53 protein-coding genes, 1 tRNA gene and 3 pseudogenes (2 of these 57 cut by a window edge) are annotated in these 56096 nt (G+C 69.8%); 33 read left to right on the plus strand and 24 right to left on the minus strand.

Going from position 1 to position 56096, the window contains the following annotated elements:
* From BUE16_RS04650 to BUE16_RS04675, 6 genes are all read left to right on the plus strand, one after another.
* On the plus strand, positions 1-300 hold the 3' portion of the coding sequence (locus BUE16_RS04650) for a translation initiation factor IF-5A (RefSeq protein ID WP_073307257.1). It extends 78 nt beyond the left edge of the window; the window shows 300 of its 378 coding nt (coding positions 79-378); its start codon lies beyond the left edge, outside the window; the stop codon is at positions 298-300.
* 4 nt (positions 301-304) lie between these two features.
* Positions 305-1177: an arginase family protein gene (locus tag BUE16_RS04655; protein ID WP_073307258.1), complete on the plus strand. Its 873-nt coding sequence runs from the start codon at positions 305-307 to the stop codon at positions 1175-1177.
* A 76-nt stretch (positions 1178-1253) separates the two neighbouring features.
* Entirely contained in the window at positions 1254-2021 is a 768-nt protein-coding gene (locus tag BUE16_RS04660; RefSeq protein ID WP_073307259.1) for a Nif3-like dinuclear metal center hexameric protein, read from the plus strand.
* An 85-nt stretch (positions 2022-2106) separates the two neighbouring features.
* Complete coding sequence (locus BUE16_RS04665) at positions 2107-4368, plus strand: methyl-accepting chemotaxis protein (RefSeq protein ID WP_079991498.1); 2262 nt, start codon at positions 2107-2109, stop codon at positions 4366-4368.
* Positions 4368-5099, plus strand: coding sequence for a bacteriorhodopsin (locus BUE16_RS04670; RefSeq protein ID WP_073307260.1), 732 nt, complete (start codon positions 4368-4370; stop codon positions 5097-5099). Before BUE16_RS04665 ends, BUE16_RS04670 begins: the two co-directional genes overlap by 1 nt.
* Positions 5100-5181: 82 nt before the next feature.
* Positions 5182-6249 carry a deoxyhypusine synthase gene (locus tag BUE16_RS04675; RefSeq protein ID WP_073307261.1) on the plus strand — a complete coding sequence of 356 codons (1068 nt, stop codon included), beginning with the start codon at positions 5182-5184 and terminating at the stop codon, positions 6247-6249.
* 169 nt (positions 6250-6418) lie between these two features.
* On the opposite strand, the gene BUE16_RS04680 is transcribed toward BUE16_RS04675, so the two are convergent.
* Together BUE16_RS04680 and BUE16_RS15995 are read right to left on the minus strand one after the other, a co-directional pair.
* On the minus strand, positions 6419-7675 hold the full coding sequence (locus BUE16_RS04680) for a carboxylate--amine ligase (protein WP_073307262.1): 1257 nt from the start codon (positions 7673-7675) through the stop codon (positions 6419-6421).
* Positions 7676-7790: 115 nt separating this feature from the next.
* Positions 7791-9493 (minus strand): annotated as a pseudogene (locus tag BUE16_RS15995) (spermidine synthase).
* A 718-nt stretch (positions 9494-10211) separates the two neighbouring features.
* Between BUE16_RS15995 and BUE16_RS04695 the strand changes: the two are divergent.
* Both BUE16_RS04695 and BUE16_RS04700 read left to right on the plus strand, forming a co-directional pair.
* The gene (locus BUE16_RS04695; protein WP_234972327.1) at positions 10212-11168 is read left to right on the plus strand and encodes a hypothetical protein; all 957 of its coding nucleotides are present in this window, start codon (positions 10212-10214) and stop codon (positions 11166-11168) included.
* Between the two features lie 1025 nt (positions 11169-12193).
* A complete protein-coding gene (locus tag BUE16_RS04700) occupies positions 12194-12388 on the plus strand; it encodes a cold-shock protein (protein WP_073307266.1) in 195 nt (64 codons plus the stop codon).
* Between the two features lie 306 nt (positions 12389-12694).
* Here BUE16_RS04700 and BUE16_RS04705 read toward each other — a convergent pair.
* From BUE16_RS04705 to BUE16_RS04715, 3 genes and pseudogenes are all read right to left on the minus strand, one after another.
* Positions 12695-13309 (minus strand): annotated as a pseudogene (locus BUE16_RS04705) (DUF4397 domain-containing protein); the annotation flags it as partial.
* A gap of 82 nt (positions 13310-13391) precedes the next feature.
* Positions 13392-13946 (minus strand): annotated as a pseudogene (locus BUE16_RS17475) (DUF4397 domain-containing protein); the annotation flags it as partial.
* Positions 13947-14142: 196 nt separating this feature from the next.
* A complete protein-coding gene (locus BUE16_RS04715; protein WP_073307268.1) occupies positions 14143-15342 on the minus strand; it encodes a redox-regulated ATPase YchF in 1200 nt (399 codons plus the stop codon).
* Between the two features lie 248 nt (positions 15343-15590).
* Here BUE16_RS04715 and BUE16_RS04720 point away from each other — a divergent pair, with 248 nt between their 5' ends.
* The 3 genes from BUE16_RS04720 to BUE16_RS04730 all read left to right on the plus strand — a co-directional run bounded on the left by BUE16_RS04720 (position 15591) and on the right by BUE16_RS04730 (position 16914).
* The gene (locus BUE16_RS04720) at positions 15591-16205 is read left to right on the plus strand and encodes a translation initiation factor IF-2 subunit beta (protein ID WP_073307269.1); all 615 of its coding nucleotides are present in this window, start codon (positions 15591-15593) and stop codon (positions 16203-16205) included.
* 65 nt (positions 16206-16270) lie between these two features.
* The gene (locus BUE16_RS04725; RefSeq protein WP_073307270.1) at positions 16271-16597 is read left to right on the plus strand and encodes a hypothetical protein; all 327 of its coding nucleotides are present in this window, start codon (positions 16271-16273) and stop codon (positions 16595-16597) included.
* Between the two features lie 71 nt (positions 16598-16668).
* Complete coding sequence (locus BUE16_RS04730) at positions 16669-16914, plus strand: DUF7385 family protein (protein ID WP_073307271.1); 246 nt, start codon at positions 16669-16671, stop codon at positions 16912-16914.
* Positions 16915-17045: 131 nt separating this feature from the next.
* On the opposite strand, the gene msrB is transcribed toward BUE16_RS04730, so the two are convergent.
* The 3 genes from msrB to BUE16_RS04745 all read right to left on the minus strand — a co-directional run bounded on the left by msrB (position 17046) and on the right by BUE16_RS04745 (position 19077).
* Positions 17046-17462, minus strand: coding sequence for a peptide-methionine (R)-S-oxide reductase MsrB (gene msrB, locus BUE16_RS04735; RefSeq protein ID WP_073307272.1), 417 nt, complete (start codon positions 17460-17462; stop codon positions 17046-17048).
* Positions 17463-17568: 106 nt separating this feature from the next.
* Positions 17569-18366 (minus strand): aldo/keto reductase, encoded by a 798-nt coding sequence (locus BUE16_RS04740; RefSeq protein WP_073307273.1) that lies wholly within the window; start codon positions 18364-18366, stop codon positions 17569-17571.
* A gap of 57 nt (positions 18367-18423) precedes the next feature.
* Positions 18424-19077 (minus strand): HAD family hydrolase, encoded by a 654-nt coding sequence (locus BUE16_RS04745; protein WP_073307274.1) that lies wholly within the window; start codon positions 19075-19077, stop codon positions 18424-18426.
* A 196-nt stretch (positions 19078-19273) separates the two neighbouring features.
* Between BUE16_RS04745 and BUE16_RS04750 the strand changes: the two genes are divergently transcribed.
* The 6 genes from BUE16_RS04750 (at position 19274) to BUE16_RS04775 (ending at position 24473) form a co-directional block, all read left to right on the plus strand.
* Positions 19274-20398, plus strand: a complete 1125-nt coding sequence (locus tag BUE16_RS04750) for an NAD(P)/FAD-dependent oxidoreductase (RefSeq protein WP_073307275.1) — start codon at positions 19274-19276, stop codon at positions 20396-20398.
* Positions 20399-20530: 132 nt separating this feature from the next.
* Positions 20531-21550, plus strand: a complete 1020-nt coding sequence (locus tag BUE16_RS04755; protein ID WP_073307276.1) for a beta-ribofuranosylaminobenzene 5'-phosphate synthase family protein — start codon at positions 20531-20533, stop codon at positions 21548-21550.
* A gap of 24 nt (positions 21551-21574) precedes the next feature.
* Positions 21575-22411, plus strand: coding sequence for an RAD55 family ATPase (locus tag BUE16_RS04760; protein ID WP_073307277.1), 837 nt, complete (start codon positions 21575-21577; stop codon positions 22409-22411).
* A 146-nt stretch (positions 22412-22557) separates the two neighbouring features.
* Positions 22558-23373 (plus strand): hypothetical protein, encoded by an 816-nt coding sequence (locus BUE16_RS04765; RefSeq protein ID WP_073307278.1) that lies wholly within the window; start codon positions 22558-22560, stop codon positions 23371-23373.
* Positions 23374-24117 (plus strand): hypothetical protein, encoded by a 744-nt coding sequence (locus BUE16_RS04770; protein WP_073307279.1) that lies wholly within the window; start codon positions 23374-23376, stop codon positions 24115-24117.
* Positions 24118-24149: 32 nt separating this feature from the next.
* Entirely contained in the window at positions 24150-24473 is a 324-nt protein-coding gene (locus tag BUE16_RS04775) for a transcription factor S (protein WP_073307280.1), read from the plus strand.
* A gap of 18 nt (positions 24474-24491) precedes the next feature.
* Here the strand turns inward: BUE16_RS04775 and BUE16_RS04780 are convergent, their stop codons facing one another.
* The gene (locus BUE16_RS04780) at positions 24492-25127 is read right to left on the minus strand and encodes a dienelactone hydrolase family protein (protein ID WP_073307281.1); all 636 of its coding nucleotides are present in this window, start codon (positions 25125-25127) and stop codon (positions 24492-24494) included.
* A 93-nt stretch (positions 25128-25220) separates the two neighbouring features.
* Here BUE16_RS04780 and BUE16_RS04785 point away from each other — a divergent pair, with 93 nt between their 5' ends.
* The 5 genes from BUE16_RS04785 to BUE16_RS04805 all read left to right on the plus strand — a co-directional run bounded on the left by BUE16_RS04785 (position 25221) and on the right by BUE16_RS04805 (position 28386).
* Entirely contained in the window at positions 25221-26057 is an 837-nt protein-coding gene (locus BUE16_RS04785; protein WP_073307282.1) for a PspA/IM30 family protein, read from the plus strand.
* A gap of 82 nt (positions 26058-26139) precedes the next feature.
* Positions 26140-27177 (plus strand): hypothetical protein, encoded by a 1038-nt coding sequence (locus BUE16_RS04790; RefSeq protein WP_073307283.1) that lies wholly within the window; start codon positions 26140-26142, stop codon positions 27175-27177.
* Between the two features lie 70 nt (positions 27178-27247).
* On the plus strand, positions 27248-27589 hold the full coding sequence (locus tag BUE16_RS04795; protein ID WP_073307284.1) for a ferredoxin: 342 nt from the start codon (positions 27248-27250) through the stop codon (positions 27587-27589).
* Positions 27590-27632: 43 nt separating this feature from the next.
* Positions 27633-27717, plus strand: a tRNA-Leu gene (locus tag BUE16_RS04800).
* Between the two features lie 480 nt (positions 27718-28197).
* Positions 28198-28386: a hypothetical protein gene (locus BUE16_RS04805; RefSeq protein ID WP_073307285.1), complete on the plus strand. Its 189-nt coding sequence runs from the start codon at positions 28198-28200 to the stop codon at positions 28384-28386.
* A gap of 348 nt (positions 28387-28734) precedes the next feature.
* Here BUE16_RS04805 and BUE16_RS04810 read toward each other — a convergent pair whose 3' ends face one another.
* On the minus strand, positions 28735-30096 hold the full coding sequence (locus BUE16_RS04810) for an LLM class flavin-dependent oxidoreductase (protein WP_073307286.1): 1362 nt from the start codon (positions 30094-30096) through the stop codon (positions 28735-28737).
* A gap of 707 nt (positions 30097-30803) precedes the next feature.
* Between BUE16_RS04810 and BUE16_RS04815 the strand changes: the two genes are divergently transcribed.
* Both BUE16_RS04815 and BUE16_RS04820 read left to right on the plus strand, forming a co-directional pair.
* Positions 30804-31826, plus strand: a complete 1023-nt coding sequence (locus BUE16_RS04815) for a DUF1611 domain-containing protein (protein ID WP_073307287.1) — start codon at positions 30804-30806, stop codon at positions 31824-31826.
* On the plus strand, positions 31826-32896 hold the full coding sequence (locus BUE16_RS04820; protein WP_073307288.1) for a dipeptide epimerase: 1071 nt from the start codon (positions 31826-31828) through the stop codon (positions 32894-32896). Before BUE16_RS04815 ends, BUE16_RS04820 begins: the two co-directional genes overlap by 1 nt.
* Before the next feature lie 106 nt (positions 32897-33002).
* On the opposite strand, the gene ahbB is transcribed toward BUE16_RS04820, so the two are convergent.
* Positions 33003-34073: a siroheme decarboxylase subunit beta gene (ahbB, locus tag BUE16_RS04825; RefSeq protein WP_073307289.1), complete on the minus strand. Its 1071-nt coding sequence runs from the start codon at positions 34071-34073 to the stop codon at positions 33003-33005.
* Between the two features lie 117 nt (positions 34074-34190).
* Here ahbB and BUE16_RS04830 point away from each other — a divergent pair, with 117 nt between their 5' ends.
* Together BUE16_RS04830 and BUE16_RS04835 are read left to right on the plus strand one after the other, a co-directional pair.
* Entirely contained in the window at positions 34191-35300 is a 1110-nt protein-coding gene (locus BUE16_RS04830; RefSeq protein ID WP_073307290.1) for an anthranilate phosphoribosyltransferase, read from the plus strand.
* A 206-nt stretch (positions 35301-35506) separates the two neighbouring features.
* Complete coding sequence (locus BUE16_RS04835; protein WP_073307291.1) at positions 35507-36031, plus strand: hypothetical protein; 525 nt, start codon at positions 35507-35509, stop codon at positions 36029-36031.
* A 42-nt stretch (positions 36032-36073) separates the two neighbouring features.
* Here BUE16_RS04835 and BUE16_RS04840 read toward each other — a convergent pair whose 3' ends face one another.
* Positions 36074-37138: a succinylglutamate desuccinylase/aspartoacylase family protein gene (locus BUE16_RS04840; protein ID WP_073307292.1), complete on the minus strand. Its 1065-nt coding sequence runs from the start codon at positions 37136-37138 to the stop codon at positions 36074-36076.
* Positions 37139-37243: 105 nt separating this feature from the next.
* Between BUE16_RS04840 and BUE16_RS04845 the strand changes: the two genes are divergently transcribed.
* Positions 37244-37795: a peptidylprolyl isomerase gene (locus tag BUE16_RS04845; RefSeq protein ID WP_073307293.1), complete on the plus strand. Its 552-nt coding sequence runs from the start codon at positions 37244-37246 to the stop codon at positions 37793-37795.
* 272 nt (positions 37796-38067) lie between these two features.
* On the opposite strand, the gene BUE16_RS04850 is transcribed toward BUE16_RS04845, so the two are convergent.
* From BUE16_RS04850 to BUE16_RS04880, 7 genes are all read right to left on the minus strand, one after another.
* The gene (locus BUE16_RS04850) at positions 38068-39273 is read right to left on the minus strand and encodes an MFS transporter (RefSeq protein ID WP_073307294.1); all 1206 of its coding nucleotides are present in this window, start codon (positions 39271-39273) and stop codon (positions 38068-38070) included.
* A gap of 368 nt (positions 39274-39641) precedes the next feature.
* Positions 39642-40280 carry an anthranilate synthase component II gene (gene trpG, locus BUE16_RS04855; protein WP_073307295.1) on the minus strand — a complete coding sequence of 213 codons (639 nt, stop codon included), beginning with the start codon at positions 40278-40280 and terminating at the stop codon, positions 39642-39644.
* On the minus strand, positions 40277-41989 hold the full coding sequence (gene trpE, locus BUE16_RS04860; protein WP_073307296.1) for an anthranilate synthase component I: 1713 nt from the start codon (positions 41987-41989) through the stop codon (positions 40277-40279). Before trpE ends, trpG begins: the two co-directional genes overlap by 4 nt.
* On the minus strand, positions 41986-42645 hold the full coding sequence (locus BUE16_RS04865; protein WP_073307297.1) for a phosphoribosylanthranilate isomerase: 660 nt from the start codon (positions 42643-42645) through the stop codon (positions 41986-41988). Before BUE16_RS04865 ends, trpE begins: the two co-directional genes overlap by 4 nt.
* Positions 42645-43637: an anthranilate phosphoribosyltransferase gene (gene trpD / locus BUE16_RS04870; protein WP_073307649.1), complete on the minus strand. Its 993-nt coding sequence runs from the start codon at positions 43635-43637 to the stop codon at positions 42645-42647. The genes BUE16_RS04865 and trpD overlap by 1 nt, the downstream gene beginning before the upstream one ends.
* 161 nt (positions 43638-43798) lie before the next feature.
* A complete protein-coding gene (locus BUE16_RS04875) occupies positions 43799-44143 on the minus strand; it encodes a hypothetical protein (protein WP_073307298.1) in 345 nt (114 codons plus the stop codon).
* Between the two features lie 72 nt (positions 44144-44215).
* Positions 44216-45106, minus strand: a complete 891-nt coding sequence (locus tag BUE16_RS04880; RefSeq protein ID WP_073307299.1) for a cytochrome B — start codon at positions 45104-45106, stop codon at positions 44216-44218.
* Positions 45107-45547: 441 nt separating this feature from the next.
* Here BUE16_RS04880 and ppc point away from each other — a divergent pair, with 441 nt between their 5' ends.
* A complete protein-coding gene (gene ppc, locus BUE16_RS04885) occupies positions 45548-48250 on the plus strand; it encodes a phosphoenolpyruvate carboxylase (protein WP_073307300.1) in 2703 nt (900 codons plus the stop codon).
* A gap of 426 nt (positions 48251-48676) precedes the next feature.
* On the opposite strand, the gene BUE16_RS04890 is transcribed toward ppc, so the two are convergent.
* On the minus strand, positions 48677-49483 hold the full coding sequence (locus BUE16_RS04890; RefSeq protein WP_073307301.1) for an aldo/keto reductase: 807 nt from the start codon (positions 49481-49483) through the stop codon (positions 48677-48679).
* A gap of 194 nt (positions 49484-49677) precedes the next feature.
* On the opposite strand from BUE16_RS04890, the gene BUE16_RS04895 reads away from it, so the two are divergent.
* Positions 49678-50052, plus strand: a complete 375-nt coding sequence (locus BUE16_RS04895) for a DUF5802 family protein (RefSeq protein WP_073307652.1) — start codon at positions 49678-49680, stop codon at positions 50050-50052.
* Between the two features lie 75 nt (positions 50053-50127).
* Entirely contained in the window at positions 50128-51039 is a 912-nt protein-coding gene (locus tag BUE16_RS04900) for a Vms1/Ankzf1 family peptidyl-tRNA hydrolase (RefSeq protein WP_073307302.1), read from the plus strand.
* A 331-nt stretch (positions 51040-51370) separates the two neighbouring features.
* On the opposite strand, the gene BUE16_RS04905 is transcribed toward BUE16_RS04900, so the two are convergent.
* On the minus strand, positions 51371-52627 hold the full coding sequence (locus BUE16_RS04905) for a carboxylate--amine ligase (protein ID WP_073307303.1): 1257 nt from the start codon (positions 52625-52627) through the stop codon (positions 51371-51373).
* A 203-nt stretch (positions 52628-52830) separates the two neighbouring features.
* Here BUE16_RS04905 and BUE16_RS04910 point away from each other — a divergent pair, with 203 nt between their 5' ends.
* Positions 52831-53400, plus strand: a complete 570-nt coding sequence (locus BUE16_RS04910) for a DUF5813 family protein (RefSeq protein ID WP_073307304.1) — start codon at positions 52831-52833, stop codon at positions 53398-53400.
* 48 nt (positions 53401-53448) lie between these two features.
* On the opposite strand, the gene BUE16_RS04915 is transcribed toward BUE16_RS04910, so the two are convergent.
* Both BUE16_RS04915 and BUE16_RS04920 read right to left on the minus strand, forming a co-directional pair.
* Positions 53449-53679: an Lrp/AsnC family transcriptional regulator gene (locus tag BUE16_RS04915; protein ID WP_073307305.1), complete on the minus strand. Its 231-nt coding sequence runs from the start codon at positions 53677-53679 to the stop codon at positions 53449-53451.
* Positions 53680-54384: a potassium channel family protein gene (locus BUE16_RS04920; protein ID WP_073307306.1), complete on the minus strand. Its 705-nt coding sequence runs from the start codon at positions 54382-54384 to the stop codon at positions 53680-53682.
* Positions 54385-54467: 83 nt separating this feature from the next.
* On the opposite strand from BUE16_RS04920, the gene BUE16_RS04925 reads away from it, so the two are divergent.
* Positions 54468-54704: an Lrp/AsnC family transcriptional regulator gene (locus tag BUE16_RS04925; RefSeq protein WP_073307307.1), complete on the plus strand. Its 237-nt coding sequence runs from the start codon at positions 54468-54470 to the stop codon at positions 54702-54704.
* Positions 54705-54838: 134 nt separating this feature from the next.
* Here BUE16_RS04925 and BUE16_RS04930 read toward each other — a convergent pair whose 3' ends face one another.
* Entirely contained in the window at positions 54839-55888 is a 1050-nt protein-coding gene (locus BUE16_RS04930) for a thiamine pyrophosphate-dependent enzyme (protein ID WP_073307654.1), read from the minus strand.
* A gap of 156 nt (positions 55889-56044) precedes the next feature.
* On the opposite strand from BUE16_RS04930, the gene BUE16_RS04935 reads away from it, so the two are divergent.
* Positions 56045-56096: the beginning of a hypothetical protein gene (locus BUE16_RS04935; protein ID WP_073307308.1), read on the plus strand. Its footprint extends 266 nt past the window's final position; only the first 52 of its 318 coding nucleotides appear in the window; its start codon is at positions 56045-56047; its stop codon lies off the right edge, out of view.

Here is a 56096-nt window from a genome sequence, read left to right on the forward strand (position 1 = left end):
AACGCCTACAGCACCGCCAAACCCGGCAAGCACGGCAGTGCGAAGGCTCGCATCGAGGGCAAGGGCGTGTTCGACGACAAGAAGCGCTCGCTCTCCCAGCCCGTCGACGCGAAGGTCTGGGTCCCGATCATCCAGCGAAAGCAGGGGCAGGTCGTCTCCATCTCCGGCGAGGACGCGCAGGTCATGGACCTCGACACCTACGAGACGTTCACGATGCGCGTCCCCGAGGGCGAGGACTTCACGCCCGACCAGAACATCGAGTACCTCGAGTACGAGGGACAGCGGAAAGTCGTCGGATAGTTCCATGCGGTTCCCCGGCGCGTCCGTCGATCGCGACGAGGCGGCGTACGTCCTCACGGGCGCCCCGCTCGACGCGACGACGACGTTCCAGCCGGGGACCCGCTTCGGACCCGACAGGGTCCGAAAGTTCGCTTCCACCTACGACGACTACGACCGACGAACCGACTCGTTCTTCTCCGATCTCCGCGTCCACGACGCGGGCGACGTGCCCGCGTGGGACGCACTCGACGAATACCTGGATCACCTGACTGCCGAACTGCGCTCGGCCGTCATCAACGATGCCGTCCCGCTCCTCCTGGGAGGCGAGCACACCGTCACCTGGGCGGGCGTGCGCGCGACCGACCCTGACGTGCTCGTCACGGTCGACGCGCACCTCGATCTCCGCGACGCCTACGACGGCAACCCGCTGAACCACGCCTGTGTCGTCCGGCGCTGTCTCGACGGATACGACGCCGACGATGGCTCGGGAGGCGACTACCCCACCGTCGACGAGGTCGTGGTCCTCGGCGCGCGAACCGGCTCCCCGGAGGAGTGGGAGCGCGCGGACGCGCCCGACGTGACCGTCGTCGCGCCCGAGGACGTGACCGACTGGACGGGCGAGTTCGACGGGTTCGACGGCCGCGACGCGTACCTCTCGATCGACATCGACGGCGCCGACCCCGGCTTTGCGCCCGGAACCGGGACGATGGAGCCGTTCGGGCTCTCCCCGCGGGAAATGCGCGACGCCGTGCGCGCGGTCGCGCCCCACTGCGTCGGCGTCGATGCGGTGGAGGTGAACGACCGCGACGACGGACAGGCGGCGGCGCTGGCCGGGAAGCTGCTGCGCGAGGCGGTGTACAGCCACGCCGACGCTGCGGCGCCCGCGGACGCGAACTGACTGCTCCTCGCGGTTCCGGACCGACCCATATTGCCGACGCGGTGGCTACAAACGGTCGCCGCCCGTCCGGCCGGACATGCAGCGCTCGGAGTTCGTCGATCGACTCGACGCAGAACTGGACACCGACGCGTACGCCGACCTCGACGCCTCACCCAACGGCCTCCAGGTCGGGTCGCGCGCCGGAGAGATCGGGACCGTTGCGTTCGCCGTCGACGCCGTCGCGGCGACCGCGGAGGCCGCCGTCGATCTGGGCGCCGACGCGCTCGTCACCCACCACGGGCTGATCTGGGGCGGCCTCGACCGGGTGACCGGCCGCGAGTACGACCGCATCGAGCCGCTCGTCGCGAACGACATCGCGCTGTACGTCTCGCACCTCCCGCTCGACGGCCACCAGGCGGTGGGGAACGCCGCCGGCGTCGCCGACGTGCTCGGGCTCGTCGACCGCGAGCCGTTCGGCGAGATAGGGCCGGAGTGCGTCGGCCAGCGCGGGGTCGCCCCCGACGGCTACGCCGCCGACGAGCTCGTCGGGACGCTGGAGGCGGCCCTGGATCACGGCGGCGAGGGGGTGCAGGTGCTCGACTGCGGGCCCGAGGAGATCGAGACTGTCGGGATCGTCACGGGCAGCGGGAGCGACTGGCTCCGCGAGGCCGAGGAGCTGGGCCTCGACGCGCTCGTCACTGGCGAGGGGAAGGGGAAGGCGTACCACGAGGCGCGCGAGGCCGGCGTCTCGGTGTTCCTCGCGGGCCACTACGCCACCGAGACGTTCGGCGTTCGTGCGCTCCAGCGCCTCGTCGACGACTGGGGGCTGGAGACGCACTACGTCGACCACCCCACCGGGCTGTAGCGACCTGCGCGTCGCGCTCGCGTAATATTCGAGGTTGATACTCAGAGACGCGCTTTCTTGAGTGTCTCACGTGAGTCTGTGTCCGATGCAATTCACAACCGTCTGGGGCTGGCTGGTCCCGGACTGGCTTCGCCGGCGCTACGCGGCGAAGCTGACGGTGGCGTTGCTGGTGGTCGTGGTGCTCACGGTCGCGTTCGGCGCGGTCGTGCAGGCGCAGATGAACGCCCTACTGCGACAGGACGTGGACGAAGAGCTCTCGACGACTGCGTCCGTGCGCGCGGACACGCTCGACACGTGGCTCAGCGGCGTCAAGAAACAGACCGTGTTGACTTCGCGCCACCCCGACATGGCGTCTGGCGACCTCGGCCGGGTGAACGACCACCTGGCGACGATACAAGCCAGCGGGGCGCTCCCGGCGGGCGTCGCGGCGGTCCACTACTACGACACGGCCGACAAGCGGATCGTCGCGTCGACGAGCGACAAGCTCGTCGGCGTGAGTCCCGCCGAGCAGGGCGCGCCGTTCGCGACGAACCCGCCGACGTTCGACGGCGTCGACGACACGTACGTGACGAAGCCGTTCGAGGTTGCGGTCGTCGACCACCCGGTCGTCGCCGTCGTCTCGCCGGTTGCGGGCGCCGAGAACCGGGCGGTCGTGTACATGCTCAACATCAAGACGTACTCCGCCGCGCTCGCGGGCACCTCCGGAACTGAGACGCTCGTCGTCGACGGCGACGGCGAGTACGTCGTCCACCCCGACCCGAGCCGGATCGGCGAGGCGTTCCCCGCCGCCGACGCGCTGCTCGGCGACACCGACCTCCTCCAGCGCGACGACGCCGTGATGGCGTCGGCGTCGCTCTCGGAGACCGACTGGACGGTCGTGACGCGGACGCCGACGGCGCAGGCGTACGCGCTCGGCCACAGCGTCGCCTCGAACGTCATCGGCCTCATCTTGGTGACCGTCATCGGACTGGCGGTCGTGGGCGTCACCATCGGGTCGAACACGGTCATCTCGCTGCGGCGCGTCGCCGACAAGGCCGACGCGATGGCCGGCGGCGACCTCGACGTGGAGATGACGACCGCCCGCGAGGACGAACTCGGGCGCGTCGTCGCGTCGTTCGACACGATGCGCAACTCGCTGCGCTCGACCATCGCCGACGCCGAGGCCGCCCGTGCGGAGGCGGAGGCGGCGCAGGCGCGCGCCCAGGAGACCGCAGCGGATCTGGAGGAGACGGCCGACGAGTACGGCGCGGTGATGCGGTCGGTCGCGGACGGCGACCTCACCCGCCGGGTCGACCCCGACGCCGACAGCGAGGCGATGCGCGCGGTCGGCGACGCGTTCAACGAGATGGTGTCGGCGATCGAAGACACCCTCGCCGACGTGAAGCGCTTCTCCGGCCACGTCGTCGACGAGGCGGAGACGGCCGACGAGAACGCCGCCGAGGTGCGCGAGGCGAGCGAGTCCGTCGCCGTCTCGGTCGACGAGATAGCGGCCGGCGCGGACGAGCAGTCTCGCCATCTCCACACCGTCGAATCGGAGATGGCTGACCTCTCTGCGTCCGCCGAGGAGGTCGCCGCGACCGTGGTGTCCGTGTCGGAGACGGCCAGTCGCGCCGCCGCCGCGGGCGACGCGGGTCAAGAGACCGCCGAGGAGGCGCTCGACGAGATGGATGCTGTCCGCGAGCGGACGGCCAAGACGATGAGCGAGCTGGATGCGCTCGACGAGGAGGTCGAAGAGATCGGAGAGATCGCCGAGGTGATCGGCGACATCGCCGAGCAGACGAACCTGCTGGCGCTCAACGCCTCCATCGAGGCCGCCCGAACCGGCGCAGAGGGCGACGGCTTCGCCGTCGTCGCCGACGAGGTGAAGTCGCTCGCAGAGGAGACGAAGGAGTCGGCCGAGGCCGTCGAGGCGCGCATCGACCGCGTCCAGACGCGCACCGGCGAGACGGTCGAGGGGATGCGCGCGACCGACGACCGCGTCCGCGCGGGCGTCGAGACGGTCGAGGGCGCTATCGAGTCGCTGTCGACGGTCGCGGGCCACGTCGACGGCATCGACGACGACCTGAGCGAGATCGAACGCGTGACCGGCCAACAAGCCGAGGCCGTCGAGTCCGTCGTCGAGACGGCAGAGGAGGTCGCCGCCATCGGCGACCAGACGACCGCCGAGGCGGAGCGGGCCGCCGCCGCGACCGACCAGCAGACCGCCGCCATCTCCGACGTCGACGCCGCCGCGACCGACCTGGCCGCGCGCGCGAGACGGCTCCGAGGATTGCTCACGGAGTTCGACGTCGCCAGGGATGCGACACTCGATGCGAGTACTCGCGGCGTCGTGGAGGCCGACGACTGATGATCGAGTTCACCAAGACGCTGTGGCTGACGCTCGGGTTCGCGGGGATGGCGCTCGGGACGGTGCCGCCGCTGTGGCAACTGCTCGTCGACGCCGAGCGACGCACACACTACCTCGTGCTCGCGGGCATCACGGGCGTCGCCGCCGTCGCGTACGCCGGGATGGCGCTCGAAATCGGGACGCTGTCCGTGGACGGGCGGCCGCTGTACACGCTGCGGTACGCCGACTGGTTCTTGACGACGCTGCTGCTGGTCGGCTACCTCTGGCTGTTGACGGGGGCCGGCCGACGCGCTCTCGTGCGCGTGCTCGCACTGGACGCGGCGGTCATCCTGCTCGGCGTCGGAGCCGTCGTGTTGCCCGACCCGTTGCGGTTCGTCGTGTTCACGGCCGGCGGAGTGGCGTTCCTCGCCCTCGCTCGCGACCTCGTGGTGACGCTTCCGGCGCGGGCGACGGCGACCGACGCTCGCCGGGTCGCCACGTTCGAGAAACTCCGCAACCTCACGGTCGTGTTGTGGACGCTGTACCCCGTCGTCTGGCTGCTCGGCCCCGCCGGCCTCGGACTGCTCGTGCCGGCGACGGAGGTGCTGGTGTTCGTCTACCTCGACGTCGTCGCGAAAGCCGGCTTCGTCGTCATCGCGGTCAACTGGCTCGCCGGCACGACCGGTTCTGCTGAGGGCGTCGACGCCGGTTCGGAGGAGGAACAGGAGTCGGTCGTCGTCTCGGCCGACTGAACCGGCTCGTTCTCGAACTCCTCCGGGCGCGGCGTGGCCCAGAACCACGCGGTTCAAGCGCCCCGCCGCCGCAGCCACGCCCATGAGCGACGAGGGTCACGACGACCACGCGGACGACACAGACCACGACGCGGACGGGTACGAGACGCCCCACCGCGAGGCGTTCGACCACGACCCGCTCGGACACGCGCGGGTCCGGGGCGGCATGACCGTCGGCGAACTGGTCGAGCAGTACGGCCACGCCGGCATCGGGGCGGAGTCGGTCCACGGCGCCGCGGACGTGCTCGCGGAGATGTGGGCTGACGACGACTGCACCGTGTTCGTCTCGCTGGCGGGCGCGATGGTGCCGACCGGGATGCGGCGGATCGTCGCGGACCTCATCCGCGACGGCTACGTCGACGCGCTCGTAACGACGGGGGCGAACCTCACCCACGACGCGATCGAAGCGATCGGCGGGAAGCACCATCACGGAGCAGAACGGCAGGAGGGGAAGACGTTGCGGGAGCACGACGAGCAGTTGCGCGACGAGGAGGTCGACCGCATCTACAACGTCTACCTCCCGCAAGAGCACTTCGCGGCGTTTGAGGCGCACCTCCGCGAGGAGGTGTTCCCGCCGCTGGCCGAGCGCGACGGCGCGGTCTCTATCGCCGAGCTGTGTGCGGAACTGGGCCGCGCGAACGCCGACGTGAACGACCGTGATGGGATCGCCGAGGATCCCGGGGTCGCGGCCGCGGCCTACGAACACGACGTGCCGGTGTACTGCCCCGCAGTGCAAGACTCCGTGTTCGGGTTACAGGCGTGGATGTACAGCCAAACCTCCGACCTGACGCTCGACGCGCTCGCGGACATGACGCCGCTGACGGACCAGGCGTTCGAGGCGGACACCGCGGGCTGTCTGCTGATCGGCGGCGGCGTCCCGAAGAATTTCACCCTCCAGACGATGCTCGTAACGCCGCGCGCGTACGACTACGCTGTCCAGATCACGATGGACCCCGAAGCGACCGGCGGCCTGTCGGGGGCGACGCTGGAGGAGGCCCGCTCGTGGGGGAAGCTAGAGCGGGACGCGGAGAACGCCTCCGTCTACGGGGACGCGACGGTGTTCCTGCCGCTGTTGGTCGCGGCGGCGCGCGAACGGGTCGAAGCCGAGTAGGACTGGTAGCCGCTACCCGTCGATCTGCTTCTCGCGTACGTGTCGTTCGAGTTCCGCTGCGGAGTCGAACCCCCTGCCACAGTCGTGACAGAAGACGCGGTCGGATCCGGTGAGGCTCATGCGTAACGGTAGCATACCATCGAGGTGCTCTTGAAGCCGGCGGCTCCCGTCAACGGTTGCCACGTCGTGTTCGATCGCCGACTGGACCGGGGAGCGTCATCGCCGGGATCGCGCCGGTCGGGAGGGCGTTGCGCATGCCGGCGAGGAACGGGCCGGGATCGTCGAGCCGGAGGTAATCGAATCGGGGCTCGCGGGCGATCGAGGAGCCGATCTCCCAGAGCGTCCGGGGGATCGACGGGCGCGCCACGTGGGGCGACTCCTCGGTGAAGACGCTGGTCAGGTAGCCGACTTCGCCGTGGAGCATGTGCGTCCCGACACCGATTTGGTAGTCGTCGTCGATCTCGTCGGCGCGCCCGGTCGCCGCGAGCCAGTAGTACCACGGGTAGTCGGCGCCGGCGTGGACCGTCGACGGGAGCGACTGCCACATCCGAGGATTGATCTCCGTGAGGACGTACTCGCCCGTCTCGGCGTCGCGCATGTACTCGATGCACGCGAGGCCGTACCAGTCGAGTTCCGACAGCAACGCCCGCCCGACCCGCTCCAGTTCCGGGTCGCGGATCGACCGCCGGTAGACGCCCCCGCCGTCGGTGTAAGAGTTGCCGCGGATCTGGCGGTGCTGGAACGTCGCGAGCGGCTCGCCGCGGTCGTACAGCCCGGTGAACATGAACTCGCCGTCGGTGCGGACGAACTCCTGGATGATGGGATCGTGGCGCATCGCCGTCCGGATCTCCTCGGCGTCGGGCGTCTCGCCGCGGCCGACGTGGTGGATGTGTTTCACCACGTCAATGTCGTCCGGTCCCCACTGCGAGAGGTACGAGTCCGCGAGGACGTTGTACCGCGACTTCACGAGCAGCTCCGGCGTCCAGTCATCCACCTCCGAGAGGAGCCGCGTTTCCGGAACCGGGACGCCAGCGGCCTCCGCCGCCGCCGCGAGCTGCAGTCGGTCGTACACGCGCTCCAGTTGCGACATCGACGGCACGACGAGCGAGACGTGTTCTGCGAACGCGTCCTCGTAGCGCGACAGCAGATAGCTGTCTTCCGGACGGACCGGGATGACCGTCCGAACGTCCTCACGCTCGGCCAGCGCGAGCAGCGCGTCGCGGTAGGCCAGCAGTCCCTCCCGCGGCGGCGGCAGCGAGACGGCCTCGTCGCAGTAGCGGGACGCCGCCGCCGGCGCGGTCGCCTTCTCGGAGGCGACGACGGTGCCGACCCCCTGCCGGGCGAGCGACCGGACACAGGTGTAACTCGACGCGTCGTGACCCGTCGGAATCAGCGCGCGATCTCTCTCGGGGGTCGTGTCCGCCATGTTGTCGGTCCGATCGACGGGGCGGGCGATTAGTATGGAGTCGCCAGTCACCGGTACGATGTGGATAACGGGACAAGCGCGGGCCGTCTGTCCTCGGTCGACACCGACGGGAGGACTACGTCGCCGCCTCAACCGCCGAGCGGGCGGAACCGACCGCGGCGGGGTCGATCGCCTGCGACTCCGTTCGGCGGTCGTCCCCGTCGCCCGAGTCGCCTCTGTCACGCGAGTCGTCGCCATCGACGGACTCCTCCCCGGTTGTCGACTCCGTACCGTTCGACTCTTGGATCACGTACCGCTGGCCGACCATCGGGTCAAGAAGGCTGTCGACGGGCGCGCGGTCGTCGCGGAGCACGGGCACGTCGTCGGTCGGCGGCGGCGGGGCATACGTCCAGACCTCCGCGCGTAGGTCGATACCGATGTCCCGGCGTTCGTTTCGGGCGAGCAACTCCGCCTCGGAGATCCGGGTGTCGTTGTTCGTCGCGACGATCTCGATGTTCTGGACGACGCCGCCCCCGACGGTCGGGAAGCCGTACACCTGCGGACACACCCGCGACATGGTGCGATACTCAGCCCGGTAGAACTGCGAGGCGGGCCCGCTCGCGGCCGAGATGACGTTCGCGAAGAGGATGCCGTCCTCGTCGAGGCGGCTGCTCGCGAGCGACATGAACTCCCGCGTGGTCAACTCGAACGGCACTTTGTCCCGCTGGTAGGCGTCGAGGACGACCAGGTCGTACGTCCGGTTCGTCTCTCGGAGGAACTGTCGACCGCCCCGGTTGTAGATGTTCAGCCGCGGCGACTCCTCGACGCCGAAGTACTCCGTCGCGGCAGCGATCACCTCGGGATCGATCTCGGCCACGTCGACGGTAACGTTCTTATACTCGTGGACGAACCGCCTCGGGCCGGTGAAGCCGCCGCCGCCGACGAACAGCACCCGGTCGATCTCGTCGGGGTCGCCGGCGAAGAGGTACGGGAGGTGGAAGTAGCGGGTGTACTCGAAGACGTGACGGTACGGCTCCTCCAGATCTATCGCGCTGTGTCGCTGTCCGCCGAGGTACCGCCTCCGGGTGTCGCCGAGGTCCACGACCCGAAGCTGCTGGTACGGCGTCTGCGTCTCGTAGACGACCTCGCCCTGCCCTGCACGGTGTAGCCGGCGGCGCCCGTCGCCGCCGGCACGAGCAGCAGCGCCAGGAAGCCGGTGACTGCCACCCGCTCGCGACCGATCGGCCGCCCGACAGCCAGCGCCGCCGCGATCGAGAGCGCGCCGAACACCAGCGCGATCCGGTCGATGCCGAGCGACGGGATCAGGAGGTACGTGGTCGCGAACGCGCCGACGATGCTCCCGACGGTGCCGAGCATGTATACGTGGCCCGACGCCTCGCCGAACCCCTCTTTCGCGGACAGTTCGGCGGCGTACGGGCTGACGTAGCCGAGGAGGTACGTCGGCGGGCCGAAGAGGAGGACGACCGCCGGCAGCGACGCGACCCGGCTCGGCAGCGAGAAGCCCGAGGTAGCCCGGAGGAGCACGTCGCCAACGAGGATCAGCCCCGCGACGTACACCGCGGTCAGGAGGAACACGCGGGCCATCCGCCCGTTCGTCGCGCGCTCGGCGGCCAGCTTGCCGCCGCGGTGGTAGCCGTAGCTGAGCGCCGCGAGGAAGACCCCGATGATTGTGCCCCACGTGTAGATGCTGCTGCCGAACTGCGGGGCGATCATCCGCCCGGCGAGGATATCGAGACCCATGCTCGCGACCCCCGAGACGAACACGGCGATCTCCGGCCTGTTCAGACGGAGGGCGTCGACGGCGCGGGTCGATCTCATCACCGATGCCACGCGTCCGAGCGGCATAACTGTTCGACGGGCGCGGTGCGGGTATGGGTCCGACAAGAGAAACGCACTTGAGTCGCAACGGGGTAGGTGCGGGTGGCCGATGACGAGGTGACCGCTCCGAGCCCGGGTGGCTCCGGCGCGACGACGAGCCCTATGAGTGCCGAGGCCACCGCTTTCGACGGTCGACGGCGTCTCTGGGGGTATCTGTTCGTGGAAACGGGAGACCTCGTCCCCGTCGATGAAGAGTCAGCCAGTCGAACTCGACTCGCTCGGCGAACTATCTCGGGCCGGTGGCCCGGCTCCTCGTCGTATTCGCTGTCTGGCAGATGCGAATCTTCGAGGAATCGGAATAGCCGCATCGTCCGAAACAGACGCCGAATTCGCGGGTATATTAATTCCCGATACTATTATATAATAACATATGTTATTGCCTGAGTGATGCTGCCACCTGACCAGTCTGAAAAATCACTGGTGGAGGGTTCGGACTCCTCGACGGCGAGCGACAGACCGGCCCGAGGGTCGGTATTCGACCGCCGTGGCTTGCTGCGTCTCGTCTCGGTGACGACGGTAACCAGTCTCGCCGGCTGCAGTCGGCTCGGTGACTTCCTTGACGGCGACGACGCCGGGGGTCCCACGTCCACCTACGGCTACGGAGGAAGTCCGACGGCAGCGACCACCGCCACGCCGATCGCTACCGCGACTCGAACGGGTGGAGCCACTTCCACGACCACGCGGACCAACACGCAGGCCGGTACGGACACAGCGGCCCGAACGGCGACGTCTGTGCCGGAAGACGACTACGGCGAGCAGGGCTACGGACAGTACGGCTACGGGGGAACACGATGACAGTGCTATGACCGACAATCACAGCTACAACACACCCGCGAAGGGGGCGACAGACTGGCACGCACCGCTGAATGATAACTTCGAGCGGCTCGACGGCGACGTCGAGGTCCGCGACCGCGAGGCTAACCGGGGGGATTACCTGGCCAAGGCCGGTGCGAAGTTTTTCGCGACCGACACGGGGGCGACCTACATCGGCGACGGAAGCAACTGGAACCGGCTGGCGACTTCGGGGGAGGACCCGACGTTCAATTCGCTGCGCGTCGAAAGCGCGCCGAGTTCGAACACCGACGTCGTTCGGCAGTCTGAACTCTCTGATAAGGCCGATTTGGTCCACTCTCACTCCGGCGACGACATCTCTCCGGACACGGTCAGCGCCACCCGCGTGAAGGCCGATACGGTCGTCGCGACAGACGTCGGCACGACCGTCTGGGACGCCTACGGCCAGTCGGTTCCGTCTGGGAGCCCGACGACGATCGAGTTCCAGAACGTCGAGGTCGACCAGCGAAGCCAATGGAGCAGTTCGAACTACACTATCGAGGTCACCGAGCCAGGGAACTATCTGGTCTCCGGCGGTATCTTCTGGCGCGACCAGCCCTCGTCCGGAACGAACCACTGGTTCACCGTCAGGAGGAACGGCAATGTCGGGGTGGCACAGGCGTTCGCAGAGGGTCCAAACGACTGGCAGCTCCAGGCGAGCCGTCCCGTCCTCGACGTCGATAGCGGCGACTCGTTCCACCTGGAGGTCGAACAGTACGAGGGCAGTCCGCTCCGTATCGGGGGGAGTCGGGTCTCTACGTACTTGTCCGTCGTGCAGCTGTAGGCGGGGCCTGCCGACAGAGCGGACAACCGCGGACACGCGCGTGCTCGGCTTGCGGCGGAGACTTAGACTGAGTCGCCTTGACAGCGGCGCCACCCACGTTCGCTATGGACAGATCCCGAGTCGTGAGTGCCGAGGCCGATCCGCTGCCGTCGACGGCGGGGCCCCCGCGGACGCCGACGAGTTGGATGCTTTAGAAGGTGTCATAGAAGTCTTAACAAGGTGTTCGTTACTCTTCTGAGATTCATAAAATAGCCGGTGAGATCACGAACCTACCAATCCGATCTCGTTTCAGTTACAATTGGGGCAAACTGAAATCGTAGCGCCAGCATAGTATGTCTTCTCCGCCAATTCCGTTCCACAGGTGCCACAGCTTTCTTCTTGTCTGTCAACAGAAGTGCCGTCGGTCGTCTCAGACCCACAACCACAATTTGCCCCGACAACGTTCTGCATACCAAGATCGTTCGAACGGATCACAATAAGAGTCAGTCGGACGCCAGAATCCTTGTCCATGCTCTGTACGTACCGTTCAAACCAGGGGCGAGAGCGGTTCTATGACACTCCGTGGGTTAGCCTTCCGCGTCGCAGTCAGTGAGATGAACGGCCATCCCTCTGGGAGTGCGCCGCGAGCGTCCCGCAAGCGGGTGCGATTCTACAGGCAGAGCAGGCCGAGCGCCTCGGGACTTGACCACGAAGCAGTTCACCAGGTGTACGAGTCGACGTGATGACTGGCGCCCGGGGTACAGCCCCGCCGGCGCCGCGCGCTCGACCCGAATCTCCCACGACCGAACGGGTGAGGTATGAACACATGGATCGGGCGGTATCGGCCCGCACGGAGCTGATTCCTCCGGATCACGGGGATCGAGGGATCGTTGTGACTGATCAGGCACCCTACTCCCGCGTAACCGACTGACTATGGTTGAATGACCACGAGAAGATGTTCTCTCAGAATGTTCGTCCGGAAAGAATTTCGTTAAAAAAACGAATGCGGAACCCTTATCGGGTAGACAGTCATTTGTTTAGTTGCAATGGCAAACGGTAAGGTTGATTTCTTCAACGACACTGGCGGCTACGGTTTCATTACGACTGAGGACTCCGACGACGACGTGTTCTTCCACATGGAGGATGTCGGCGGCGAGGATCTGACCGAGGGAACCGAGATCGAGTTCGACATCGAACAGGCCCCCAAGGGCCCGCGCGCGACGAACGTCGTCCGCGCATAATCCGGTTTCACACGGTCGCCTGACGGCGACACACTGATTCCGTTTCTTCAGGACCCGCTGACGACGAGCGACGCGTGCCGTCCGTCGCGACGGGGACAAACGGTCGTTGCCGAGCCGGCGGCTTACTCGTTGCCGGTCTGGGGTCTCAGTTTCGTTTCCGGTCGCGGTTTCGGTCTCAGCTTTGTTCCCGGTCTCGCCGTCGGCTTCACTCCTGTCGTCCTCGGGCGGGCCTGCTTCCTCTGGCGGGGCCTCGACCGGGAGGATTACCTCGGTCGTCGCGTCCGGCGTCAGCGCGACAGTGAACGATTCGTTGTCCTCTGCGCCGGCGAAGCTCCCGATCGCGTACGCCGTGTACGCCGTCTCCTCCTCGAGTTCGACGTCGACGGTGGCGACGACCGAGCCGTTGTTCTCGGCGGTCGCCGCGCGGATCTCCAGCGTGTAGTTGCCGGCGGGCACAGTCACGTAGTCGGTGACGCTCCCGTAAGACACGTTGTCGGCGACGACGACGTCAGTGCCGGCCACGGTGACGTCGACCGTCGGCGCGTCGGGCGAGAGGTGCGCGACGGCCACGGCGCTCTCGTTGTCCGCCGGTGTGTACGCGTCGTCGTTGATGAACACCGGCGCGAACGGCTCGCTCGCGTTCTCGCTCACCTGCTCGGCGGCCGCGACGGTGGTCACGCTCCGGGGATCGACGGTGATGTTCTCCGCGTACACCACATCGCCGCCCTCCGCGGTCGTGACGGTGAGGTTGTACTCCCCGCTGGCGACAGCGAGGTAGTCGGTGGTGGTACCGAACTCGAGGTTGGTCACGACCGTCTCGTTGTTCAACGACACGTTGACCGCGGGCGCGTCCGGCGACGCGTGCAGGACCCGCAGGTACGCCGTCTCCTGTGTCGACGGACCGTCGTCGGTGTGGTTCATCGCCGTCGCCGCCGGCGACGCCGACACTCACCGGCGGCGCGTCGGGCGAGGCGTGCACCACGCGCACCGCTGCCGTCTCCTCGGCGGGCGGCTCGACGCGGTCCTCCAGCGGCGTCACGGCGAACGCCTGGTTCTGCCCGGACACCTCGCCGAAGGCGGCGACGGTGAACGCGCCGTTGTCGAACTGGATCTCCTGTTCGAACACCGCTTCCTCCTCGCCGGCGGCGGTCATAGTCACCCCATACGTTCCCGGTTCGAGCACGTAGTACCCGCTCACCGAACCGTACGCGATGTCGGTGAGTATCTCTGTCCCCCCGACTGCCACGTCGACGTTCGGCGCGTCCGGCGAGAGGTGTGCGACGCGGACGACCACCATGCCGTCCTCGACCGCAGCGGCCGGATCGTCGGTTGCCTCGGGCGGCTCGGGCGTTTCAGTCTCCGCGTCTGTCGCTTCGCCTTCGGTCTCGGTTTCCTCCGCTGCGGTCTCCTCGCCGGTCACCTCCTCGACCGTGCCGACCGTCGCGTTCGTCGCGTTCGTGCTGTTGTTCGTCCCTGCGCCGCATCCCGCGAGGCCGACGCCGGCCGCCGCGCCCAGCGCCGCCGCGAACTGTCGCCGTGACACCGTTCGTCGAGTCATGCAGGCAGACAGGTCCGGCGGCTGTCGCTTTGTTATGAAGCGGCGGGAACTACACACGCACGGATTACGCGCGGGACACGCTCGGACTCGACCGAGGCGATTTCTTTCTGCGGCGCGCTCGCGTTCGTTCGGTAGGCTCGACCGAGCACGGCGGCTCCTGAGTAAGCCGCTCGTATGCGCGCTCGTCCGCTCGACGTTAGCCGGTCGTGACGATCTCGACCACGTCGCGGTGGTCGAGGACGGTGTCGGCGCCGACCTGCCGTCCGCTCCGACAGTCGATCCCGTGGAGGAAGCCGTCGCCGATGTCCGAGTGCAGCGTGTACGCGAAGTCCTCGGCGGTCGCGTAGTCCGGGAGGACGAAGCAGTCGCGGAACGGACCCTTGCTCCAACTGCCGCTGGCGCTGCCGGGGAACACCGCCTTCGCGTCGAGCTCGTCGAACAGCGCCGCCTCGATCACCGACTGCACGCCGGTGCCGCCGTACTCGGTGACGAACTCGCGGATGACCTCCAGCCCGGCCTCCTGCTCGTCGCTCACGTCGCCGACGATGTCGAAGTCAGCGTCGCCCTGCGTGTACTCGACGACGCCCGCCTCGTCGGCCGTCTTCAGCGACCCCTCCGCGTGGGCGCTCGCGGGGACGATCGTCAGGTGTTCGTACTCGGGATCGCTCGTGATTGACTCGTAGTTATCGCGGGCGGCGGGCGTGTCCATCTTGTTCGCCGCGATCACCATCGGCTTCGTTCGCTTGCGGATCTCGCGGGCGAGCTCGAAGCGATCGTCGTCGTCCCACGTCTCGGGGTCCAGCTCTAGGTCCAGCGACAGGACGACCTGCTTGATCTCGTCCTTGTTCGTCCGGAACGCGCTCAGCTGCTCGGCGAGTACCTCCTCGACGCCGACCTCGTCGCCGGGGTTCGGCCCTTGATACATCGACTCGAACTTCTCGATCCCCTTCTCCAAGATGTCGAGGTACCACTGATCGAGCTCCGCCTCGAGGAAGTCGATGTCCTCGCGGGGGTCGTGGCCCTCGGTCGGTTCCCCCTCGATGTCTGTCTCGCCCGAGAAATCGACGACGTGGACGAGCACGTCCGCCTCGTTGAGGTCTGAGAGGAACTGGTTTCCAAGCCCCTTCCCCTCGTGGGCGCCGGGGATGAGGCCCGCCACGTCGACGAGTTTCACGGGGACGAACCGGGTGTCGTCGCGGCAGAAGCCGTGGTTCGGCTCGCACGTCTCGTCGAACTCCGGCGCGGGGCAGTCGACGCCAACGTACGCCTCGCCGACGCTGGGGTCGATCGTCGTGAAGGGGTACGCGCCCTCGGGCACGTCGTTCATCGTCGCGGCGTTGAAGAAGCTCGACTTCCCGACGGACGGCTTCCCGACGAGACCGATCTTGTAGCTCATTACGAGCGCTGGGCAGCCGCGACTGAAACGCGTTTCTACCGCAGGGCGCCCGTGACGCCCGTTCACATGGGGACTACACGGGAGCGTTTCGAGTGGAGTCCGCGGCCCGCACGCGATGTCGGACGCGTCTGTCGTCGCGGCGGCCTCCGGCTCGACCGGCGCCACTCGGCCGCAGTCCTCTAATCCCGCTGGAGCCACGGTACGGACTCTCTCGGAAGCCCTATACGTGAAACTGCCCTCCATCGCCTATGAACTACGCCGACGCGCTCGACCGCGCTTACGACGAGCTGCCCGACACGCCCGCCGACGCCGGCGAACGCCTGCAAGTCCCCGACCCCGAGGGACAGACCGACGGGGCGTTCACTCGCCTGACGAACCTCTCGGACATCGCCGATGCGCTCTCTCGTGACCCCGAGCACCTCCACAGCGCCATCCAGCGACAGCTTGGGACCAACGGTCAGTTCGAGGACGGCGTTGCCCGCTACAACGGGTCGTTCTCCATCGCCGACTTCGACGCCGCCATCGACGAGTACGTCGCCGAGTTCGTCACCTGCTCGGAGTGCGGCCTCCCCGACACCGTCCTCAAGACCGAGGACGGCGTCCGGATGCTCCGCTGTCAGGCGTGCGGTGCGTTCCGTCCGGTCCAGAAGCGGTCGTCGGCCGCGAGTCAGCAGTCGCAGGGTCCCGACATCGAGGAGGGGAAGACGTACGAACTGGAGATCACCGGAACCGGCCGCAAGGGCGACGGCGTCGCCGAGAAGGGCAAGTTCACCGTGTTCGTCTCCGGCGCCCAGGAGGGACAGACGGTCCAGGCGTACGTCCACAACGTCTCCGGCAACCTCGCGTTCGCGCGTCCGACGTAAGCGCCGAAGCGCCCCGACCGCGGCGGCCGTCACGCACTTCCGACGAGCGTCCCAGACACCCGTCTGTGTCTGACCCCGAGACAGACGCAGACGAGCTGTTTGACGCACTGCGCGCTCGGCTCGAATCGGGCGAAGAGACGCTCGAATCGCTGCTCGCCGAGCTGACCGACGACGGCGCCGACGAGGAGCCAGTCGGTGACCCCCGAGTGGCGCTCTCGCGGACCCTCCGCCGCGAGATGCGAGAGACGGGGCACGGGCCGGCGAAGACGGCCACGGAGATCAGAGAGCGCGCCGCAGCCAGCGACCGCAGCCCCGTCGAGCAGCTCCGCGCCGACTACGGCGCCCCGGGCGCGCCCGACCACCGCGACGAAGCGGGCGGGGACGACGACTGAGCGGGCCCTCCGGTTCTCGGCGTTGACAGTCGGGACACAACCTACTTTCCTCCCGATCGCGGTCCCGCGGTATGGCGCGGCTCGACATTGCCGACGGTTTCGACGTACACGACTACCGGAGCAAGCTGAAGCTCATCACGCAGGACGCCGGGTCGATGACGCTCGCGAACCGCGAGGGGCTGGGCTGCCCCGCCTGCGGCGACCCCTTCGAGCGCCTGTTCGTCAGCGACGACGAGACGGTGAGGTTCGCGTCGGCGCCGAACGGACCGATCTGCCTGGCCCGAACCGACGAACGACTGCTCGTGTTGACCCACTGAGCGGCGCGCTCGTCCCCGCTCGCGCCGGTCGATCGCGGGAAAGAACGCCCCGGTAGCCCCCGTTCCGGTGCCTCCACGGACGCCCCGCTCGGCGGTGGCTCCGCCGTGGTCCAGGATCGGCGGTGGCGCGCCTACTCGTCGGGCTCGAAGTCGAGCGCGGCGGAGTTGATGCAGAAGCGCTCGCCGGTGGGCTCGGGGCCGTCTTGGAAGACGTGCCCGAGGTGGCCGTCGCAGACGGCGCACTTCACCTCGACCCGGGACATCCCGTGGCGGTCGTCGTCCTCCAGAGTGACCTTCGACTCGTCGGCGGCGTAGAAGCTGGGCCACCCGCAGCCGGAGTCGTACTTCGTCTCCGACTCGAAGATGACGGTGCCGCAGCCGGCGCACTCGTAGACGCCGTCGTCGTCGCGGTCGACGTGCTCGCCGGAGAACCGCGCCTCCGTCCCGCGCTCGCGGAGGATCTCGTACTCCTCGTCGGTCAGTCGATCGCGCCACTCCTCATCGGTCTCCGGGAGGTCCTCCGGTGCCTGCTCGGCGAAATCGCTCATACCCGCAGTGGGGGCTACAGCGGCATGAACCCCCGGTCGCCGGCGGCCCCGCACACGGGGGCGACGCCCCCGGGTGCCTCGCGGCGGGCACGCGCCCCGCGCCGACTCACTCCGGGAACAGCTCCGCCTCGCGCTCGACGGCGTCGATGCGGGCCTCGTCCTCGGGTTCGAGGTCGAGGTCGGCCGCCGGGAGGTTCGCGCGGAGGTGCGCCTCGCTGGAGGCCTTCGGGACGGTGACGACGCCCTCCTTGCCGGTGAGCCACGCGATGCTCACCGCCTCCGGCGTCGCGTCGTGCTTGGTCGCGACCGCGCGGACCGCATCGACCTCGCGGACGCGACCGCCGGCCAGCGGCGAGTACGCGACCAGCGGGTAGCCGTGGTCGACGGCGTGCTCGCGGAGGGCGGGGCGCCGGAACAGCGGGTGGTACTCTGTCTGGTGGGCCGCCAGTGGAGCGTCGAGCAGGTCGATCGCCTCGTCGAGCTCGTCGAGGTCGAAGTTCGAGACGCCGACGTGGCCCGCGAGGCCGTCGTCGACGAGCGCGTCGAACGCCGCGAGCGTGCCGGCGGGGTCGTAGCCGCCCTTCGGTCGGTGGACATACAGCAGATCGACCGCGTCGAGGCCGAGCCGGTCCAGGCTCGCTTCCGTCGACGGGCGGACATCCTCGGGCGCGAGGCGGTCGATCCAGGTCTTCGTCGCGACGGTGACCGCGTCGCGGTCGCCGCCGCCGCCGTCGAGGGCCGCGGCAAGGCCGGCGCCGACGGTCGCCTCGTTCTCGTACACCTGGGCGGTGTCGAAGTGGCGGTAGCCCGCTCGCAGCGCCGTCTCGACTGCGGCGGCACCCTCGTCGCCGTCGAGGCCCATCGTGCCGAGGCCGACAGGCGGGAGATCGAGGTCCGTGTTCATATGCGGTGATCGGGGGGCGGCGAGAAAGTGTCGCCGGTCGTGGGGCGGAGTCGGCGGTCAGGCACAGATCGCCCGGAGGTCGGCGAACCCGTCGATGTCGTACGTCGGCGTGACCGAGAGGGTCCAGTCCTCGCGGTGCGGGCGGCGGATGAACGCCGAGTCGATGCCGGCGTTGTCTGCGGCCTCGATGTCGGACTCGTTGTCGCCGACGAACAGCGCTGTGTCGGCGTTCAGGTCCGCGAGCGCCCGGTCGATGTAGTGGCTGTTGGGCTTCTTGCGCCGGAGGCTCTCGACGGTCGGCTCGCGGCCGTAGGCGGTGTCGAAGAGGTCGGCGACACCGAAGTGGTCGAGGAGGAACTCCACCGTCTCGTGTTGGTTCGAGGAGACGATCCCGAGCGGCGCCGAGAGGTCGCGGAGCACGTCGATGTCGTCGTACAGGCGCTTGTTGCCCGCGCGGACCTCGCGGCGCTGGGCCTCGAAGGCGGTCCGGTCGCGCATGGCCCAGAACTCCCGGGGCGTGAGGTCGTAGGTGTCGCACACCTCCTCGACCTGCCCGGGGGAGACGCCGACGACCATCGACTCGACGTGCTCGGGGTCCGGGTCGGCCACCGAGAGCGCCTCGAAGGCGTCCCAGGCGGCCTCGTGGAGCACGTCGTAGTGGGTGCGCCCCACGAGTACCCCGTCGTTGTCGAAGACGATCGCGTCGTACATGCCGGTTACTGGCGCGTCATTGCGGATAAGCGTTTCACCCGGGTGTCGAGAGCGTTCCACGGGAACGCCACTCACGACGGTCGCCCGTTGGCGCCGCTCGTACCTCGGCCCCGCCCGCTCGTCGCTGCCTCCTCGGCACTGCTCGCTCGGTCGACCGCCCGCAAGCGATACGGAGCCGCCGTCCGTGATCACGGTGATGGCACACCTCGGCATCGTCGGCGCCGGCCTCGCGGGCGCAGGCGCGGCGTACGCGCTCCGCGACACCGACCACGACGCGACGATCCTTGAGAAGTCCCGCGGCGTCGGCGGTCGCGCGGCGACCAGGCGACGGGACGGCTGCCGCTACGACCACGGCGCCAACTACGTGAAGCTCCCCGACGAGCGGACCGGTGACCTGATCCGCGACCTCGGCGACGATGGGCTCGTCGACATCGCGGAACCGGTGTGGACGTTCGGCGCTGACGGAGAGATCGCCCCCGGCGACGGCGACGACGAGCACAAGTACACCTGGGAGGCAGGGATCACCCAGTTCGCCAAGCGACTGCTCGCGGAGACGGACGCCGAGGTGCGCAAGACGACGCGCGCCGAGTCGATCGTTCGCGACGGCGGGGGCGCCCGGGACGGGACGGCCGACGGCGACACCGGTCCGGGCGGCGACCGCGGGGGCGCCTGGACGGTCACCGACGCCGACGGCGACGACCACGGCCCGTTCGACGCGCTCGTGCTCACGCCGCCGGCGCCCCAGACGGCCGACCTGCTCGCGGCGACGGAGTGGCCCGACGACGGCGGCGCGCTCGCTGACCTGCGCGCGGCCGTCGAGGCGACCGAGTTCCGCACAGTCCGGACCCTCGCGTTGCACTACCCGTTTGAACTCGACGTGCCGTGGTACGGCCTGGTCGACGTGGAGAAGACCCACGAGATCGGGTGGCTCTCGCGCGAGGAGTGCAAGCGCGGACACGTCCCCGACGGCGAGGGGCTACTGATCGTCCAGCTGAGCCCCGAGTGGTCGACCGCCCACTACGACGACTCGCTGGAGGCGGCCGCCGCCGAGGCGGCGACGCTCGCGGCCGACCTGGTCGGGGACGACCGACTCGCGGATCCCGACTGGGCGGACGACCAGGGCTGGCGCTACGCGCTCCCGAACGAGGGGCTGGTCGGCGACGGCGGACCCGACGCCGCCGCCGGCGCGGTCGCGGCCGCCCGCGAGGCGGGGTTGTACCTCGCCGGCGACTGGGTCGCCGGGCGGGGGCGCGCCGCCGCGGCGCTGTGGAACGGGATCGACGCCGGCGAGTCGATCGCCGAGCGCCTGTCGGGCCGCTGAGACGGCCGAGGCGGCTGAGGGGGCCGAGACGGTCGAAGACGACCGAGAGAGACCGCCGGCGACGACGGCGTCCGTATTGTCCGCTGTCGAAACCGACTCCCCGGCGTCGCCCGGAGACGGATCAGAGACGCGATGTCGGACGACACCCACGCCCGCCGAACGGACGCGCCCGCCGTCACGGTCGAGTCCGGCGCGCGCCTCCACTTCGGCTTCGGCACCCTCTCGCTGGCGCACGAGCGCCTGTACGGCGCCGTCGGGGTCGGCCTCGACGCGCCCCGGGTCAGGCTCCGGGTCGCGCCCGCCGACGCAGTCGAGAGCGACCACGGCACCGCCCGCGAGTACACCGCGCGCGCGTGCGACCTGCTGGGCGTCGACGGCGCCCGCGTCGCCGTCGAGGCGGAGCTCCCCCGCCACATGGGGCTGGGGAGCGGGACGCAACTGGCGCTCGCGACGCTCGCGGGCGTCGCCCGCGCGCACGACCTCGACCCGACGGTTCGCGATCGCGCGCCGGAACTCGGCCGCGGTGGACGCTCGGGCGTCGGCGTCGCGACGTTCGAGAACGGCGGCTTCGTCCTCGACGCCGGCCACCCGACCGGGCGGTTCACCACGGACCGCCCCGCCGACGGCGACTGGACCGTCCCCGCCGTCGCCGCCCGTCACCGCGTGCCCGACCACTGGCGGTTCCTGCTCGTGATCCCGGAGGCGGACCCGGGACGCGCCGGCGACGACGAGGACTCCGCCATCCGCCGTGCGGTCGAGGACGCCGACCCCGCCGTCGCCGACCGCGTCGCGGGCGTGATCCAGCGCCGTCTGCTCCCTGCGGTCGCGGAGGGCTCGGCCGAGCGCTTCGGCGCCGCCGTCGAGGAGGTCGGCCGGCTCAACGGCGCGTGGTTCGCCGACGAGCAGGGCGGCGTCTACCGCCCGCCCGTCGGCGACATCGTGGCTGAAATCGGCGACGACCCGGCCGTCTACGGCGCCGGACAGTCCTCGTGGGGGCCGGTCGTGTACGGCGTCACCGATGCCAACCGGGCCGACGGGGCGCGCGAGGCCGGCGCCGACGCGCTCGCGGCCGCGGGCGTCGACGGGGAGGTGCGGGTCGTCCGGCCGCGCAACCGCGGCGCCGAGATCGGCGCCGATCGGCACAACGCCTAAGCGCGCGCCCGAGCGAGCAGTGGCATGGATCGGATCCCGTTCGGCGTCGCCGAGCTCGACTCGGTGCTCGGCGGCGGCGCCCCCGAGGGCAGCGTCGTGCTCGTCGCCGGCGAGTCCGGCGCCGGCGCCCGGGAGTTCGCCTACACGAGCGCCGCGATGAACGCTCTCGCCCGCGTCGACGCGGAGACGTTCGACCTCTACTACGGCGACGTGGCCGACTCCGCCGCCGTCCCGCCGGCGGTCCACTACCTCTCGTTCACCACCGACGCCGACTACATCGAGCGCGAACTGCGCTACACGATGGCCGACGAGATCGTCGACGCCGCCGTCGAGGGGATCGAGTTCGCCGACCTCTCGCCGGAGTACTTCCAGCTGTCGCCCATCCCGCGCGAGTGGTACATGGGGGCGACGAGCAGCATTCACGACCTCGGTAGCGCCGGCAACCGCGACGGCGTCCTCTCGGCGCTGGGGGAGTATCTCTCGGCGAACGCCGCGGGCAATCTCGTCGTCGTCGACGCCGTCACCGACCTCGTCGGCGCCTCCGGCGGCGAGGTGGAGTGGGCGGACGTGGCGATGCTGGTGCGCGGGCTCGCGAAGGCAGTCCACTCGTGGGGCGGGCTGCTGCTCGCGCTCGTCAACATCGACACGATCTCCGACCGGCAGCTCGGCCAACTCGTCGACGGCAGCGGCGGGACCCTCCAGTTCAGCTGGGAGTCCGGCGGCTCCAAGCGGGCACGGACGATGGTCGTCCGGGAGTTCCGCGGTGTGCTCTCCCAACTGGAGTCGGAGAACATCGTCCGCTTCGAGACGGAAATCCACGACGGCGGGCTCGACATCAGCGATGTGCGGAAGATCCGGTGACGAACGCACGGGCGGGGGACCGCGCCGCGTGGGAGCCGTTCGGGACCGCCCGAGCGGGGTCGACGACTCGCGGTTCACACAGTACGATACCACTACCGATAGCCGGGCCGGTAGTATTTATATGCACACCACCTACATGACGGTAGATGGACGGTGAGCAGGTCGAGGGGCTGCCGAGCGTCCTTCGTGACTGGATCGAGACCCGCGCGGACGAGACCGGTCGCTCCCGCGACGAGCTGTTGGCTCGCGCCGTCGCGGTCGATCGACTGCTCGAGGACGACGGCGACTCGCTTCCCGATCCGGCGGTGCTCGACGAGGCCGACGCGGTCGCTTCCCGGCTCGATGTGATCGAGGCGCGCGTCGACGAGTTGAACGAGGAACTCGACGAGAAGATCGACGACGTTCGCTCCCGGGTGATCCAGGTCAAACGCGAGACCGACGCGAAGGCGGAGGCGGGTCACGATCACCCGGACCTGCGCGAGACGGCCGAGTTGGCACCGGATATCGCCGCCGATGTCGACGAGTTGCGCGACCGGCTGGCGGAGCTCGACGAGGCCGTCGAGGACGGCTTCGCGAACTACGAGGAGGTGCTGGAGTACCTCACAGACACCGCCGACGACCACGACGCGAAGCTCTCCACGGTCGCGACCGTGCTCGCGGACGTTCGCGCTCGAGTGTCGACGCTAGAGGCGCGCGAGGCGCGCCGCCGCGCGGCGGCGGACCTGAAAGCCGAGGCCAACCGTCTGGGGGTGACGACGGCCGACTGCGAGGGCTGCGGCTCGACCATCCGGCTCGGGCTGCTGTCGACTCCGGAGTGCCCGCACTGCGGGAGCATCTTCGAGGCGGTCGAGCCGGCGTCGGGATTTTTCGGGTCGCCGTCGCTCACGGTCGGCGCACAACCCGCGCTGGAGGGTGAGACGGTCGACGACGACGACCCGGACGCGATCTTCGACGAGGGATAGATGTCGGGGGACGACGCCGGCGGTCCGGACGGCGGGGCCGAACGCGGCGACGGACCCGACGGCGAGGACAGCCCCGACGGCGAGGACAGCCCCGACGGCGGAGACGGAGACGACGCGCCGCGGGTGCAGAACCCGTTCGCCGGAGCGGAGGCAGCTCGCGGCGGAGGCGGCACGGGCGACGGAGGCGACGGAAGCGGCGCGGGCGACCGGGGTGACGCCGACGAGGACGCCGACGGCTCCCGTCGCGACGCCCCGCTCGACGACCTCGCCCGGCGGGTCGGCGAGCGATCCAGCGGTCACGACCGCGACTCGCGCGGGCGCTCGGACCTGTTCGAGGAGGTCGACGTGGGCGACGTGGACACGGAGGCGCTGTGGGCGTCGCTCGCGGCTACTGAGTCGACAGCGTCCGACGCCGGCGCCGGCGGTTCCGCCGCCAGCCCCGCCGACCACGATCACGGCCACGGCGCCGCGCCGGGCGTCGCCGAGTCCGTCGAGGAACCGATCGACCCGAAGGACTCCCGACCCGAGCACGTGGTCGACAAGCGGAAGTACTGTCAGCGCTGCCCGTACCTCTCGGACCCTCCGAACGTCGTGTGCGGCCGCGACGGCACCGACATCATCGAGGTCGTCGACGCCGAGCGCTTCCGGGTTCGCGGCTGTCCAATGGTGACGACCGAGGTGAAGCCGAACTTCGCCGCCGCCGAGGAGGCCGAGGGCGGGCCGCCGCCGGGCGACGACGCGTAACACATACCGGTGCGGCCCGAGTAGCGCGGGGTATGCAGTTTTGCGACGACTGCGGCTCGATGATGCGCACCGAAGACGGGGTGATGGTGTGCGCCTCCTGCGGCGCGACCGCCGACCGCGACGAGGATCTGGCCGCGCGGTACGTCTCCACCGAGGAGCAAACCGACGATGACGTGATTGAGACCGAGGAAGGCGCGAACTTCGAGGGGAAGCCTACCTCCGACGACGTGATCTGCGACGAGTGCGGTCACACCGTCGCCTGGTACACGATCAAACAGACCGGCGCCGCCGACGAGCCGCCGACGCGCTTCTTCAAGTGCAAGGAGTGCGGCTACCGCTGGAGAGAATACAACTGATGGTCTAGCGGGACCGGCTCACAGCGCGTCCGACAGCCACGCTCCGACCGCGTCGCCGACCTTCCCCGCCTGGCCGACGAAGAAGTGGTCGGCAGACCACTCCACCGTCTCGACCCCCAGTTCCCGCGCGCGTTCGACGACGGGCTTCCAGTCGGCAGTGTCGTCGCGGGTCGCGTACACCACCTGCGTGGGACAGTCGATGTCCTCCAGCGCCGCGACGGCGTCCAGATCGGAGGCGATCCGTGCCGTGGGCGCGAGCGCCGAAACGGCGTCCACGTCGCCCTCGCTCGCTCCGCTCTCGCTGGCGACGAGCAGCGCGAGCGTCCCCCCGAAGCTGAAGCCGAACAGGCCGACGCGGTCGTACCGTTCGCGCGCCCATGCGACGGCGTTGCGTGCGTCGGCGCGCTCGCCGTACCCTCCGTCCCAGTCGCCGTAGTCGAACCGGAAGCAGTCGACGCCGCCGGCGGTGAGTGCCGACGAGACCGCGCGGAGCCGCTCGTCGCCGCGGTGGCCGCGGTGCTGCGGATGTGGCGGGCACGCGACGACGCAGGCGTCGGCGTCGCTCGCCGTCGAGGCCGCGCCTCGCTTGGCCTCGCTCGTACGGTCCAGCGACCCCCGAACGTCGCGGCCGCCGGGGACGAGTACGTCGGTCACGCCGTCGCCCTCGCTCGCGCGGGTGAAAATGGTAGCGGGTGGCGTCTTCTCGGCCGGGTGAGATTTATACGGCCAGTTCACCTACTTCGGGTTATGGGTATCCTCTCGCGCACCTCCTACGTCATCCGCTCGAAGATCAATTTGATCCTCAACCGAGCGGAGGACCCGACGGAGACGCTCGACTACAGCTACGAACAGATGCGCGACGAGCTGCAGGATGTCAAGCAGGGCATCGCCGACCTGACGACCCAGAAGAAGCGCCTCGAGATCCAGAAGCGCCGACTGGAAGAGAACGTCGAGAAGCACAACGAGCAGGCGCGAGAGGCCGTCCAGCAGGACCGCGACGACCTCGCGCGAAAGGCGCTGGAAAAGAAGAAGTCGAAGATGAACCAGATCGAGGACTTGGAGTCGCAGATCGCCGAGCTGCAGAACACCCAGGATCAGCTCGTCGATAAGAAAGATGAGCTCCAGGGTCGCATCGAGGAGTTCAAGACAAAAAAGGAGACGATGAAGGCGCGCTACGAGGCCGCCGAGGCGTCGACGAGGGTGTCGGAGGCGATGTCGGGCGTCGGCGACGAGATGGAAGACGTCGGGCGCGCGATCGAGCGCGCCGAGGACCGCACCGAGGAGATGGAGGCGCGCTCGCAGGCGATGGACGAACTGCAAGACTCTGGCGCGTTCGACGACGCGCTCTCCGACGAGGACGAGATCGACCGGGAACTGGAGTCCGGGCGAACCGACCGCGAGGTCGACGCCGAGTTGGAGACGCTGCGCGCCGAGCTGGGGAAGGGATCGGCCGAGGACGACGGCGAGGCGGGCGCAGGCGCGGACGCCGACGTGGACGTGGAGGCTGAGCCCGTCCCAGACGAGGAGGTCGAGGCCGAACTGGAGGAGCTCCGCGAGGAGGAGGACGCCGACGCCTCGAAGTAGCGCCGACGCCCCGCCCCCGCCGTGACTCGCCGCCGAAGGGTCGGCCGCCCCGCTTTTTACCGACCGTCTCGACCGTCGCCCCATGACCGACGACTCTGACCAGCCGAGCGACCGGCTGCGCGAGCGGGCAGAGGAGAGCCGCTGGAAGCTATGGCTCCTGTTGGAGGCGGACCGGCGGCTCGTCGTCGCCGGGTTCGTGGCCGCGGTGTTCGCCGTGGTGCTCGCCTCGGGGCTGTTGTACCCGCCGGCCGAGGGCTCGATCCGAACGAGCGACTCCATCGACACGGTGTTTCAGGGGTTCCTCACGGCGACGATCACCGGCGTGACGCTCGTGCTCACGCTGAACCAGCTCGTGCTCTCCCAGGAGCTGGGGGCCGTCGGCGACCAGCGCGAGCGGATGCGCGGGGCCATGGAGTTCCGGGAGGACGTCGCCGACCTGATCGACGCGCCGGTCAGCCCTGCGCGGCCGGCACAGCTCCTCCGCGCGCTCGTGCAGGTGTCGGCCGACCGCGCCCGCGAGGTGCGCGAGGCCGCCGCCCGCACCGGCGACGACGCGGCGACCGAGGCGGTCGATGACCTGACGGCGAGCCTCGTCGGAAACGCAGAGACGGTCTCGGCCGGCCTGGACGACGCGCGCTTCGGCGAGTTCGACGTGATCTCCTCGGCGCTGAACTTCAACTACTCGTGGAAGGTGTTCGCGGGGAACCGGATCCGCGCTGAATACGGCGACGTGCTCGACGAGGAGGGGCGGGAGGCGCTCGACCGGCTCACCGAGACGCTCGAGCTGTTCGGACCGGCGCGTGAGCACTTCAAGACGCTGTACTTCCAGTGGGAGCTGATCAACCTCTCGCGGTCTATCCTCACGTGGGCGATCCCCGCACTGCTGGTGTCGGTGTTCATGATTGCGTTCTTCAACGACGCCACCTACTCGTACACGCCGTTCGGCGTGGAGACGCTGGTGCCCGTGGTCGCGACCGCCGCGACCGTCGCGACGCTCCCGTTTCTCGTGTTGATCGCGTACATTCTCCGGATCGCGACCGTGACGAAGCACACGCTGTCGATCGGACCATTCATCCTCCGGGAGACCGACGAGGTGTCGGAGATCGAGTGGGAGGGATGACATCCGGGCGACCGACGGGCTCTCGTGGTGGCACCGACAGACGAAAGTCGCCCCGGGCGGAAGGACGGGTATGAGCGACCTCGACGCGGAGGTACAGACCGCCAGCGATGTCGGCGGCGACGGGCCGCCGGTGGAGGAGAAACCCTACAAGATCATCTTCGAGGCGAACGCCTGCTTCGGTGCGGGTAAGTGCGCGGAGGTCGCGGACAACTGGGAGATGGACATCGCCAGCGGTATGGCGAAGCCGACGTCGTACTACATCGGCGAAGACGAGTTGGCGGAGAACATCCGCGCGGCCGAGGTGTGCCCCGCGAAGAAGGACGTGGGCTGTATCCACGTCGTCGACCGACGAACCGACGAGGAGCTGTCGCCGGACCCGCACGGCGACGGCACGCTGAGCGTCGACTGGTAGGAACCGAAAACACCAACCGCCCCACCGCGCTACGACCGGACGCGCGAGGGTGGCTGAGCTTGGCCAAAGGCGGCGGACTTAAGATCCGCTCCCTCAGGGGTTCAAGGGTTCAAATCCCTTCCCTCGCAGTCGCGACGAGCGAAGCGAGAAGTGCTGAGAAGGAAGAGATTCTGAACCGGAGAGGTCGCGCGCAGGCGAGCGCGAGCGAGCCGAGCACGTCCGACCGTGGTTCAAATCCTGTCCCTCGCATCGCAGCGAGGTCCCTCGGGAACCGAGCAAGCTGCACGCAAGGACGGATCTGAAGCAGGGAGCAGCTCGCTGCGACCGTGGTTCACATCCCTCCTCTCGTATTCCGGATCGAACGGACGCGAGGGCGGTGAATATCGGTCTGAGCGAGTTGCAGTCGACGGCGCCGAGCACCGCGATTCGACGGCGTGGTTCGGATCCCCTCTCTCGCGGTTCGCATCGTCGCGGCGCTCGCGGTCGGCGCTGGTGTCGGACTGGCGGTGCGGCACACGCACTGGCGATGCGGTACATGCGCCGCCGGGGTCCCCCTGGCCGTGACAGCGTCCGGAACGCCTTTGAGGCTGTAATGAGATGTAATTAGCATGCTTCCGACCGACGCGCCGTCGCGGCCGGACGCGCTGCTGGCCGTCGTGGGGGTGGCGCTCGTCGCGGCGACACTCGCGACCGTGGCGTTCGGCATGCCGTTTCGGGTGACAGGCGCCGCCGGTTCAGTTATCGGCGCGGTCGCCATCGCCGACGGCGTGTTCCGAAACCCACCCACCGACGGGTGACCACTCGGCGCGCTCAGGGCGCGATCGTTGGCGGACCAGTCCGACGGATCGACGAGAACCGGTATCGATCGCTCCCGAATTTCTGATTCATCCCGACCGCGATAGCGGCGGCTCAGAACTGTGAAACGTGGGCCGAACGCGCGCCGGTGAAAAGAGCGGCGCGCGTTCCGCCCTGAATTGGTCCCCGCTGACGCTTCGGCCCTCCAGACGAAGCGTCACCTATCCCAAACGGGTCCGACTACTTAACCATGTTGGCGCCGGCCGTACCGTCCCCGACCGTAACTGTCGGTCGTGCGCGACAGACGCCACAGCGAGGGGGATCCGCGATCGTTTCGGACGGGGAAGCGTTCATTTTAGCTGCTGTCGCGCGGGGTGGGTCGCGGACAGCCTGGAGCCGTCGCCGATGAGGCGCTCGCGGAGGGTCTCTCCGGGTGTCGGCTCCACGAGCAGGTCTCGCGCGCGCAGTTCCGGCACGAGGAGGTCGACCACGTCGTCGAGGCTCCCCGTCCGCAGGACCTCCTTCACGTTGAAGCCGTCGACGCCGACCGCCTCGTGCCAGTACTGGAGTTCGTCGGCCACCTGCTCGGGCGTCCCGACGACGACCGGCGAGGTGGTGCCCAGCCCGGAGAACTGTGCGACCTCCCGGACGGTCCACTCGCGGTCCGGGTCGGACTTCGTGAAGGCGTTCATCGTCCCCTGGATCGCGCCGGTCTCGATGTGCTCGATCTTCTGATCGGGGTCGAGTTCCGAGAGGTCCATGTCGAGAAAGCCCGACAGCAGCGCGAGCGTCGCCTCCACGTCGACCGTCTCCAGCAGGCGCTCGTACTTCGCCTGTGCGGCCTCCTCCGTCTCGGCGACGATGGGGACGATGCCGGGGAAGAACGCGAGGTCGTCGGGGTCCCTGCCGAGGTCGGCGGCCCGGTCGCGCAGGTCGTCCATGTACTCGCGGACGCCGCGCTCGGTGGGCTGCGAGCAGAACACCGCCTCGGCGTTGGCGGCGGCGAAGTCGCGCCCGCGGTCGGAGGAGCCCGCCTGGAAGATCACGGGACTCCGCTGCGGCGACGGCTCGCAGCCGTGCGGGCCGGGCACGTCGAAGAACGCGCCCTCGTGGTCGATGTCGTGGACCTTCGCGGGATCGGTGAAGACGCCTGACTCGCGGTCGCGGACGACGGCGCCCTCCTCCCACGAGTCCTCCCACAGCGCGTAGCAGACGTCCATGAACTCGTCCGCGCGGTCGTATCTGGTCTTCTTGTCCATCCGCTCGTCGAGGCCGAGGTTCGCCGCCGCCGACTCCAGGTAGGAGGTGACGACGTTGAACGCGATGCGGCCGTCCGTGAGGTGGTCGAGCGTGGAGAACTCCCGCGCGAGCTGGTACGGGTGGGTGTAGGTGGTCGACTTCGTCACCGCGAACCCGAGCGAGTCCGTCACCTCCGCCATCGCGGGCACGAGATACCCGGGGTCGTTCGAGGGGGTCTGGACGGCCTTCTCGATCGCCGTGGAGCGGTCGCCGCCGTACACGTCGTAGACGCCGCGCACGTCCGCGAAGAACACCGCCGCGAAGCCGCCGCGCTCGGCGGTCCTGGCCACGTCGGTCCAGTACTCCCTGTCCCTGTACTCGGCGGAGCGGTCCGCCGGGTGTCGCCACGAGCCCGGCGAGACGTGCTCCACGGAGTTCATCGTGAAGAGGTTGAGGTGGATCCCGTCGCTCATTGGGTTGGTCCTGGAGTGGTAGCGGGGTAAGAGGCGGTGGAATCGGCCGACTGTGCCTGTATTCGGATCGTTCGTTGATCGTGTGGTGTGGACGCTGTGGGTTCGGCGGAGAACACGACCGCGAAAGCCCCCGGGCGGGTCGTGGTCGACGGGCGGCAGAGCCGCCCGTCTGCAAGCGGGACCTTCGGTCCCGCCCAGCCTGCGACTCGCTGCGCTCCTCGCTCGCTTCGCTCGCTGTGGTGCTTACGTCGTCATCAGAACGCGACGCGTTCTGATTGGCTCACGAGAGCAAAGCTCTCGTGAACGTCTCGGCTCACGACCCGCCCGGCCCCTTTCAGTCCCACCCAACCGCACCGCAGCCTCGTCCTCCCCAGCCGACTCGTTCGTCGCTTCGCTCCTCACTCGTCCCTCGCGCGCACCCGGCCGACACGGAGGTCGGCCCGCGCGCGCCACCACGGTACGTGTACACCGTGCGGACGGGTACGTCGCTCGGCTCGTCCAACTGACGGGGCGGGACTGAAAGGGGCCGCGGGGGCTTTCGCGGTCGTCACCACGGTCGTCGTGACCGTCGTCGCAGTCGCGGTCATCTCCACGGTTGTCGCTACCGAAACTGTGGTCACCCGGCCACACCGACCGCACAGTCGAAGTATCCGGCCGAACCGACCGGGTGGGTCCGATTTAAGCCAAGCCCTCACGCACCTACGTCCATGCCCGACCGCGTCGCCGTCCTCGCCCACGAGAAGTTCCCCGACCGCTCGAAGACCGCCAACGGCGTGCTCCGGTACGCAGACTACGAGGTCGCCGCCGTCCTCGACCGCGACCGGCCTGGCGAGCGTGTCGCCGACCAGCTTCCCGACGTGCCCGACGCGCCGATCGTGGAGTCGTTCGCGGACGTGCCCGGGGAGGTGGACGCGCTGATCGTCGGGATCGCGCCCATCGGCGGCGGCTTCGACGAGTCGTGGCGCCCCGACGTGCGCGCGGCCATCGAGGCCGGCTGCGACGTGGTCTCGGGTCTCCACTACTTCTTGAACGACGACGAGGAGTTCGCCGCGCTCGCGGCCGAACACGGCGTCGAACTGCGCGACGTGCGCGAGCCACACGACGGCCTCACCGTCGCACAGGGTCGTTCGGACGAGGTGAGCGCCGACGTGGTGCTGACGGTTGGCACGGACTGCTCGGTGGGGAAGATGACGGCGACGATGGAGATCGTCGAGGCCGCCCGTGAGGCCGGGATCGACGCGTGCGCGATCCCGACCGGCCAGACCGGGATCATGATCGAGGGGTGGGGGAACCCCGTCGACCGCGTCGTCTCGGATTTCACCGCCGGCGCCGTCGAGGAGATGATCCTGGAGCGGGGCGACGAGTACGACCTGCTCGTCGTCGAGGGACAGGGCAGCATCGTCCATCCCGCCTACTCGGCGGTCACCTGCGGCATCCTCCACGGCGCGATGGCGGACGAACTGGTCCTGTGTCACGCCGCCGGCAGGGAGGCGATCCACGGCTACGAGGACACCGCGCTCCCGCCGATCGAGGAGTACGTCGACCTCTACGAGTCGCTCGCGGCGCCCGTCCACGAGGCCGAGGTCGTCGCCGGCGCGCTCAACACCGCCGGCATCGCGGACGACGCGGCCGCCCGGGAGGCGGTCGACGAGTTCGCCGACGAGATCGATGCGCCCGCGACGGACCTCATCCGCTTCGGCGCCGAGGCGATCGTGGAGGCGATCCGGTGATGCCGGGGCCCTCGCTTTCGGCCTCGTTCGAGCGCGTCTCGCTCCCGCTGGAACACGACTTCACCATCTCCCGGGGCACCACTGTCGCCGCCGAGAACGTGATCGTGCGTATCGAGAACGAGGACGGCACGGTCGGCGTCGGCGCTGCCGCACCCTCCGCCCACTACGGCGAGACCGTCGACACGGTCGTCGCGGTGCTGCCAGACCTGCTCGCCGAGGTCGAGACCATCGGCGACCCGCACGCGCTCGCGGAGATCGAGAAGCGCATGGGGGCGGTCGTCGCCGACAACCCCGCCGCTCGCTGTGCGGCGAGCATCGCGGTTCACGATCTGGCGGCGAAGCGACTCGGCGTTCCTCTCTACCGACTGTGGGGGCTGAACCCGGCGGACGCACCCGACACTTCCTACACCATCGGGATCGACGACACCGAGACCATGCGCGGGAAGACCCGCGCGGCCGTCGAGGCGGGCTACGGCACGCTGAAGCTGAAGCTGGGCACCGACCGCGACCGCGAGGTCGTCGAGGCGGTCCGCGAGGAGGCGCCCGACGCCACCCTCCGTGTCGACGCCAACGAGGCGTGGACCCCCCGCGAGACCGCCCGCAAGAGCGAGTGGCTGGCGGATCTGGGCGTCGAGTTCATCGAACAGCCGGTCCCCGCGGGCGACCCGGGGGGGCTGAGAGACGCTTTTGAACGCTCGGTCCTCCCGATCGCGGCCGACGAGTCGTGCGTCACGCTGGACGACGTCCCACAGATCGCCGACCGCTGCGACATCGCGAACCTGAAGCTGATGAAGTGCGGCGGCCTGCTGGAGGCGAAGCGGATGGTCCACGCGGCCCGCGCACACGGGCTCGAAGTCATGCTCGGCTGCATGGTCGAATCGAACGCCGCCATCGCCGCGGGCTGTCAGCTGGCGCCGTTTCTCGACTACGCCGACCTCGACGGAAGCCTGCTGCTCGCCGAGGAGGCGGACCCCTTCGAGGGCGTGCCGATGGACGAGGGACGGATCGACGTGGCGGCGGTCGACCGACCCGGGACGGGCGCGGTTGAGCGAGACGAGGGCGAGCGATAGCGAGCCCTCGATGCGAGCGGGGAGCGAAGCGACCCGCGAGCGAACGGAGCGGGCGGTCGAACGGATCTGGGACCGCGACGACGAACGGACCGTCCGTCGGCCGCGACTACTCCCCGACCAGTTCCTCGTACTGCGCGCCGGTCTGCTTCAGCGTCGCCGTCGAGTACAGCCGCTCGTGTTCGAACGGGAGGTAGTCGGCGGCCAACTCGTCGATCTTCGCGTCGACGGCCTCGGCCTCCCGGCCGTGGACCATCGTGAAGAGGTTGTACTCCCAGTCCTGCTCACGTCGGCGCGGCCGGTGGTAACACAGTGTCACGTACGGGAGTTCGCCCACCGACTCACCCAACTCGTCGAGGCGGTCGTCGGGCACGTCCCACACGACCATGCAGTTGTTCCGGAAGCCGGTGACGATGTGGTTGACGACGCAGCCGATCCGCTTGATGCAGCCGTCCGCGAGCAGGTGCTCGACGGCCGCGAGCACGTCGTCCACGTCGGCGCCGACGGCGTCGGCGATGTCGCGGTACGGCGTCGCGGTGAGGGGGAAGCCGTCCTGGATCTCGACCAGCAGCGCCCGCTCCAACCCGGAGAGATCGCCGGTCGCGTTCTCGGAGATGCGAGTCGCCCCGGCGTCCGTCGAGTCGAGCGACTCTCTGGCGAAGGCGTCGTCGTTCCAGACGGGGAACTCGAGATCGATGTAGTAGTCCGTCAACATCGGGAGGTTCAGCACCCCGCAGCCGGTCTGTTCCTCGATCTCCGCGAGGATCCGATCGCGGGTCTCGCGACTGGCGGCGGTGACGACGAACCACTGGTTCCACTCGTGGTCGCGGCGGTAGTTGTGGTTCACCTGTCGGTAGCCGTTGATCACCGCCGCGACCTCCTCGAAGCGGTCCTCCGGCGCCGAGACGGCCGCCAGCGTCGACGACCCGATCACCGGCGGGTTGAGCACCGCGCCGAACCGCCGGAACACGCCGCGCTCGCGCAGGCGTTCCACCCGCTCGAGCGCCTCGTCCTCGCCGACCCCGAGATCGTCGGCGACGACCCGGAACGGTCGCTCGGCGACGGGGAAGCCGCTCTGGTAGTCGTCGATCAGTCGCGCGTCGACGTCGTCGAGGCCGGCCCGCCAGTCGTCGACCGCGTTCGTGTTCGCGTCCGCGCCATCGCCCTCGGCGCCACTCATTAACCGTCGTAGGGACCGGCGGCACCTACCGGTTTCGCTCGTACTCGCGCCCGCAACCCCGCCCGCGACGTTCGGGGGATCGGGTGGTTTTTGCGCCGCACGCACCTGGGATCGGGTATGGCGAAGGCGACCACCGAGGAGGATGAGACGTTCGGCGAGTGGCCGCTCAAGCGGCTGATGACTGAGGTCTGCGGCTCCGGCCCCAAGTCGGCCGACGACATGACCCGCGCACAGGCGACCGAGGCCATGCGCCGGATCTTCGCGGGCGAGCCCGACCACACGACGCTGGGTGCCTTCTGGCTGGCCAACCGCTGGAAGCGCAACAATCCCGAGGAGCTGGCCGCGTACGTCGACGAGATGTGCGCGCGCGTCGAGTACGTCGAGCCCGACGCCGACCCCATCGACTGCGGCGCCAACTACGACGGGAAAGGCGAAACGGCGATCCTCGGCGCCGCCGCGGGCATCGTCGCCGCCGGCGCCGGCACGCCCGTCGTCGTCCACTCCGGTGACCGCGTCCCGACGCAGAAGCAGGACGCCTACAAGCACGTCCTCGACGAGCTGGGGATCGCGACCGAGCTGACGCCGCGCGACTCCGCGGAGATGGTTGACGAGACCGGGTTCGGCTTCTACTACCAGCCGGCGTTCAACCCCGCGATCGACGACCTGTGGGAGCGCCGCGACATGATGGGCGTGCGCTCGTTCGTGAACACGATCGAGACGCTCGCGAACCCCGCGGGCGCCTCCACGCACCTCGGCTCGTTCTACCACCTCGCGTTCGCGAAGAAGGTCGTCGACACGTTCGTCGACAGCGAGTTCCACGACCTCGACCGGGTCATCATGTTCCAGGGGATGGAAGGGTACGACGACATTCGCCCCGGCTACACAAAGGTCGCCGAGTGGAACGCGGGAGGCGACGCGGACGGCGACGGCGGCAGCGAGAGCGACTCGTTCACCGACTACGAGATCGAGACGCCCGAGTACGGCATGGACTTCGAGGAGGCGGATCTGGAGGTCGACGACGTGGCGGTCGACTCCGCGACGCTCACCGAGGAGGTCGTCACCGGCGAGCGCGACGACCACTGGCGTGACGCGGTCGCGCTGAATGCGGCGTTGCGCATCTACGCCCGCGGCGACGCCGACGGCATCGACGAGGGGATCGACCTCGCGCGCGAGGCGATCGACGACGGCTCTGCGGCCGACGTGCTGGCGGCTCTGCGCGAGTTCTGAGAAGCGCGGTCGAGCGGGGCGAGGGCGAGTGATAGCGAGCCCTCGTTGCGAACGGCGAGCGGCGCGGCCGTGAGCGAGCGAGACCGCGGGACACAGCGGAGCGACACATGGACCGTCCCGCCCGTGAACGAGGCGCGGCCGTGGTTCTCACCGCTGAGACGCGGCGCCAGAGGTTTATTATCGGTCGCGCGTCCCGTTCACCCAGTATGGCCGTGGGACCGGCGAGCCTGTACCAGCTGTTCTTCCTCGCGGCCAGCGCCGTGGTCGTCCTGCTCGCGCTCTCGACGTACGTCCTCGGCAGGCTGATCGGCCACGACCGTGCGCTCGGTGCGATGCTCGCGCTGGTCGCGATCTTCACCGGCGTCGGCGCGGGCTTCGGGCTGCCGGCGTCGGCGGCGACGCTCCCGCTCGCGCTCGGGTTCGCGTTTCTCTACGTTCCGGTCGGCGTCGGCGGACTCCTCACGAAGGTGGGTTCGCCGGCGCCGTGGCGGGAGGTGTGTCGCCTCCTCATCGGCGGCTGGATGGCCGCGCTCGTCGTCGCGCTCGTCACGCAGGCGGGCGGCGCGTCGCTGCCGGCGCTCATCGGCTGGACGCCCGGACTGCTCGGCGTGGAGTGGTACGTCGGCTTCCTCGGATATATGACGCTGCTCGGCGTCGTCGCCGGCGGCGTCACGCTCGTCCTGCTCAGGCGCGGCGACGGCGAGGCGCAGCCGGTCGCAGTCGGCGGCTGACCCGCCACGGCCGGTCACGCGGCCCCGACGCCGCGTTCTGCGTCACTCGATCTCCCGCTCCTCGTCGTCCAACCGGATCGCGATGCCGACGAGCGTCTGGCCCGCGGTGACGGTCGCCTCGCGGGCGACCGAGTAGACGACGCCCGAACGGTCGGCGGTCGCCTCCTGGAGCACCTCGTAGGTCGTCGGGTCGTACACTTCGCCGACGTACTTCCCCTCGACGACCTCGTCGCCGATAGCCAGGTCGGCGGCCGCGCGAAAGAGGCCGGACTCGCTCGCGGTCACCCGCCCGAGGTGGTTGCGCGCGCGGGTGCCGTCCCACGCCGGCACGGACGCCTCCTCTCCGTCCCGGTCGTCGAGGACGCCGGCGTGCCGGAGCGCGCGCGTCGTGCCGTCGACGCCCGCCTCGATGGCGTCGTCGACGAGCTCCTTGTTGTGCGCGAGTTCGGGCGTGATCGATGGGATCCCTTCGCGGGTCGCGGCGACGCGGAGCTTCCCGCCGAAGTTGCGGCTGGCCCACTCCTCGTCGGCGTCCTCGCCCGCGGACTCCGCGAGCAGGAGGTCCGTGCCGAACGCCTCCGCGAGCCGGCGGCAGTCGTCGTCGCCGCGGAGGTACACCGTGTGGGTGAGCATGTCGCGGCTGCCGGTGTGCAGATCGACGATGAAGTCGGCGTCGCCGGCGTACGCCCACAGCGTCGCCGCCATGCGCTCGTGGAGCGTGCCGTCGGGGTCGCCGGGCCAGCAGCGGTTCATGTTCGGGTTCACCGAGTCGTACGCCTCCGGCGTGGTGTACGAGACGGTGTCGAACGTGAGCGGGTCCGCGACGGGGACGACATGGGCCGTCCCCGCCAGGTCGGCGGCGACGAGGTCGTCGTGGAGTTGGCGGCACACCGCGGCGCCGTTGATCTCCCGACCGTGCTGGGCCGCCTGGACGTAGACGGTCGGGCCCTCGGCGGCGTCGGCCCCGGCGGTCCGGTCCGTGTCGTCCGCGCCGTCGGCGCCGGCGTCGCCCGCCGACTCGGGCGCGTACGTGTGAACGGTCGTCTTGAGTGCGACGCCCGAGGGGAGGCGCGCGAGTGTGACGCGCTCGGCTTCGTGGTCGGCCATGGTTCACTCTCCCGGCCCTGCGGCTTGTAGCTGTGGCCCGCCGCCCGGCGACCGCCCGCCCCCGAAGTCGAACGACTTTCCCCCCTCCGCGGTCTGGATGGGGGTATGAGCGACGACCTGCCACACGTCACGCTGCACACGACCCACGGCGACATCGAGATCGAACTGTACGCCGAACGCGCGCCCCGGACGGTCGAGAACTTCCTCAACCTCGCGGAGCACGACCCCGCCGCCGGCGAGGAGCCGGCCGTCGGAACGACGACGTGGGAGGACCCCGAGTCGGGCGAGATCCGCGGCGACTCGCTGTTCGAGGGCGTCGTCTTCCACCGGATCATCTCCGAGTTCATGATCCAGGGCGGCGACCCGACCGGCACGGGCCGCGGCGGCCCCGGCTACGAGTTCGACGACGAGTTCCACGACGACCTCACCCACGACGGTCCCGGCGTCCTCTCGATGGCCAACTCCGGCCCGAACACGAACGGCTCGCAGTTCTTCATCACGCTGGCGGCCCAGCCGCACCTCGACGGCAAGCACGCCGTCTTCGGCAAGGTCGTCGACGGGATGGACGTGGTCGAGGAGATCGGCTCGCTGCCGACCGGGCGCAACGACGAGCCCCGCGAGGACGTGGAGATCGAGGGCGTCACCGTCGACCGGTAGATCGCGACGAGAGCCCAACAGGATAGCTGAACAGCCACGCGGGGAGCTGATCCCGTTGTTCTCACGAAGCGCCCAACGTCGTCGAATCACTCGGTACCGATATCCGAACTTCGTGTCTGAATCCCGGTTTCGACACCCGAATCCTATCTCCGGTCGTGAGTGCGGATTCGGAATCGTCTGGCCCCGTTGAACTTCCGTTGCTGAAACAGTTGGCGTGCTCCGGTACGTACAGTGGACTCGCTGACCGACTCTGTGGGCTAGTAGGGGCCAGTCTACGATTCAGGCGCTCGCCACGAGAGGACGACCCCCGCGACGGCAAGCATCCCCGCGAAGGTGAACGCTGAACTGTACGACCCCGTCCGATCGATGAGCCACCCCGTGAACGCGGGTGTGAGGAACGCACCGGTGATACAGGCGGTCACCAGTATTGAGAGCGCTGTTCCGGTCCGTGTCGTCTCGACCACCTCGCGGACATAACTGTAGAAGATACCGATGGAAAGCTGGACGGTGAAACCGGCCGCGACGAGCAGCGCGACGAGGAACCCCACTTCCGCGGTGACGCCGATGCCGACGACTAGGGGTGCGGTGGAGAGGAACGAGAGCCGAATAACGGGGCGTCGACGACCATCGAGGAAGCGATCCGAGATGACGCCCCCGCCAGCCCGCGAGACGATTCCTACGGCCGGGAACAGCGCGACGAAGAGGCTGCTCATCGTCAGCGAGAGGGTAAACTCCTGAGCGAGGTAGGTCGGCATCCAGCTATTGAAAAAGAGGAAGAGCGAGTAGGCGAGAAATCCGAGCACGGAGCCGTAGGCGACCGCGGGCTGGCGGACGACGCCGAGTAGGTCGGTGAGCCCCGGAACTGAACGCTCCACCTCGGCGAAGTCCGTGCGCCAATAGCCGACGAAGAACAGAACGAACCCGCAGAGCGTCGCGATCCCGAACCCGAGGAAGTTGGCGGGCCACCCCCAGCGAACGGCGACAAGTGGACCGAGGAGTTGCCCAATCCCGAGCCCAGCGGGCGCACTAGTCGTGAAAACGCCCAGCGCTGTCCCCTGGGCCCCGTGGGAGAACGCACGGCCGACGAGGTTCGCTCCCGTCGTCCAGACGGCTCCGATGGCGATGCCCGCGAGCGCCCGCGAGCTCACGAGTGACCAGAAGTGCCCGTCGAGTCCGGCCTGCCACCCCCAGACGCCGGCAACGGCGATCAGGAGGGTAGCGGCCGTTGCCACCGCGAAGTCGCTCGTTCGGTCGATGGCCAACCCGACGCCGAAGTTCGAGAGGGCCCACGCCGCGAACGCGGCGCTCACCACCCAAACGGTTAGCGCGGGTCCGGTCCCGAACGTTTCCATCATCGGCGGGAGGATCCCCGCGGGAACGATGAGGAGAGCGTTGGCCGCGACGCTCAACAGCCACGCACCGGCGAGACACCCCCACCGCCCGCTTGTCCCAGGGGACCCCGTACCGTCGTCGACCATCTCCGTGGATTTCCATCGGTCACACTGAAAAGTATCTGGGTAGCTGCAACCCCGAACGAGCCGTCCGGATTCAGGCCCGTGATGGGCTTCCTTGGACTGTTGTCTGTTGTCTTTGTTGAACGCTGGGTGATCTCGCGGACAGAATCAAGGATCACATGCGTCGGGTCGGGTCACTTCGACGCCCGGTCCGCCACCGCGTCGGGCACAGGGCTGTCGGCTCGATCGCGCCGATGCCCACGTGGCGCCGGCGAGTGTGAGCCCGCCGCCCGCGAGGACGGCGCGTCTGCTCGGGGAGGAGCGGTCGGGGACCATACGAGTCGGGTGCTCGGCCGCGGCGCAAGTGTCTTGTCGTGGCGGGCGCGCTCGGCCTACACACCGCGCAGGAAGTTCTCGATCACGTCGTGGCCGACCGCTGTCAACACCGACTCGGGGTGGAACTGCACCGCCTCGATCGGGTGCTCGCGGTGGCGCACGCCCATCACCAGCTCCTCGCCTTCGCCGGACTCGGTCCGGCATCCCTCCGCGTGTGACGCGGAGACGTCGTGGTCGGTCGTCGCCGTGACGGCGAAGCAGTCGGGAACCTCGGTGGCGATCAGCGAGTGGTACCGCCCGGCCCGGAAGCCCTGCTCCAGTCCGGCGAACACCCCCTCCCCGTCGTGGTCGACGGGGAACGCCTTCCCGTGGATCGGCTCGGGCGCGTGGCCGACGGCGCCGCCGTACTCGTAGACGGCCGCCTCCAGACCGAGGCAGACGCCGAGCGTGGGAACCTCTGGAGACAGCTCCCGGAGCACGGGCATCGTTACGCCCACGTCGCGGTCGTTCCTCGGGTGGCCCGGTCCCGGCGAGATGAGCAGCGCGTCGGGGTCGGTGTCGCGGACCGCCTCCAGCGTCGCGGCGTTCTTCAACACCGTGATGTCCGGAGGCTCGCCGTCGATCCGGAGGTCCGAGACGTACTCCACGAGGTTGTACGTGAACGAGTCGTAGTTGTCGACGACGGTGACGTTCACTCGTCCACCTCCGAGGTCGCAGCGGCGTCCGCGGCCGTCCCGCCCGTGCGGATCCGGTCGACGGCGTTGAGCACGCCCGCCATCTTCTGTTCGGTCTCCTCGAACTCGCTGGCGGGGTCGGAGTCGGCGACGACGCCGGCGCCGGCGCGGACCGTCAACTCGTCGGGGGCACCGTGCTCCACAGTCGCCGTCCGGATCACGATGGCGAAGTCGGCGTCGCCGGTCCACGAGTAGTAGCCGACGCCGCCGCCGTACACGCCCCGCGGCTCCGGTTCGAGGTCGTCGATCAGCTCCATCGCGCGCACCTTCGGCGCTCCGGTGAGCGTGCCCGCTGGGAACGTCGCCCGCGTCGCGTCGAAGGCGTCCGCGTCCGCGGCGAGCGTCCCCGTCACAGTCGACTCGATGTGCTGGACGTGGCTGTACTTCAGGACGTTCATGAACTCCTCGACGCGGACGCTGCCGGCCTCGCTCACGCGGCGCACGTCGTTGCGCGCGAGGTCCACGAGCATCGTGTGCTCGGCGCGCTCCTTCCCGTCGGCGAGCAGTTCGCCAGCGAGACGGCGGTCCTCGACAGGCGAGGCGCCACGGCGGATGGTGCCCGCGATGGGGTTGGAGACGACGCGGTCGCCGTCAACCGAGACGAGCGTCTCCGGCGAGGCGCCGATCACCGATCGGTCGCCGTGGCGCAGGAGGTACATGTACGGCGAGGGGTTCACCGCCCGTAGCGACTCGTACAGGCCGAGGTCGTCGACCTCACCCTCCAGCGTCCGCGTCCGGGAGACGACCCCCTGGTACACCTCGCCGTCGAGGACGGCCTCCTTCGTCTCGCGGACGGCGTCCTCGTACTCCTCGCGCGGGCCGGCGGTCTCGCGGTCGACGCGGACGCCGCCCGCCTCGGGCGGGTCGGCGTCGCGCAGGGTCGCCGCCACGTCGGCAGCCTCGTCGGCGAGGCGGTCGTACACCGCGCCGGGGTCGTCGTCGGGGCCGACGATCGGGGTGAATACCAGCGAGACGCTGTCCTCCCGGTCGTCGAACGCGAGCGTCCGCGTCGTGAGCACGAACTCGGCGTCCGGCACCACCGGGTCCGGACGGTCGACGCCGACCTCCTCCAGCCACAGGTCGTACACCGCGTCGTACGCGAGGAAGCCGACGAAGCCGCCGTCGAGCGTCTGGCGGTCGTTATCGGGGAAGCCGACGCGCGTCACGTCGGGCAGGGCCGCGCGCACCCGGTCGACCGTGTCGCCGGCGTCCGGGCCGCACACGTCGACGTGGTCGGCGGCCGGCCCCAGCCGCTGGAGGTCGGTGCCGTCGGGGCCGACCGCGATCACCGCCTCGGGGTCGTAGCCGACGAACGAGTAGCGCGCGTGGCGCGCCGCGGTGCCGTCGGTGCCGCCGTCGCTCCTCGCGTCGTCGTCGGCGCCGCGGTCGCGGCCGTGACCGCGCGAACTTGGCGCGAACGCGCCGTCCGGGTCGCTGGAGGCGACCTTCTCGGCGCTCTCGAGCAGGAACGAGTGGTCCGAGCGGTCCGCGAGCGCGGCGTAGGCGGTCAGCGGCTCCACGTCCACGTCGAGCGCCGCCGTCGCGTGGACGACGCACGGACCCCCGGCGTCGGCCGACTCGACGAGGTCGACGAACGCCTCGCGCGAGCGCGAGAGGACCGCGTCGCCGTCGGTCGACCGCCCCCGTCCGCCCTCGCCCGCCTCGCTCACTCGTACACCTCCTCGGCCTCGCCGAGCGCGCGCCCGGCGTTGCGGACGAACCGCGAGACGGCCGCGTGGTCCTTCGCGCCGGGCGAGCGCTCCACGCCGGAGGCCACGTCGACGGCGAACGGTTCGACGGTCGCGGCGGCGTCGACCACGTTCTCCGGCGTCAGCCCGCCCGCGAGCACGACCGGGGAGACGAGGTCGCGACGCAGTTCCGCGGCCGCCTCCCAGTCGCCCGTCTCGCCGGTACCGCCGCCGCCGTCCTCGTCTGTGGAGTCGACCACCAGCGCGTCGGCGGCCTCGTCGAGTTTCCGCGCCCGTTCGGGCTCGTCGTAGTCGACGACCGGGATCACCTTCGTCTCGGTCTCCGCCCGGATGTAGCCGATCTCCTCGGGCGAGAACTCGCCGTGGAGTTGGACCACGTCCGGCGTCACGGTCCGGACGGCGTCGACGGCATCCTCGGGCGTCTCGGGCATCGTCACCAGCACCGTCGTCAGGAACGGCGGCGCCATCGACGCGAGGTCGGCCGCCTGCGCGAGGTCGACCTCGCGCGGGGAGTCGACCGGGATCGCCGAGATGACGCCCACGGCGTCGGCGCCGGCGTCGGCGACCGCGCGGAGGTCGGCGCCGTTGGTGACGCCGCAGATCTTCACGCGCACCATCAGCTCCGGAGCGCCTCGAACGTCGCGGCGGCGTCGCCCTCGTCGATCGCGTTCGCAGCCACCGCAGTCCCCTCCTCGATCGAGTCGGCGAGGCCGGCGACGTGGATCGCCGCGCCCGCGTTCGCGAGGATCACGTCCCGCTTCGGGCCGGTCACGTCGCCGCGGACGATCCCCGCCAGGTCCTCGGCGTTCTCTTCGGGCGTGCCGCCGGCGATGTCGGCGACGGGCGCGCGGTCCAGGCCGAGATCCTCGGGGGTGAGCGTGAACTCGGTCACCTCGTCGCCGTCGACCTCGGCGACGGTCGTCGGCCCGTGGAGGCCGATCTCGTCGGCGCCGTCGCCGTGGACGACCAGCGCGCGCTCGACGGGCATGTGCGTGAGCGACTCGGCGATCATCGGGACGAGGTCGGGGTCGTACACGCCGAGCACCTGCGCGTCGGCGCCCGCGGGGTTGGTGAGCGGGCCGAGGACGTTGAAGATCGTGCGCATGCCCAGCTCCTTGCGCGGGCCGATGACGGCCTTCATCGCGGGGTGGAACACCGTCGCGAGCATGAAGCCGATCCCGTCGCGCTCGATGGCGGCTTCGACCGCCGGCGGTTCGGCGTCGACCTCGACGCCCGCCACCTCCAGCACGTCCGCCGAGCCCGACGACGACGAGACGGAGTAGTTGCCGTGCTTGGCGACGGTGACGCCCGCGCCCGCGGCGACGATCGCCGACGTGGTCGAGACGTTGATCGTGTCGTAGTCGTCGCCGCCGGTGCCGCAGGTGTCGACGAGCGGGCCGGCGTCGGGGTCGATCGTCCGCGCGGCCTCGCGCATCCCTTGCGCGAACCCGGCGATCTCGGCTTCGGTCTCTCCTTTCGCGCGCAGCCCCGCCAGCAGCGCGCCGATCTGCGCCTCCGTCGCCCCCTCGAACACCGCCGTCGACGCCGCCCGTGCCTCCTCGACGCTCAAATCCTCCCCCTCGGTCACGCGCTCGATGTAGTTTTGGATACTCATTGTAAACCACCGTTGTCGGTGTTGGTCGTACGATGTACGAATGTGTGCATCGCAATAAGGCTGTCGCGGCCGATCACGACCACCCGGCGGACGTACTGGCCGCTCTCAGGCCGGGATCGTCGGCGAGCGCGTCCGCTCGTCGATCCATGGGGTCGCTACTCGTCGCCGCCTGCGCCGTCCACCGGGAGGGTCTCCACCTCGGCGGCGAGACGGGCGGCGTCGGCGGCGACCGTTTCGTAGTCGACGCCGGCCTCGTCGGCGACCGTGCGCAGGTGCGAGGCGAGCAGCGTCAGCGCCTCCAGGCCCGCCCGTTCGCCCTCGCTGCGGCGCGCGGCCGTGGAGTTCACCCGCTCGCCGCGCACTACCCCGACGTGGAGCGCGGTGATCGCTTCGGCGTCGCCGTCGAGCAGCGCGCGCGCGGTCGCCAACTCCCGCTCGAACGCCGCGTCCTCGGCGGTCACGTCCCCGTCGTCGGTCGGCTCGTCGATGTCGTCGCTCACGGCCGTCGAGTGGGGGAGCGGAACGAAAAGCGGTCGGGTGCGGCCGAGTTGGTTCTGGCCGCGGCGGTCACGTCACTCGCTCGGGCGCGGGCGCGCGGTGAACAGTGTCGGGACGATGCTGAACGGCTCGTAGATGGACTGGTGGCACGGGCAGTACACTTCGTTGGCGGCGTTGAACTTCACGCCGCCCTCGGACTTCCACTTCGGGACGCAACAGAAGTGGGTGCACTTGTTGAGCCACGCCATGAACCCCTGCGCGGTGGACGCTTGGAGCCAGGTCTGCACGTTCGAGGGCACCTCGTACGTCTCGCCGTCGGCGCCACGGGCCTGGCCGTCCTCGGCGAGCTGTTCGATGACCGGCGACCGGAGGATCGTGACCGGGATCGTGTCCTCGGTGTCCTGCGAGCGCCAGTTGCCGGTCGCGGGCTTGCCGAGCCCCTGGACGCCGACGCCGTTGCCCCAGCTCTCGTAGTTGGAGAACAGGTCGACGTTGAAGCGGTCGCCGGCGCTCATCTGCTCGCTTTGCCACTGGTAGGCGGGGCTGGAGCCGACGTGGAAGTAGTTCTGCGACTCGTAGGTCGGTTGGATCCCCTGATACGTCTCGACACCGCAGTACTGGAACCACTCGGAGGAGTACGTCTGCCCGCCGAGTTCCATCTCAGCGACCTTGATCTGCACCCCGCCCTGCGTCTCCGTTTTGACCTCGGGCCAGACGCCCTTAATCAGGCCGTCGGAGTCGATCTCGACAGGGATCTGCGGCATCCCCCGCGGCGCCGGCCCGTCGGTGTTCTCGATGGCCATCGCCTGCGTCTGCCCGCCACCCTTCCCCGGGGAGGTGGTGAGGCTGTTGACGGCCGCCGACCCGGTGGCCCCGACGCCCGCGAGGGCCGCCCCGCCCACGACGCCCTTGACGAACCGGCGACGACCGGACTCGCCGGGGTACTTGTCGTCGTCTGCGCTCATAGCCGTCTCTCGGTGGGCGCCACGCAAAAGCCTGACGAACGGCCGATCCCGGGCCGTCTTCCGTCGGTTCTGGCGCGCGCCGACGGGGTGGTACGAACCGCCGCTCGCCCACCGGCTCTCGTTCGGGACGGCTTCTTTCCGACTCGTTCGGATCCGGTCCTCCCGGGAGCGCTCGGGAGCACTCTACACCCCTCATAGCGAGGTATTTGACGCGAGGGCCGCTCGTATCCACCGGCGACCGCGTCGCGCCGACCCGGTCCGCCAGTTCCGTGTCCACAGCCCGCCGGGTGCCGCAGCCACCCCCGGTTGGGCGTTCCGAGGTACTCGTCGATCGGCGGCGCGTCCGCCGGTTCGACAATCTACTTACTCGATCGTGAAGGAATTTCTCGCAATATTGCCCACTACCGGGAGCGTTGTGACCCCTGGAGGGCATGAGACTGTATGTCATTCGACGCGCGGGATGTCGGTCGCGACATCCGCGAGTTGGCCGCGTTACTCGGCGAGGTGCTCGAGCGACAGACATCGACTGACGCGTTCGACACCGTCGAAGAGGTCCGACGCGCCTCCATCGATTACCGACGCGGCGACGCTCCGTCGCGCGACCCGGTTCGCGACCGGCTCTCGGGGCTGGACTCGGAGACGACCCGGACGGTCGCGCGGGCGTACGCCGCCTACTTCGAACTCGTCAACGTCGCCGAGGAGCGCGAGCGCGTCCGGGCGGTCCGCCGCGGCCGGGCCGAGGGCGACCTGGGAGACGGCCTCGACCGAACCGCCGAGGCGCTCGCGGCGGTCGACGCAGAGACCGCCCAACAGGTGCTGGAGGACGTACGGGTCGTCCCGACGTTCACCGCCCACCCGACGGAGGCGCGCCGGAAGACGGTGAAAGCGAAGCTCCGACGGGTCGCGGAGATCCTCCGCGATCTGGACGAGCGCCGGCTCACCGACGGCGAACTCGACGAGTTGGACCGCGACCTCGAATCGGAGGTCGAGACGCTGTGGTCGACCCGGCAGGTTCGTCCCCGTCGACCGACGCCGACCGACGAGGCGCGCGACGTGCGCTGGTATCTGGAGAACACGCTGTTCGACGTGGCCGCCGAGGCCGAGGCCGCGCTCACCGACCGCGTGGTCGAGGCGCACCCCGACCTGGACGCGAGCGACGCGGCCGACGCGGCGGGCACGCTCGACTTCCGCTCGTGGGCCGGCTCCGACCGCGACGGCAACCCCTTCGTCACGCCGGAGGTGACAAGCGACACACTGGAGGCGCAGCGCGAGGCGGTGCTCGACCGCTACGTCGACGCCCTGACCGACGTGCGGGGCGCGCTCAGCCACGAGGGCGAGCGGCTCGACCACACCGACGAGTTCGAGGCGCGCGTCGCCGCCGACCGCGAGGCGGTGCCGGCGGTCGCCGCCGACGCCGACGAGCGCTACCCCGAGGAGCCGTACCGCCGCGCCGCCACCGCCGTCCGCGCCCGCGTCGAGCGCGTCGACGACCTGCGCCCCGGCGGCTACGACGACCCCGACGACCTCGTCGCCTCGCTTCGGGCGCTCGCGGCCGACCTGCGCGCGAACGGCCACGAGACGACCGCCGCCGAGCGCGTCGACCCGCTGGTGCGGCGCGTCGAGACGTTCGGCTTCTCGCTGGCGGCGCTTGACCTGCGCGACCACCAGGAGAACCACACCGAGACCGTTGCGGACGTGCTCGCGCGCGAGGGACTCGACTACGAGGCGATGGACGAAGGCGAGCGCGTCGCCGTGCTCACCGAGTCGGTCGTCGACGATTCGATCGGCAGCCTCGACTCTGGGGAGGGGCTCTCCGAGACGAGCGAGCGCGTCTGCCGACGGTTTCGGGCGCTGGCCGACTGGCACCGCGAGTACGGAGAAGAGGCAATCGACGCCTACTGCATCTCCATGACGGAGGAACCGTCGCACGTCCTGGAGGTACTGTACCTCGCGGATCTGGCTGGCGTGGTCGACCTCCCGGACCACTGCGGGCTCGACGTGGTGCCCCTGCTGGAGACAGCGTCGGCGCTCGCGAACGCCCGCGATATCCTCGGCACGCTCGTCAACAACGACGCCTACGGCGCGGCGCTGTCGGCCCGCGGCGACGTGCAGGAGGTGATGCTCGGCTACTCCGACTCCAACAAGGAGAACGGTCCGCTCGCGGCCGCGTGGGACCTTCACCAGAACGCGCGCCGGCTCGCGGAGGTCGCCGACGATCTCGGCGTCGAGCTGCGGCTGTTCCACGGCCGCGGCGGCTCGATCTCCCGCGGCGGCGGCCCGATGAACGAGGCGATGCTCGCGCTGCCGCCGGAGACCGCGACCGGGGAGATCAAGTTCACCGAGCAGGGCGAGGCGATCGCCGAGAAGTTCGCCAACCCCCGCGTCGCCGAGCGCGAACTGGAGCAGATGCTCGACGCGCAGGTGCGCGCCCGCCTTCGTGCGCTCCAGGGGAACGCTCAGGAGGTCCACGACGAGTGGGAGGCGGCGATGGACGCCGCCGGCGAGGGCGCGCGCGCGGCGTATCAGGACCTGCTGGAGACCGACGGCTTCGTCGAGTTCTTCGAGACTGCGACGCCGATCACCGTCATCGAGGACCTCAACATGGGATCGCGGCCGGCCTCGCGGTCGGGCGAGCGAACCGTCGAGGACCTCCGCGCCATCCCGTGGGTGTTCTCGTGGACACAGAGCCGCGCGATCCTCCCCGGCTGGTTCTCCTCGGCGTCGGGACTCGACGCGTACCTGTCGGACGGCGGCGACCTCGACACGCTGCGGGAGATGTACGAGGAGTGGCCGTTCTTCCGGACGACGATCGACCACATCGCGCTGTCGCTGGCGCGCACGGAGCTGGAGATCGCCGCCGAGTACGCCGACCTCGCGCCCGAGCACCTCCGCGAGGAGTTCTTCGCCCGCATCGAGGCCGAGTACGAGCGCGCCGTCGAACTGGTCCGGGAGATCACCGGCCACGACGAGCTGGTCCGCCGCGAGTGGCTCGCCGAGAGCCTCCAGCGCCGGAACCCCTACGTCGACCCGCTGAACCTCCTGCAGGTGGACCTGCTCTCGCGGACGCACCTCACCGAGGCGGAGGAGCGCGCGCTGCGGCTCACGGTGAAGGGGATCGCCGCCGGAATGAAGAACACCGGGTAGCCGCCGGTTCGGCCGCGGTCAGTCGGTTGGTCCGCCGGCCCTCTCCGCCCCAGTACGCGCAGCGCCGTCTCCACCGCGTCGGCGCCGAACAGCGTGACGGCCGCGACGACGACTACCGACAGCGCCGCCCACAGGACGCCCGGCGGCGGCTCGCCGGTCGCGAACCGAACGAGTGCGCCGCCGAGCACCGCGAACACCACCGCGATCGCGAGCACTTGCCGGGACGCCGGTCCGACGGGCCCCGCCCGTCCGCCATCTCCGTTGGAGGATCGTCGCATCGTCTCGGAACGATGTCCGCCTCCGAATTAGACATCGGCCTCGTACGGAGTGAAAATAAAAGTGGAACCGCGATCGGGTACGGTCGGTCGAGCGCGGGCGGCCGACGGCGGTCGTGGATGGGGCCGGCGCCAGCGGTGACCGTGGGTTTCAGGCGTCGATCTGGTTCCAGGGCGCCTCCTCGAAGTCGACGATGCGGTGTTGCTCAGAGAGGCCGTCGATGGTCGCGACCTCCTCGTCGGTCAGCTCCAGCTCCGTCGCCGCGAGGTTGTCGCGGATGTGCGCCTCGCTCGTCGCCTTCGGGATCGCAGCGAGTTCGTCGTGGGCGAGCAGCCACGCGATCGACACCTGCGCGGGGGTGGCGTCGTGGGCCTCGGCGATCGCGGCGATCTCATCGATGTCGGCGACCTGATTGCGCGCGATGGGGCAGTAGGCGACCAGCCAGTAGCCGGCCTCGCAGGCGTACTCCCGGAGTTCCTCCTGCTGGAGCATCGGGTGGCACTCGACCTGGTGGGCGAAGATCTCCACGTTGAGCTGCTCGCGCGCCTCGTCCAGCTGGTCCGGGCGGAAGTTCGAGAGGCCGACCCGGTCGACGGTGCCCTCCTCGACCAAGTCGTTCAGCGCGCGCGCCGTCTCCTCGGCGTCGTAGCTGTTGATCGGCCAGTGGACGTACAGCAGGTCGATGGCGTCGACGCCGAGGCGTGCGGCCGACTCGTGGGCGGTGTCGTAGGCGTCCTCGTAGCTCAGGTTGTCCGTCTGGAGCTTCGTCGCGACGAAGAGGTCCTCGGGGTCGCGGCCGGCGGCCTCGATCCCCGCGCGGACGAGCGCCTCGTTCTGGTAGCCCTGGGCGGTGTCGATCGCCTCGTAGCCGGCCTCGACGGCCGTCCGGACGCTCTCGACGCACTGCGGGCCGGTGAGCTGGTAGGTGCCGAGGCCGAACCGCTGGAAGTCGGACATACTCGACGCTTCGCGGCAGCGGCCCTCAAGGCGTCGGTGTCGGCGGGCGCCGTCGGATCGGGAGACGGATCCGGGGATCACCCGCGCCGACCGGATTTTCGGAGGGCGAGAATCGGCGCGCTCGGAATGCGGTCCGAGTTAATGGTTCGTGCTAACGTTTATCACCCTAAACGATCGCGTATTCGGTGTACCGCATGTTCGAACGGTTCTCACACGGCTACTACCTGGGCGAGCTGTACGTGCAGCCCAGCGGAGACGACGGCGCGGCGGCGATCAAGCGGGCCGACCACGAGCGCGTGAACGAACAGCTGTACGCGGACGAGGAGGGAATCGCCCGACTCGACAACCCGCTCGTGATGAAGGTCGGGACCAAGCACTTCCCGGTCGTCGGCGATGACGACGTACCATCCGGGACGCTCGCGCTCCCTGAGTCGTCGGTGCCGGCGGACCTCAAGTTCCGCTTGCCGGGCCGCAGCGAGGTGTTCCTCGCCGACGCCGAGCATGCCGGCGATCTGCTCCGGTTCACCGGGTGGGAGGGCGACACCGGCGACCCCGTCGAGTACGCCTGAGCGACGGGGCGGCCCCGTCCGTGCCGCCACCCGATCCCCGCACCGTTTTTGCCCCGGGGGCTCGCCGACTCGCGTATGATCGACCGACTCCTCGGCCGCGAACGGCTCAAGAAGCGCATCGCCGAGTTGGAAGAAGAGCGCGACGATGCCGTCGCGCGCATGGAGGCCGAGGAGGAGCGACGCGCCGAGGCCGCCCGCAAGCGCCAGGCGGCCGAAAAGCGGGTCAACGAGCTGGAGACGCGGATCACGGAGCTGGAGGACCGCCTCGAGCGCGCACAGCAGCGGGAGGCCGACGCCGACGCCGGCGTCGAGTTCCGCGGCACCGAGGCGCTTCGACCCGGCCGCCGCGACGAGGTGCTCGCGCGCCTGCGGAGCGTCGAGACCGCCCCCGAGGGCGCGCTGTCGGCGTTCGTCGCCCACGGCGGCGACGTGCCCGAGGCGGTCACGGACGCGCTCGGTGAGCGCGCGTCGCTGGTGCGCCGCGCGGCCCCGACGCTGGTGTACGTCGACGACGCGGGGCTGGTGTCGTGCGCGCTGGAGCCGCCGATCGACCCCGAGCCGTTCTGCGAGTGGTCCGACGGCTTTCGGGTCGAGGAGGGGTGGTTCCGCCCGACGGGGCGGTTCGCATTCGGGCTGGCGCGCTCGGACACGTTCGGCCTCGGCGTGTACGAGAGCGACGAGCGCGTCGCCATGCAGACGGTGCGCACGGACGTGATGGACGAGCACGACAAGGGCGGCTTCTCGCAGGCGCGCTACGAGCGACTGCGCGAGGAGCAGATCGACGAGCACCTCGACGAGTGCCGCGAGGCGCTGGCGGGGCTCCCCGCGGATCTGGACCACGTGGTGCTGGTCGGCGAGACGGGGATCGTGAAGCGGCTGGCGGAGCACGCCGACTACACCGCAAGCAGCGACGCGACGGGGAAGCCGGAAGCGGCGTTGGCGGAGGCGTTCTCGGGGTTCTGGACGGCGCGGCTGCGGCTGATTTGACGGGAGTGACCGAACCGGCGCCGGGTTCGGTGTCGTCGCGGTGGGGTGTCGTTGCGGTCGGATCAAAGACGGCTCCGATGACCGGGGCGGCGACCGCGGGAGCTCGCATATCTCTCGTGGCCCCTCCGGTCCCGTCCACGGCGACGGCACCGCGGCCACTCCCTCCCCAGCCGATTCCCTCGGTCGTGGCGCTCACGGCGTACTGCGTACGCCGTTCGCATCGAGACCTCGCTCCGCTCGGTCTCGCACTCCTCGGTCATCCCTCGCGCGCGTCCGGCCGACACGGAGGTCGACCGGCACGCGCCACCGCGGGGCCTCGGGCGTCGACGCCTCAGCAGGAACAGTAGTACTCGCGGTCGGCGAACTCGCCGGTCAGGTACTTCACCGCGGGCGCCGGGTCGCTCGGGCGGTAGACGCCGGTCGTCAGTTCGTCCTCGCTCGCCTCGAACTCACCCGACAGGATGCTCGCCCAGTCGGCGTCGGAGAGCACGTCCCAGAACGCCTCGTCGGTGAGACAGCGCTGGAGGTAGTCGGGGAGGTACACCCAGCGGGCGTCTCGGGGGCCGCCGTCGCGGACCGTCGCCTCGTACTCGGCGCCGTCGACGGCGTCGGCGTAGGCGGCCATCGGGAGGTTCGCGCCGGCGGCGACGGGCATCGAGATCCACTTCCAGGGGCGCGTGTTCACGTCGAGCAGCACGTACGCCTCGCGGTCGGTGTCGTAGACGAACTCGGCCTCGCTGATGCCGTGGTACCCCGTCTCCTCCAGCACCGTCAGCGCGTGCTCGCGCACCGCGGGCTCCTCGACGCGCTCGACGAGACAGGAGCTCCCGAACGCGGGGTAGCGGACGGCGGCGTTGCCGACGACGGCGAGGGGGTCGCGGTCGGCGGACTCGGGCGGCACGTAGCTCGCGAGCGAGGTGTCCCGGCCGACCTCCGCGTTCACCTTCTCTTGTGCGAGCACGGTCGCGTCGTGCTCGCGGGCCTCTGCGACCACCTCCTCGAACGCCTCGCGGTCGTCGACCTCGATGACGTTGGTGCCGAATGCCTCCTCGAACTTCCGCTTGTGCGCGGGCTTGACGACGAACGGGAACGCCAGCGCCTCGACGATCTCGTCGACGCCGACCGCGCCGACCTCGTACGTCTCGGGGTAGGGCACCCCGAGATCCGCACACAGCGCGTAGAGGTTCGCCTTGTCGAGCACGCGCTCGACGCCCGCCAGCTCCGAGAACGGCAGGCGGACGCCGTCGGGTTCGGTCTCGGCGAATCCGCGCACCCACTCGTCCATGCAGGCGAACGCGACCGGGTCGTGCTCCAGCGCCGCTGCGATCCGCTCCACGTCCGCTCGGAAGCCGTCGAGGTCGTCCAGCGGGTAGGTGACGAGGCCGGCGTAGTCGACGGCCTCCGAGGGGGGCGCCAGCCCCGAATCGGTGCGGTCGAGCGCGATCACGGGCACGTCGTGGGCGGCGAGCGCGCGGGCGACACTCACGCCCGTGATGTGCGCGTTGGCGACCAGCGCCGGCGGGCGGTCGAAGTCGACGTTCGAGAGCGCGTCGACGAGCGCGTCGGTGTCGTGGACGGTATCGGCCATGCGCGGCCGTTCGGGCGAGCGGGCTAAAGCTCCGCGTTCGCCGGCGTCGCCTGCCGCCGCCGGTGACGGCGTCGCCGCGCTCGCGAGCACGGCCCGACGGCCGGGACCGCGCGACCGGGACGACGCCGGCCGGCCGGCCGGACCGACGCCGCCCCCGCTCCGCGAGCACGCCGCTTATCCGGGCACCGGCCCTGTAAGTGGGCATGAACGACACCGACGACACCCCGGACGAGGGCACCACCGACGACTCCGCACTCCCCGGACGCGTCCGCCGCGCCGCCCGCGACCACGATGCCGTCGACGCCGGGGCCCCCGACGATCCTCCCCACCCCAACGCCACCCTCGCGGTCACCTCCACGCCGTTCGAGGCCGCGGTCGCCGTCGCGGAGGCCGACGACGGCCGCGTCGCGTTCGACGTGACCGTCTCGGTCCCGACGCTGTCGGCCGTCGCGGCCGAGGAGGTCGCCGACGTGGTCGAGGACGGCTGGCTCGACACCTTCGAGCGCCGGATCGCGATCATCGGCGACGTGACCGCCGCCGGCCACGATCTGGACCCCGCCGTCGAGCGCCGCGGCGACGAGGTCACGGTCACCGAGTCGCTACGCGACGTGAACGAGCGCCGCGGGCTGAACGACGCCGTCGCCGTCGTCGACTTCGTCGAGGGGACGTACGTGCAGGGGGTGATCCCGGGCTATGAGTACGGCGAGCCCGTGACCGGCCTGATCGGCCGCGCGCGCGCCGCCGGCGGCGACGAAGGGACCGGCGCGTTCTGAGGCGCCGCGACGGCGTCGAGGCGGACGCCTCCGGTCGGACCCCGGCGCTCACCCCATCGCGATGTACGTCTGCGTGTCCTCGACGCCGGATATCGCCTGGACCCCGTCGGCGGCGACGCGCTTCACGTCGGTCGGGTCCGCCACGTCGACCTTGACGACGAAGTCCATGTCGCCGGCGACGATGTGGGCCTCGGCGACGCCGTCGAGGTCGCGGATCGCCTCGCGGATGCGGTCGGCGTCGCCGGAAGCGGCCTTCACCATCACGTACGCGACGACCATTCAGGCACCACCTCCCGCGCTCGCGGCCGAGGCGAGCGTCCCGCCGGCGTCGTCGCCGACGAGCAGCTGGCGCACGTCGTCGAGCACGTCGAAGTCCGCGAGGACGGCGACCCGGTCGCCCGCCTCCAGCGAGTCGTCGGGCAACGGGATCCCCATCGGCTCGCCGCGCTTGCCGAACGCCAACAGCCGCGCGTTCGCGGGCAGTTCGACCTCCGAGAGCGTGTAGCCGCGCATCGGCGAGCCATCGGTGATCGTGAACAGCAGCACCTGGAGGTGCTCGGCGATGTCGGCGATGGCCTGGATGTTGCCGCCCAGCAGGGCGTTCTTCGCGCCGATGGCACCCAGCCGCTCGGGGTAGATGATCTCGTCGACCTCGTCGGCGTACTTCTGGTAGATCTCCTCGCGGTAGTCCTCGTCGATGCGCATCACGGTGCGGCAGCCGTGGTGCTTCGCGATCATGCACGCCGCGAAGTTGACGTTCAGATCGCCGGTCAGCGCCCCGATGGCGTCGACCCCCTCGACGCCCGCCTCCGACAACACCTCTTCGCGGGAGCCGTCGCCCTCGACGACGGTGAAGCCGGCGGTTCGGGCTCGACTCGCTCGGTCCGCGTCTCGCTCGACGACCGTCACATCGTGCCCCTCCTCGCGGAGCACTCGCGCCGTGCGCAGTCCGACGCGGCCCCCGCCGATGACGATGAATCGCATGTGCTACCGATTGGCACGGGAGACTATAATGCTATCTCCGACGCGCAGGAACGCTTTTTACCGTGGTACTTGTTCACACACATATGGTTCATGCGTTCGTGATGGTGAAGGTGGACGGCGACGCGGACACCGGGGGCGTCGCCGACGCAATCTCGGGGATCGAGACCGTGACCGAGGCGCACGTCGTCGCGGGCGACTTCGACGTGGTCGCGGAGGTCGACGCGCCCGACATGTACACCGTCCTCGACACCGTCGCAGACGCGGTCCGCGGCGTCGACGGCGTCACCGACACGCGGACGTACGTGTCGATGACCGAGTGAACGTCTACCACCGAGTGAACGATCGCAGGCGGGCCAGGTGAGCGGGACCATCGAGGTAGGTGTCGCGTAGCCGGGGTCACCTGTCCAGTTCGTACGTCCCGGGAGTCACCTGTCCAGTTCGTACGTCTCGGGAGTCACCTGTCCAGTTCGTACGTCTCAGGGTGCTCGTCTGCGGCCGCGCGGGCGGCCTCGCGCTGTCGACGCACGTCCCCCGACAGATTCGCGTACAGCGAGTCGAACACGTCCTCCGGTTCCGGTCGAGGGACCGATTCCGCGGTCTCGACGGCCTCGGCCAGTTCCTCGTTCGCCGCCTCCGTGACCTCGTCGACGAAGTCCCCGTCGACGATTCTCTGATCGCGACACCACTCGGCGAACCGGTCGAGGGGGTCTCGCAGGCGCCACGCCGGCATCTCGGGGTCGCCGTCGCGGTACTGGCTGGGGTCGTCAGCCGTCGTGTGGGCCCCCCGGCGGTACGTCAATGCCTCAACGAGCACGGGGTCGCCGTCGCGGGCGCTCGCCAGCGCGTCCGCGACGACCGCCCGCGTGGCGAGCGGGTCGTTGCCGTCGACGCGCACGCCCTCGATGCCGTAGGCGTCGGCTTTGATCGCGATCGACTCGCTGGCCGTCTGGCGCTCGCGGGGCAGCGAGATAGCCCAGCCGTTGTTCTCACAGAAGAAGACCGTCGGGGCGTCGAACACGCCCGCGACGTTCAGCCCCTCGTGGAAGTCTCCCTCCGAGGTCGCGCCGTCGCCGAAGCACACGAGCGCGGCCCAGTCCTCGTCGCGGTAGGTCGCGGCTATGCCCGCGCCGGCGGCATGCGGGATCTGGCTGGCGATCGGGACCGCCTGGGGGAAGACGGGGAGGTCGTGATCGGAGTGGTACTCGGGGAAACCGCGCCGGAACAGGAGGATGTCGCTCATGGGAACGCCGCGGGCGATCTGGAGCGCGTTCGAGCGGTAGGTCGGGAACAGGTGATCGTCGTCGCGCATCGCGTGGGCGGCCCCGACCTGCGCGGCCTCCTGCCCCTCGTACGGCGGGTAGCCGCTCATCCACCCCCGCCGCTGGAGGGAGAGCGCGCGCTCGTCGAACTGGCGGGTGCGGACGATGTCGCGAAGCGCCGCGCGGGCGTCCTCGGTCTCGAAGCGCGTCTCGTCGAGGTCTCGGGCCCCGACGATCCGCGTCACGTCGTCGCTCTCGTCGCTCATGGCCGCACCTGCCGCGCCATCCGGCATAAATTGCGGCGGGACGGCCGCGGGGGTGAGTTCGAGGGCCGTCGATGTCGCGCCGCCGACACCGCCAGTCCCCGACAGGCCAAAGAGCGCCCGCGCCCTACGCGCGGTATGGCCTCTGCGCTCGCGCTCGTGCTCACCGTCGTCGCGCTCGCGGTGAACA

It is taken from the genome of Halobaculum gomorrense, assembly GCF_900129775.1.
GTDB lineage: Archaea > Halobacteriota > Halobacteria > Halobacteriales > Haloferacaceae > Halobaculum > Halobaculum gomorrense.

What these genes read in the sequence shown, in the direction of transcription:
- BUE16_RS04655 (WP_073307258.1), top strand. Translation starts at nt 305, where the DNA reads ATGCGGTTCCCCGGCGCGTCCGTCGATCGCGACGAGGCGGCGTACGTC.
- BUE16_RS04660 (WP_073307259.1), top strand. Translation starts at nt 1,254, where the DNA reads ATGCAGCGCTCGGAGTTCGTCGATCGACTCGACGCAGAACTGGACACC.
- BUE16_RS04665 (WP_079991498.1), top strand. Translation starts at nt 2,107, where the DNA reads ATGCAATTCACAACCGTCTGGGGCTGGCTGGTCCCGGACTGGCTTCGC.
- BUE16_RS04670 (WP_073307260.1), top strand. Translation starts at nt 4,368, where the DNA reads ATGATCGAGTTCACCAAGACGCTGTGGCTGACGCTCGGGTTCGCGGGG.
- BUE16_RS04675 (WP_073307261.1), top strand. Translation starts at nt 5,182, where the DNA reads ATGAGCGACGAGGGTCACGACGACCACGCGGACGACACAGACCACGAC.
- BUE16_RS04680 (WP_073307262.1), bottom strand. Translation starts at nt 7,675, where the DNA reads ATGGCGGACACGACCCCCGAGAGAGATCGCGCGCTGATTCCGACGGGT.
- BUE16_RS04700 (WP_073307266.1), top strand. Translation starts at nt 12,194, where the DNA reads ATGGCAAACGGTAAGGTTGATTTCTTCAACGACACTGGCGGCTACGGT.
- BUE16_RS04715 (WP_073307268.1), bottom strand. Translation starts at nt 15,342, where the DNA reads ATGAGCTACAAGATCGGTCTCGTCGGGAAGCCGTCCGTCGGGAAGTCG.
- BUE16_RS04720 (WP_073307269.1), top strand. Translation starts at nt 15,591, where the DNA reads ATGAACTACGCCGACGCGCTCGACCGCGCTTACGACGAGCTGCCCGAC.
- BUE16_RS04730 (WP_073307271.1), top strand. Translation starts at nt 16,669, where the DNA reads ATGGCGCGGCTCGACATTGCCGACGGTTTCGACGTACACGACTACCGG.
- msrB (WP_073307272.1), bottom strand. Translation starts at nt 17,462, where the DNA reads ATGAGCGATTTCGCCGAGCAGGCACCGGAGGACCTCCCGGAGACCGAT.
- BUE16_RS04740 (WP_073307273.1), bottom strand. Translation starts at nt 18,366, where the DNA reads ATGAACACGGACCTCGATCTCCCGCCTGTCGGCCTCGGCACGATGGGC.
- BUE16_RS04745 (WP_073307274.1), bottom strand. Translation starts at nt 19,077, where the DNA reads ATGTACGACGCGATCGTCTTCGACAACGACGGGGTACTCGTGGGGCGC.
- BUE16_RS04750 (WP_073307275.1), top strand. Translation starts at nt 19,274, where the DNA reads ATGGCACACCTCGGCATCGTCGGCGCCGGCCTCGCGGGCGCAGGCGCG.
- BUE16_RS04755 (WP_073307276.1), top strand. Translation starts at nt 20,531, where the DNA reads ATGTCGGACGACACCCACGCCCGCCGAACGGACGCGCCCGCCGTCACG.
- BUE16_RS04760 (WP_073307277.1), top strand. Translation starts at nt 21,575, where the DNA reads ATGGATCGGATCCCGTTCGGCGTCGCCGAGCTCGACTCGGTGCTCGGC.
- BUE16_RS04765 (WP_073307278.1), top strand. Translation starts at nt 22,558, where the DNA reads ATGGACGGTGAGCAGGTCGAGGGGCTGCCGAGCGTCCTTCGTGACTGG.
- BUE16_RS04770 (WP_073307279.1), top strand. Translation starts at nt 23,374, where the DNA reads ATGTCGGGGGACGACGCCGGCGGTCCGGACGGCGGGGCCGAACGCGGC.
- BUE16_RS04775 (WP_073307280.1), top strand. Translation starts at nt 24,150, where the DNA reads ATGCAGTTTTGCGACGACTGCGGCTCGATGATGCGCACCGAAGACGGG.
- BUE16_RS04785 (WP_073307282.1), top strand. Translation starts at nt 25,221, where the DNA reads ATGGGTATCCTCTCGCGCACCTCCTACGTCATCCGCTCGAAGATCAAT.
- BUE16_RS04790 (WP_073307283.1), top strand. Translation starts at nt 26,140, where the DNA reads ATGACCGACGACTCTGACCAGCCGAGCGACCGGCTGCGCGAGCGGGCA.
- BUE16_RS04795 (WP_073307284.1), top strand. Translation starts at nt 27,248, where the DNA reads ATGAGCGACCTCGACGCGGAGGTACAGACCGCCAGCGATGTCGGCGGC.
- BUE16_RS04805 (WP_073307285.1), top strand. Translation starts at nt 28,198, where the DNA reads ATGCTTCCGACCGACGCGCCGTCGCGGCCGGACGCGCTGCTGGCCGTC.
- BUE16_RS04810 (WP_073307286.1), bottom strand. Translation starts at nt 30,096, where the DNA reads ATGAGCGACGGGATCCACCTCAACCTCTTCACGATGAACTCCGTGGAG.
- BUE16_RS04815 (WP_073307287.1), top strand. Translation starts at nt 30,804, where the DNA reads ATGCCCGACCGCGTCGCCGTCCTCGCCCACGAGAAGTTCCCCGACCGC.
- BUE16_RS04820 (WP_073307288.1), top strand. Translation starts at nt 31,826, where the DNA reads ATGCCGGGGCCCTCGCTTTCGGCCTCGTTCGAGCGCGTCTCGCTCCCG.
- ahbB (WP_073307289.1), bottom strand. Translation starts at nt 34,073, where the DNA reads ATGAGTGGCGCCGAGGGCGATGGCGCGGACGCGAACACGAACGCGGTC.
- BUE16_RS04830 (WP_073307290.1), top strand. Translation starts at nt 34,191, where the DNA reads ATGGCGAAGGCGACCACCGAGGAGGATGAGACGTTCGGCGAGTGGCCG.
- BUE16_RS04835 (WP_073307291.1), top strand. Translation starts at nt 35,507, where the DNA reads ATGGCCGTGGGACCGGCGAGCCTGTACCAGCTGTTCTTCCTCGCGGCC.
- BUE16_RS04840 (WP_073307292.1), bottom strand. Translation starts at nt 37,138, where the DNA reads ATGGCCGACCACGAAGCCGAGCGCGTCACACTCGCGCGCCTCCCCTCG.
- BUE16_RS04845 (WP_073307293.1), top strand. Translation starts at nt 37,244, where the DNA reads ATGAGCGACGACCTGCCACACGTCACGCTGCACACGACCCACGGCGAC.
- BUE16_RS04850 (WP_073307294.1), bottom strand. Translation starts at nt 39,273, where the DNA reads ATGGTCGACGACGGTACGGGGTCCCCTGGGACAAGCGGGCGGTGGGGG.
- BUE16_RS04865 (WP_073307297.1), bottom strand. Translation starts at nt 42,645, where the DNA reads ATGGTGCGCGTGAAGATCTGCGGCGTCACCAACGGCGCCGACCTCCGC.
- BUE16_RS04880 (WP_073307299.1), bottom strand. Translation starts at nt 45,106, where the DNA reads ATGAGCGCAGACGACGACAAGTACCCCGGCGAGTCCGGTCGTCGCCGG.
- ppc (WP_073307300.1), top strand. Translation starts at nt 45,548, where the DNA reads ATGTCATTCGACGCGCGGGATGTCGGTCGCGACATCCGCGAGTTGGCC.
- BUE16_RS04890 (WP_073307301.1), bottom strand. Translation starts at nt 49,483, where the DNA reads ATGTCCGACTTCCAGCGGTTCGGCCTCGGCACCTACCAGCTCACCGGC.
- BUE16_RS04895 (WP_073307652.1), top strand. Translation starts at nt 49,678, where the DNA reads ATGTTCGAACGGTTCTCACACGGCTACTACCTGGGCGAGCTGTACGTG.
- BUE16_RS04900 (WP_073307302.1), top strand. Translation starts at nt 50,128, where the DNA reads ATGATCGACCGACTCCTCGGCCGCGAACGGCTCAAGAAGCGCATCGCC.
- BUE16_RS04905 (WP_073307303.1), bottom strand. Translation starts at nt 52,627, where the DNA reads ATGGCCGATACCGTCCACGACACCGACGCGCTCGTCGACGCGCTCTCG.
- BUE16_RS04910 (WP_073307304.1), top strand. Translation starts at nt 52,831, where the DNA reads ATGAACGACACCGACGACACCCCGGACGAGGGCACCACCGACGACTCC.
- BUE16_RS04915 (WP_073307305.1), bottom strand. Translation starts at nt 53,679, where the DNA reads ATGGTCGTCGCGTACGTGATGGTGAAGGCCGCTTCCGGCGACGCCGAC.
- BUE16_RS04920 (WP_073307306.1), bottom strand. Translation starts at nt 54,384, where the DNA reads ATGCGATTCATCGTCATCGGCGGGGGCCGCGTCGGACTGCGCACGGCG.
- BUE16_RS04925 (WP_073307307.1), top strand. Translation starts at nt 54,468, where the DNA reads ATGGTTCATGCGTTCGTGATGGTGAAGGTGGACGGCGACGCGGACACC.